Origin of the sequence: Paraglaciecola polaris LMG 21857, assembly GCF_000315055.1 — a bacterium.
Lineage (GTDB): Bacteria > Pseudomonadota > Gammaproteobacteria > Enterobacterales > Alteromonadaceae > Paraglaciecola > Paraglaciecola polaris.
On record NZ_BAER01000127.1, the window covers coordinates 115,344 to 173,014 of the forward strand.

General features: G+C 43.9%; 45 protein-coding genes (1 of these 45 only partly in view). 28 read left to right on the forward strand and 17 right to left on the reverse strand.

The window, feature by feature from the left end; translation table 11 throughout:
- Together GPLA_RS20665 and GPLA_RS20670 are read right to left on the reverse strand one after the other, a co-directional pair.
- Positions 1-95: the 5' portion of a heparinase II/III domain-containing protein gene (locus GPLA_RS20665; RefSeq protein WP_040515561.1), read on the reverse strand. It extends 2,152 nt beyond the left edge of the window; 95 of the gene's 2,247 nt are visible here — the first part of the coding sequence; the start codon lies at positions 93-95; its stop codon lies off the left edge, out of view.
- A 411-nt stretch (positions 96-506) separates the two neighbouring features.
- Entirely contained in the window at positions 507-1,514 is a 1,008-nt protein-coding gene (locus GPLA_RS20670) for a LacI family DNA-binding transcriptional regulator (RefSeq protein WP_007106962.1), read from the reverse strand.
- Between the two features lie 144 nt (positions 1,515-1,658).
- Between GPLA_RS20670 and GPLA_RS20675 the strand changes: the two genes are divergently transcribed.
- From GPLA_RS20675 to GPLA_RS20690, 4 genes are all read left to right on the forward strand, one after another.
- Positions 1,659-3,437 (forward strand): sodium:solute symporter family transporter, encoded by a 1,779-nt coding sequence (locus tag GPLA_RS20675; RefSeq protein ID WP_007106963.1) that lies wholly within the window; start codon positions 1,659-1,661, stop codon positions 3,435-3,437.
- A gap of 70 nt (positions 3,438-3,507) precedes the next feature.
- On the forward strand, positions 3,508-5,574 hold the full coding sequence (locus tag GPLA_RS20680) for a DUF4962 domain-containing protein (protein WP_007106964.1): 2,067 nt from the start codon (positions 3,508-3,510) through the stop codon (positions 5,572-5,574).
- Between the two features lie 114 nt (positions 5,575-5,688).
- Positions 5,689-6,453 carry a 2,5-didehydro-3-deoxy-L-galactonate 5-reductase gene (locus GPLA_RS20685; RefSeq protein ID WP_007106965.1) on the forward strand — a complete coding sequence of 255 codons (765 nt, stop codon included), beginning with the start codon at positions 5,689-5,691 and terminating at the stop codon, positions 6,451-6,453.
- A 229-nt stretch (positions 6,454-6,682) separates the two neighbouring features.
- Entirely contained in the window at positions 6,683-8,017 is a 1,335-nt protein-coding gene (locus tag GPLA_RS20690) for an MATE family efflux transporter (RefSeq protein ID WP_007106966.1), read from the forward strand.
- Positions 8,018-8,431: 414 nt separating this feature from the next.
- Here the strand turns inward: GPLA_RS20690 and GPLA_RS20695 are convergent, their stop codons facing one another.
- Positions 8,432-11,449: a TonB-dependent receptor gene (locus GPLA_RS20695; protein ID WP_007106967.1), complete on the reverse strand. Its 3,018-nt coding sequence runs from the start codon at positions 11,447-11,449 to the stop codon at positions 8,432-8,434.
- A gap of 507 nt (positions 11,450-11,956) precedes the next feature.
- On the opposite strand from GPLA_RS20695, the gene GPLA_RS20700 reads away from it, so the two are divergent.
- The 4 genes from GPLA_RS20700 (at position 11,957) to GPLA_RS20715 (ending at position 17,203) form a co-directional block, all read left to right on the forward strand.
- On the forward strand, positions 11,957-13,414 hold the full coding sequence (locus tag GPLA_RS20700; protein WP_007106970.1) for a mannitol dehydrogenase family protein: 1,458 nt from the start codon (positions 11,957-11,959) through the stop codon (positions 13,412-13,414).
- Positions 13,415-13,429: 15 nt separating this feature from the next.
- On the forward strand, positions 13,430-14,629 hold the full coding sequence (gene uxuA / locus GPLA_RS20705) for a mannonate dehydratase (RefSeq protein ID WP_040515564.1): 1,200 nt from the start codon (positions 13,430-13,432) through the stop codon (positions 14,627-14,629).
- Between the two features lie 117 nt (positions 14,630-14,746).
- Complete coding sequence (locus GPLA_RS20710) at positions 14,747-15,988, forward strand: Nramp family divalent metal transporter (RefSeq protein WP_040515566.1); 1,242 nt, start codon at positions 14,747-14,749, stop codon at positions 15,986-15,988.
- Positions 15,989-16,126: 138 nt separating this feature from the next.
- Positions 16,127-17,203 (forward strand): class I mannose-6-phosphate isomerase, encoded by a 1,077-nt coding sequence (locus GPLA_RS20715; protein ID WP_007106974.1) that lies wholly within the window; start codon positions 16,127-16,129, stop codon positions 17,201-17,203.
- 82 nt (positions 17,204-17,285) lie between these two features.
- On the opposite strand, the gene GPLA_RS20720 is transcribed toward GPLA_RS20715, so the two are convergent.
- The 9 genes from GPLA_RS20720 to GPLA_RS20760 form a co-directional block, all read right to left on the reverse strand.
- Positions 17,286-18,386 (reverse strand): polysaccharide lyase family 7 protein, encoded by a 1,101-nt coding sequence (locus GPLA_RS20720; RefSeq protein WP_007106975.1) that lies wholly within the window; start codon positions 18,384-18,386, stop codon positions 17,286-17,288.
- A 43-nt stretch (positions 18,387-18,429) separates the two neighbouring features.
- The gene (locus GPLA_RS20725; RefSeq protein WP_007106976.1) at positions 18,430-18,918 is read right to left on the reverse strand and encodes a gluconokinase; all 489 of its coding nucleotides are present in this window, start codon (positions 18,916-18,918) and stop codon (positions 18,430-18,432) included.
- A 13-nt stretch (positions 18,919-18,931) separates the two neighbouring features.
- Complete coding sequence (locus GPLA_RS20730) at positions 18,932-20,170, reverse strand: Nramp family divalent metal transporter (protein ID WP_007106977.1); 1,239 nt, start codon at positions 20,168-20,170, stop codon at positions 18,932-18,934.
- A 98-nt stretch (positions 20,171-20,268) separates the two neighbouring features.
- Complete coding sequence (locus tag GPLA_RS20735; protein WP_040515569.1) at positions 20,269-20,703, reverse strand: RbsD/FucU domain-containing protein; 435 nt, start codon at positions 20,701-20,703, stop codon at positions 20,269-20,271.
- Positions 20,704-20,778: 75 nt separating this feature from the next.
- Entirely contained in the window at positions 20,779-21,540 is a 762-nt protein-coding gene (locus GPLA_RS20740; RefSeq protein ID WP_007106979.1) for an SDR family NAD(P)-dependent oxidoreductase, read from the reverse strand.
- A gap of 163 nt (positions 21,541-21,703) precedes the next feature.
- Complete coding sequence (locus GPLA_RS20745) at positions 21,704-23,944, reverse strand: chondroitinase-B domain-containing protein (RefSeq protein ID WP_007106981.1); 2,241 nt, start codon at positions 23,942-23,944, stop codon at positions 21,704-21,706.
- Positions 23,945-24,065: 121 nt separating this feature from the next.
- Positions 24,066-25,154, reverse strand: a complete 1,089-nt coding sequence (locus GPLA_RS20750) for a polysaccharide lyase family 7 protein (protein WP_007106982.1) — start codon at positions 25,152-25,154, stop codon at positions 24,066-24,068.
- 196 nt (positions 25,155-25,350) lie between these two features.
- On the reverse strand, positions 25,351-28,326 hold the full coding sequence (locus tag GPLA_RS20755) for a TonB-dependent receptor (protein ID WP_007106983.1): 2,976 nt from the start codon (positions 28,324-28,326) through the stop codon (positions 25,351-25,353).
- A 703-nt stretch (positions 28,327-29,029) separates the two neighbouring features.
- Positions 29,030-29,266 carry a hypothetical protein gene (locus GPLA_RS20760; RefSeq protein ID WP_007106986.1) on the reverse strand — a complete coding sequence of 79 codons (237 nt, stop codon included), beginning with the start codon at positions 29,264-29,266 and terminating at the stop codon, positions 29,030-29,032.
- A gap of 596 nt (positions 29,267-29,862) precedes the next feature.
- On the opposite strand from GPLA_RS20760, the gene GPLA_RS23550 reads away from it, so the two are divergent.
- The 12 genes from GPLA_RS23550 (at position 29,863) to GPLA_RS20815 (ending at position 40,622) form a co-directional block, all read left to right on the forward strand.
- The gene (locus GPLA_RS23550; RefSeq protein WP_153810603.1) at positions 29,863-30,219 is read left to right on the forward strand and encodes a hypothetical protein; all 357 of its coding nucleotides are present in this window, start codon (positions 29,863-29,865) and stop codon (positions 30,217-30,219) included.
- Positions 30,220-30,338: 119 nt separating this feature from the next.
- Positions 30,339-30,641: a MerR family transcriptional regulator gene (locus tag GPLA_RS20765; RefSeq protein WP_226993168.1), complete on the forward strand. Its 303-nt coding sequence runs from the start codon at positions 30,339-30,341 to the stop codon at positions 30,639-30,641.
- 151 nt (positions 30,642-30,792) lie between these two features.
- Positions 30,793-33,024: a heavy metal translocating P-type ATPase gene (locus GPLA_RS20770; RefSeq protein WP_007106988.1), complete on the forward strand. Its 2,232-nt coding sequence runs from the start codon at positions 30,793-30,795 to the stop codon at positions 33,022-33,024.
- A 12-nt stretch (positions 33,025-33,036) separates the two neighbouring features.
- Complete coding sequence (locus GPLA_RS20775; RefSeq protein WP_007106989.1) at positions 33,037-33,390, forward strand: cupredoxin domain-containing protein; 354 nt, start codon at positions 33,037-33,039, stop codon at positions 33,388-33,390.
- Between the two features lie 67 nt (positions 33,391-33,457).
- Complete coding sequence (locus GPLA_RS20780; RefSeq protein WP_007106990.1) at positions 33,458-33,841, forward strand: hypothetical protein; 384 nt, start codon at positions 33,458-33,460, stop codon at positions 33,839-33,841.
- A gap of 70 nt (positions 33,842-33,911) precedes the next feature.
- On the forward strand, positions 33,912-34,220 hold the full coding sequence (locus GPLA_RS20785; RefSeq protein ID WP_007106991.1) for a hypothetical protein: 309 nt from the start codon (positions 33,912-33,914) through the stop codon (positions 34,218-34,220).
- A complete protein-coding gene (locus tag GPLA_RS20790; RefSeq protein ID WP_007106992.1) occupies positions 34,210-34,470 on the forward strand; it encodes a hypothetical protein in 261 nt (86 codons plus the stop codon). Before GPLA_RS20785 ends, GPLA_RS20790 begins: the two co-directional genes overlap by 11 nt.
- Before the next feature lies 1 nt (position 34,471).
- The gene (locus tag GPLA_RS20795; RefSeq protein ID WP_007106993.1) at positions 34,472-35,116 is read left to right on the forward strand and encodes a methyltransferase family protein; all 645 of its coding nucleotides are present in this window, start codon (positions 34,472-34,474) and stop codon (positions 35,114-35,116) included.
- Between the two features lie 273 nt (positions 35,117-35,389).
- A complete protein-coding gene (hflK, locus tag GPLA_RS20800) occupies positions 35,390-36,364 on the forward strand; it encodes an FtsH protease activity modulator HflK (RefSeq protein WP_007106994.1) in 975 nt (324 codons plus the stop codon).
- On the forward strand, positions 36,364-37,323 hold the full coding sequence (hflC, locus tag GPLA_RS20805; RefSeq protein WP_007106995.1) for a protease modulator HflC: 960 nt from the start codon (positions 36,364-36,366) through the stop codon (positions 37,321-37,323). The genes hflK and hflC overlap by 1 nt, the downstream gene beginning before the upstream one ends.
- Before the next feature lie 101 nt (positions 37,324-37,424).
- Complete coding sequence (locus GPLA_RS20810; protein ID WP_007106996.1) at positions 37,425-39,167, forward strand: hypothetical protein; 1,743 nt, start codon at positions 37,425-37,427, stop codon at positions 39,165-39,167.
- 126 nt (positions 39,168-39,293) lie between these two features.
- Positions 39,294-40,622 (forward strand): APC family permease, encoded by a 1,329-nt coding sequence (locus GPLA_RS20815; protein ID WP_040515572.1) that lies wholly within the window; start codon positions 39,294-39,296, stop codon positions 40,620-40,622.
- A gap of 465 nt (positions 40,623-41,087) precedes the next feature.
- Here the strand turns inward: GPLA_RS20815 and GPLA_RS20820 are convergent, their stop codons facing one another.
- Positions 41,088-41,393 carry a hypothetical protein gene (locus GPLA_RS20820; protein ID WP_153810604.1) on the reverse strand — a complete coding sequence of 102 codons (306 nt, stop codon included), beginning with the start codon at positions 41,391-41,393 and terminating at the stop codon, positions 41,088-41,090.
- A gap of 197 nt (positions 41,394-41,590) precedes the next feature.
- Complete coding sequence (locus GPLA_RS20825) at positions 41,591-43,843, reverse strand: TonB-dependent receptor (protein WP_007107000.1); 2,253 nt, start codon at positions 43,841-43,843, stop codon at positions 41,591-41,593.
- A gap of 375 nt (positions 43,844-44,218) precedes the next feature.
- Here GPLA_RS20825 and ylqF point away from each other — a divergent pair, with 375 nt between their 5' ends.
- Positions 44,219-45,223 carry a ribosome biogenesis GTPase YlqF gene (ylqF, locus tag GPLA_RS20830; RefSeq protein WP_007107001.1) on the forward strand — a complete coding sequence of 335 codons (1,005 nt, stop codon included), beginning with the start codon at positions 44,219-44,221 and terminating at the stop codon, positions 45,221-45,223.
- A gap of 201 nt (positions 45,224-45,424) precedes the next feature.
- On the opposite strand, the gene GPLA_RS20835 is transcribed toward ylqF, so the two are convergent.
- Positions 45,425-46,405: a Gfo/Idh/MocA family protein gene (locus tag GPLA_RS20835; protein ID WP_007107003.1), complete on the reverse strand. Its 981-nt coding sequence runs from the start codon at positions 46,403-46,405 to the stop codon at positions 45,425-45,427.
- A 241-nt stretch (positions 46,406-46,646) separates the two neighbouring features.
- Here GPLA_RS20835 and GPLA_RS20840 point away from each other — a divergent pair, with 241 nt between their 5' ends.
- From GPLA_RS20840 to GPLA_RS20865, 6 genes are all read left to right on the forward strand, one after another.
- Entirely contained in the window at positions 46,647-47,042 is a 396-nt protein-coding gene (locus tag GPLA_RS20840) for a DUF3718 domain-containing protein (protein WP_007107004.1), read from the forward strand.
- A 385-nt stretch (positions 47,043-47,427) separates the two neighbouring features.
- Positions 47,428-47,877, forward strand: a complete 450-nt coding sequence (locus GPLA_RS20845; RefSeq protein WP_007107005.1) for a cupin domain-containing protein — start codon at positions 47,428-47,430, stop codon at positions 47,875-47,877.
- A 167-nt stretch (positions 47,878-48,044) separates the two neighbouring features.
- Positions 48,045-49,931: a diguanylate cyclase gene (locus GPLA_RS20850; protein WP_040515576.1), complete on the forward strand. Its 1,887-nt coding sequence runs from the start codon at positions 48,045-48,047 to the stop codon at positions 49,929-49,931.
- 19 nt (positions 49,932-49,950) lie between these two features.
- The gene (locus GPLA_RS20855; RefSeq protein ID WP_007107007.1) at positions 49,951-52,308 is read left to right on the forward strand and encodes a DNA polymerase II; all 2,358 of its coding nucleotides are present in this window, start codon (positions 49,951-49,953) and stop codon (positions 52,306-52,308) included.
- Positions 52,309-52,360: 52 nt separating this feature from the next.
- Positions 52,361-52,750: a response regulator gene (locus tag GPLA_RS20860; RefSeq protein ID WP_007107008.1), complete on the forward strand. Its 390-nt coding sequence runs from the start codon at positions 52,361-52,363 to the stop codon at positions 52,748-52,750.
- 20 nt (positions 52,751-52,770) lie between these two features.
- A complete protein-coding gene (locus tag GPLA_RS20865; RefSeq protein WP_007107009.1) occupies positions 52,771-53,898 on the forward strand; it encodes a MalY/PatB family protein in 1,128 nt (375 codons plus the stop codon).
- A gap of 108 nt (positions 53,899-54,006) precedes the next feature.
- On the opposite strand, the gene GPLA_RS20870 is transcribed toward GPLA_RS20865, so the two are convergent.
- Positions 54,007-56,187, reverse strand: coding sequence for a TonB-dependent receptor (locus tag GPLA_RS20870; protein ID WP_007107010.1), 2,181 nt, complete (start codon positions 56,185-56,187; stop codon positions 54,007-54,009).
- Positions 56,188-56,561: 374 nt separating this feature from the next.
- Here GPLA_RS20870 and GPLA_RS20875 point away from each other — a divergent pair, with 374 nt between their 5' ends.
- Positions 56,562-57,242, forward strand: coding sequence for a UPF0149 family protein (locus GPLA_RS20875; RefSeq protein WP_040515602.1), 681 nt, complete (start codon positions 56,562-56,564; stop codon positions 57,240-57,242).
- A 20-nt stretch (positions 57,243-57,262) separates the two neighbouring features.
- Here GPLA_RS20875 and GPLA_RS20880 read toward each other — a convergent pair whose 3' ends face one another.
- Positions 57,263-57,661 (reverse strand): DUF2750 domain-containing protein, encoded by a 399-nt coding sequence (locus tag GPLA_RS20880; protein ID WP_007107013.1) that lies wholly within the window; start codon positions 57,659-57,661, stop codon positions 57,263-57,265.
- Positions 57,662-57,671 lie beyond the last annotated feature (10 nt).

The window sequence follows — 57,671 nt, forward strand, 5'->3', positions numbered from 1 at the left end:
ATAATCAGGTTTGGATGTTCCTGAGACTGAGCTGCTAACGGTATGTTCAATGTCGCTGCTACTACTAAAAGAGCAGTGATTTTCATTTTTTTCATCGCCATTTTCTCCGATTTATCACGCTTGTAGGGGACTATTGTTAGATGAGTGTCGTCCCATTCTGTGACGCTGTGTACAAGGTGAAATTACATTACACCTTGTAAAGATTGAAACTGTTTTATTGGCAAGTTGTTAACAAGATGATGGTGAATTTAACCGATTGGTAGGTTAGGTGTCAATTAATTGTTATACCAATTAGTTAACCATTAGCGGTGGAATTACATGCCAATTTCAAGGTTAGAATATCGCATGCTAGTAAAATGTTTTTTAGCCGTTTCACTTAAGACGGTTCGGCACACGCATATATCCCAATGTTGGTGATGGTAAGTTACTCAATCCCATGGTCTTATCTTGCTCTAACGTTTTTATTTATCCTTTCGCTACGGGATTATTTCAAAGACGCTGAATAGCTATATCTCTTTACATGACAACCTTTTAGATAAGGAGCAAGGGATCATTATTTTTTGCGAAGGGGCGTCCTTATTGCTGATATTGTTAAGCAATAATTTGGTGGCTTCTTTACCAATTTCATATGGGTTCTGGGTTATGACTGTGATAGGCACTTTAAAAAAGTCAGCCATAGGGATGTCGTCAAAACCTAATAAGGATACGTCATCGGGTATAGATATATTTTCTTCGTTTAATACAGTTAACAACTCAGTGGTAATTGCCAGGTGTTGGGTAAAAAATGCGGTCGGCGGGTTAACCGTTTGAAGAATGTTCGTCGGGGGTTGTTGAAAGCCAGATTTACGCTGCCAGTATTGGATTAACTGTTGCTCAATAGGAATTTGATAATGGTTCAAGGCATCGGTATACCCTAGATAACGGTCCATTCTGGATTTAACATTTTTGAAATTTTGGGTCATAAAACAAATACGCTGATGGCCTAACTTAATCAAATACTCAGTCGCTTCGAAAGCAGCTTTTCGATAATCTGACACAATTATATTTTTTTCATTACCATCATGTTCAAGTTGAAAATGTACAATAGGCAGACCTCTCTCTATATATTTAGCAATGAGAGCGGTATTTTTACCCGACGATGCGATGATAATGCCGTCAACACGCAATTGGTATAATGCCTCTAACGATCTTGCTTCGATCTCAGGGTCAACGTCGGTATTGTATATTAATACGTTGTAATCACTTGTCTTGCAGTAGTCGTCGATCCCTCTTATTGTGCGGCTCGTATAGTAGCCGGTAATATCTCTAACGATGACCCCAATCGTTTTGGTTTTATCCATTTTAAGGCTGCGGGCAATAGGGTTCGGTACATAGTCTAATTCGCTCACCGCTAGCTTTATACGTTCTTTGGTCTTTTCAGACATGTAATCAAAGCGGCCGTTTAGGTACTGAGAAACGGTACTTTTTGAAACTCCAGCTAGCTCAGCAACGTCAATCAACTTTATTTTTGGCATGTACACACTTCTATAAAATAGCGAAATACCTGAATATTGACATTCTGCATTAGTATGCTAAATTCTTCAACTAAACCGATTTAGTAAATCGATTTTGTTATTTGGTTTATCAACAACCTTGATAACCGAACAAGAGGTAAAAAAGTGCAAATCTCGAATATTGAATACCTAGTGATCGTTGGCTACCTGATATTGATTATTGTCGTTGGCATTGTTTTCAAAAAATTCTCGTCTAATACAGATGACTATTTTAAGGGTGGAAGCAAAGGTACATGGTGGCTTGTTGGAAGCAGTGCTTTCATGAGCGCTTTTAGTGCATGGACCTTTACGGGGGCTGCTGGCATCGCTTACGAATCTGGTTTTTCTGCGATGTTTATCTTTTTTGGCAATGTGCTTGGTTTTTTCGTGAATTTTTTGTTTATGGGGCCTTGGTTGCGTCAAATGAGAGTGACGACATTTCCTGAAGCAATTGCCGGTCGTTTCGGTGAAACAACACGGGATTTTTACGCCTATTATGAGGTGCCAATACGTATTTTATATTCCGCGATGGCACTGTACGGCTTGGGCATTTTTTGCTCTGCCGTGTTCGGATATGATATCAACTACGTGATTATTGTTTGCGGCATTGTGGTGCTTTTTTATTCCGCTACCGGTGGACGTTGGGCCGTGATGGCGACGGATTTTTTACAAGGCCTCATTCTCGTGCCTTTAACCCTGTTAGTCGCTTGGCTCTGCCTAGACGCACTTGGTGGAATCGATAACTTATTTCTGAAAATTGAACAGCAAGGGTTAAGCGAAGAATATAGCATGGTTAATTCCGCTACCTTATTTGGCGGGGCTTATACCTGGGGCTGGGCCAGCGCCATGATGGCAAAACAATTTATCGTCTTTAATTCCATGAATGCAGCCCCGCGTTACTTTTCTGTTAAAGACGGACGTGAAGCTCGCAAAGCCGCACTGCTTTGCTCCGTACTCATGTTGGCGGGTAGCTTCATCTGGTTCTTACCACCTATTACTGCACGACTCTTATATCCTGAGCTGGTGATGGCGTTTGATATCGCTAAGCCAGCGGAAGCGAGTTATGCGGTTGCCAGTATTAGCCTGTTACCTGTTGGGTTGATCGGATTGATTGTGGTGGCCATTTTGGCGGCCACTATGAGTTCGATGGATACAGGTCTCAATACGAACGTGGCTATTCTGATCAAAGACATATACCCCAAAGTTTCTCGTATGTTTCGTTGGAAGCCCAAAGTTGAAAGCGAATTATTGAACTATGGACGTATTTTAACCTGGGTCATGGGCTTCTTGATTGTGTTGTTGGCGCTTTATTTTGCCCAACAAGACGGCTCAGGAATATTCGAAATCATGTTGCAAGTGGGAACGCTGTTATCGATGCCGATTACGATCCCGCTGCTGCTAGGCATGTTTATTCGGCAAACACCCTGGTGGTCTGCGCTGCTTTCTATTGGCTGTGCCCTTATTTTTTCTAGCTTGGCATTTTTCGAGATCCCATTAAGTTACTTAGGTTTTTCTCAAGAGGTCAGCGATGGTTTTGAATGGAATTTTCAACAGCAGTTTTTTGGTGTCTTGGGTACTGGGGTATTTGGTTTTTTAATATCGACGCTTTTTGCGCCAAGCCAAAATTCAGCTCATCGACAAATGGTTGACAAGTTCTTTAGCAATATGAAAACGCCGATCGACTTTGAAAAAGAAATCGGAGAGGGCAATGACGCCAGTCAATTGACGGCCATTGGACGCTTTGGTGTCGCTGTCGCGGGGTTCGTGGCGCTGATGCTTATTATCCCCAATCCGTTTGAAGGCCGGATGGTCATACTGGTGCTCGCGGTAATAATAGGAGCAATCAGCGTGTTTATGCTCAAAGCAGGTAAAAAGTCTGCTGCCGCAAGTCAATCAGCGACATAACAAACGAATTGATTGTGCGAATTTACTAGCGTTTTGCTCGACATATCATCTTTGAACACAGGAATGAACAATGAATTATTTACTTATTAACGACCAGCTTGATGTGCTTAAATCAGAGCTTAAAACCTCGCGTAAGGAACATTTGACTCGACTGATAGAGCAATGTCGTTTGTATGAAAATGAAGTGCTCTCGAAAGTGCATCCTCACACCAGTATTACCTATATGGGTATGGCTGCAGCAAACTTAAGCTTGGCTTATCTGCTTACAGAGCAGGAGCATTATCTTGCAGAAGCAAAGCGCTGGATTTTTACCGCTGTGGACTACGACGTATGGGGTTATGGATTTCTTGTGGATGTGGATCTCAGTGCATCCTGGATGTTATATGGTTTGGGGTTATCGTATGACTGGCTTAAAGATTATTTATCAGAAGACGAGCGCAATAAGTTTCTAAATAAGCTGATCCTTCAAGGTAATAAAATATTCAATTATGGCCAAGAAAACTTAGGGCATTGTTGGTCTACTAACTATTGGCAAAACCATAACTGGATCAACTATTCAGGTTTGTTGACCACTGCTTATGCCATTCGTGCAGAACACCAAGGCGCTCAAGTATGGATTGATGAGATAAAAGATAACTTTGAAAAAGTATTTGAATATCTACCTGAGGATGGCTCCAATTATGAAGGTACCGGTTATTGGCGTTACGCTATCAACTTCTTCCTCAGTGCCGCTGACTATATTCGCCAAGATGGGGGACCTGATTATTTCCAAGCTGGATTTTTAAAGAATTCATTCGATTACCGTATTTATCAGTCAGCACCAAACTGGGAAGAGAATATTAACTTTGCCGATGTGCATGACAGACGAAGTTCTCATTCAATCTCTGCGTATTATAAAATTGCCGCTGAGTACTCAAATGGTCAAGCGCAATGGTTGGGTGAGTTGGTCCGCAGCAAGTTTCTGTTTAGAGAGGCCAGTGAAAGTAAAATCTTCCCAGGTATCTTACCTGAAGCGTTTCTAGAATTGATTTGGTATAAACCTGAAGTAGAGCCTCAGTCTCCTGAAAACCTGCCATTAACTAAGTATTTCCCTGACCTTGGGCTTGTCGTCATGCGTTCAAGTTGGGAAACTGATGCCACCCACCTTTCCTTTAAATCAAGCCCTGCTGGTGGTCACAAACAATGGAAACTCAGCTGGGAGTTAGATAAAAAAAATGATTGGAAAACTCGCAGCCTGACCCACTATCACGTCGATTTTAATCACTTTATATTGATACATAACGGCGCGTCATTAGCAATTGATGACGGTTACAACCGAACCTCTAAAGCTGAAGTACATAATTTGATTACGGTCGATGGTACGGGGTGTGTGGGGGAAAAAATATGGCAAGAAGGTGATTTGAGCGATCCTGAGCGCTTTGATTTAAATTGCAAAGGTATTCACAACGTTTGGCGAGATGTACCTGAGGATGCGATTGCACAAGTAGAGGCTTTCTCTACTGAAAATGGGTATACCTACGTGGTTGGCGAATCGAGTCGAATGTATTATCCCGAGATGGCGTTAACGCGCAATGCTCGGCACATCATCAATAGCGAATGTGGTTACTTTATATTCCTTGATGAGCTGGAAAGTAAGCTCGAACATACATATACCTGGCGCATGCACTCTGAAAAATATGCAAATCAAGTAGCCGAAAATCAGTTTGAAATTGTTAATGGTAAGGGCGCATTGAATGTATTTACTGTGTTTCCAGAGGCCCGTAGCACAAACGTAGATGAAACATTGGTTGAAGAGATAATGACACCACAACGCCCTGACGATATTCGGCGTATCAGTTTGAAAACATTATTGATTGAAAATCCTGAGAAAAGCCACAACGCTTATTTCTTAAATGTATTACAACCTAAAGACGCACTGCAAGATGCCCTGAGTCAGGATATTACTGTTCAATCACTCCAAGGGGACAATTGTATTGGGGTCGAGATTAAGTCAAAAAATCACATAGAAGTGTTTCTCTTTTCCAATGACAACAACATTGTATATGACGACATTCAATCTAAATCGAAATGGATTTCTATTCTAAAAGATAAATTGGGTAACACACTGAAAACCACTCAATACGATGGGGTTATGTAGGACTCGTGCAGATAAATAGCAGGTGACCTGCTGAATCAATAGGTCATTTTTGTTGATGATTACCGGTTGATTAGACTGTCTAGTCGTCGTGAATGTTATTGGGAAAGAATTGAAATGTTAGATAAATTTAGTTTAAAAGGTAAGGTTGCTTTAGTCACAGGTTGTAAGCGTGGTATTGGAAAAGGTATTGCGCTGGGACTTGCTGCTGCTGGCGCGGATATAATCGGTGTTTCCGCTAGCTTGGAATTAACCGGCTCTGAAATTGAAAAAGAAGTGCATGCCCTAGGACGAAATTTTAAAGGCTATCAATGTGACTTTTCTGATAGAAAAGCGCTGTATTCATTTATTGAAAAGGTTAAAGCTGATTTTGCCCAAATTGATATTTTAGTCAATAACGCGGGCACTATATTACGCGCCCCTGCTGCCCAGCATGGAGATGAACTGTGGGATAAGGTCATTGATGTTAATTTAAACTCTCAGTTCATTCTGAGCCGTGAAATTGGCAAGGAAATGGTCGCTCGCGGTGCTGGAAAAATTATATTCACCGCATCCTTACTGACGTTTCAAGGTGGAGTCACTGTGCCTGGTTACGCCGCCAGCAAGGGAGCAATTGGACAGCTGGTCATGGCCTTGTCAAATGAGTGGGCGGGAAAAGGTGTCAATGTCAATGCCATTGCACCTGGATATGTAGATACCGACAATACCGAAGCTTTGCGAAATGATGCAGAGCGATCCGCGGCTATTCTCGGGCGGATACCGCAGGGTCGCTGGGGTGATCCAGATGATTTTAAAGGCCCCGCTGTATTCTTAGCTTCTGAAGCTGCGAGCTATGTTAACGGTACGATATTAGTGGTTGATGGTGGGTGGATGGGAAGATAGCCATCTAGGCATCATACCGGCGCTAGAGTAGCGGATGAACAAAGGCTGTTCCTGAACAGATGAGCAAGCATTGCTTGTATTATAGCGGTTGGCGTTGTGTCTATTTACTGTTGTAAACAGCCAACGGCTATATGCCTAGAAACGCCATATATTTTAAAGTCATATAGCAGCCTCGACCGTTACTTGTCACATTTTTCTGTACTCATTAACGCGTTAAGGAAGCCGTTTTTTGATCAATTTCAATAGATACATTCAGCGGAACTTGGCCCTGGCTTGGCCTTTGGCTGTTAATGCCTTATTAGTTCAGTCGATGTTAATGATTGATACGTTTTTGGTTGCACCACTGGGTGAACTGCCCGTTGCCGCCATGGGGATCGCCACGACCATAGTGGCATTTGTATTGGGTATTGAGATTGCCATTGGCAATGGTATTCAATTGCTCGTTGGCAGGGCGTTTGGCTGTAATAATCAAGCTGAACTTGCGATCGCCTATTGGTCTGGGCTATTAATCAATATTTCAACATCATTCGTTTTTCTGTTTATCCTGGCTTTTTTTGGCAGTGAACTGGTGGCCCTCATTACCGATGATCCCGCATTAGCGAAGTTGGCTGACACATATATATCAATTACCAAATACATCGTTTTAATTACCGCTTACACCCAGGTGTGCAGTGCTTTTTGCAATGGCAGTGGCAAAACGAAAGTCCCCTTAAAAGGCTTTATGATTGAACTACCAGTCAATGCTTTATTAAGCTATTTACTGATAAACGGGTTTTCTACATATGAGGGGCTCGGTGTTGAAGGAGCTGCTTGGGGGAGTTTACTGGCGGTATTTTTGCGAGCTGCGTTTTTATATTTCGCACTAAAGAGAGACGATACAGTCGACTTAAGATACCCTAAAAACAGACGATTCTGGGCGGAAATCCCTCCTCAATATGCCGAAATTTATCCCATTGCGGCTAATTTTTTTGTTCTCTCCATCGGTGCTACTGTCTACCAACTATTATTTGCCCAACTTGAGCTGTTCTCATTCGTTGCCATCACTTTAATCTTTCCTTGGATCCGTGCCGGTACGCAATTTCCTAACGCTTGGGCCCAGGCATCGGGCATTAGTATTAGTCAGGCGCTTGGTCAAAGGCAGGCTGGGGAGTTAAAGTTATTTATTGCTAGCTGTACGCATGTGGGAACCTTGTTGTCGGTAATTATTGCCGGGTTCTTCTTTATACTCAGTCAATGTCTGCAATTTATCTACCCTGATATTGAACAGGATACCCAGACGGCATTAATGATCATCGCACCACTGTATATTGTTCTGCCTATTATTCGTGCTTACAACACAGTTGCGGGAAATATTTTACGGGCGCTTGGCGATAGCAATTTGGTACTCAAAATTCACTTTTTTACCCAGTGGCTTATATCTCTGCCAATCTGCGCGCTTTTGGTCTTACAGTTCGACGTTTCTATTTTTTGGGCATTCGCCATGATACCAATTGAAGAATTACTCAAAACATTACCCTTCCACCACTTTAAGTGGCGCTACATCAACCGGCTAGCTCTAGAGTAATCATTGCTAATGTCTGATTTGATAATGTTTTACTAAGCCATATATACCGAGAAATCATCAAGACCACGTCACAAGCCAGAGGTTTGTAATAAGGCGGTATTAATACCTGCCCATTTATTTGAGAGTAATTAGGGATAGCGATTAGATAAAGGTGTTGCTCATTTAAAACAGTCTTTTTAATAGAAGTATCGCTGATAATTTTTAATCAGTTGTGGGCGATTTTTGTTAGATCCAGGATAAGCTGGGCAGCTCATATAGGTTAATAGAAAAATTCAAGAGTGGGACTGCAAGTCGCAATGTTCATTTATGTTGCTTGTTAAGAAGCAGAAATAATTAACCCCAGCGCTAGGCTGGGGTTAATAAGTTATTGCTTTATTACACACTTTGAAAAACGTGAACTTTCAACCAAAGTCATTAGAAGCGGTAAGTAGCACCTGCAGTAATACGGCGGTCTGTTAGGCCTTGGTAACACAACAGGGCACCTTCATTAATACAAGACTGCTCAACTTCAGACTCAGTGATGTTGACTGCTTCAATACCAATGTTCAACTGATCATTTACATCGTAATTGATGCTGGCATTAAGCTGTCCTCGGTCTTCTTGCACCACTGGGAAGCCCCAAGGAAGGCTTGAAGTACTGCCAAAGTCTGTTGAGCGGTACGCTTCACGCCATGTGTAACGCATACGAGCTGAAACACCATACTTTTCGTAGTAAAGCGTAAAGTTATAAGCATTTTCAGATAGGTCAAGTAAGCCTTGTACAGCGGTTACGTTTATATCATCAACCCCCGTAGACAGTGCAAATACTGTGTTTGCACGACTCGTTGCGCCATTAACCGCTTCGCCACCCGAGAACTCTTGAATGGTATAGTTAGCAATAATACCGAAACCAGATGCCCAGCCTAAATCATCTTCAAAGCTCGCTAAGTCATATTGAAGGGCAAATTCAATCCCTTTCTGAGTGGTTTCCCCTGAATCATTGATTTGCGTAGTGGTCGGTACACAAACACCAACGCCTACTTCAGGACCAAATACGTTTACATCCGCGATAGGGTTGAAAATACCGCCGCCTTCACACGGGTCGGTTATATCACGATAGCCAGTGACTGAATCTTCAAACGGGTTCGATTGTTGTTGTACGAACAGGTCAGTACGTTTTTTATGGAAAAAACCAACACTAAGTACGCTTGCTTCAGAAAAATACCACTCAGCTGATAAATCGAATGAGGTTACTTCTTCAGGCTGTAAACCAGGGTTACCGATTGATACTGCCGGGTTAGGGCTAGTAGAAAAGGTAACAGAAGTAGACAGCTCATTAAAATCAGGACGACGAATGTCTTTACCCCAACCCGCGCGCACAACAACATCATCGTGCACATCAGCGACTAAGTTAATTCGAGGTAATACAAAGTTATAATCGCCCTTTGTTGTGACTTGTGACACTAATTGATTTCCATCACCATCTTCAGTAATTGAGTTACCGGTTGATGTTACGTCAGTTTGAAGGTAACGAAGACCGAAGTTACCGCGAAACATACCATGCTCAAAATTAGCTTGTGCATATAAAGCGTGGGTTTTTTCTTCGATATCAAAGAAACCAGCCGAACTTGATGTAGGAGCATCAATTGAAACTGAGCCACCGTGCTGATCAATTGCATTTTGCAAAATAGCTAATGCACCATCTGGGTCAGAGGCAACGCGTTCTGCATCAAGAACTAAGAAGTCACGCACATACAACTCTCTACCATCGGCATCGTTAAAGTTGTCAGGGCCGGCAACAAGAAGCTCAGAGAAAAGATCGCCTGAGGGGCTATCAGCGATATCTCGCAAACCCACGTTTGAGCTAATTTCATCGAGCAGACTAGTTACTTTGCTGTAACGATAACCCACATCGACTGAGGTGATTATGCTATCTATATAGTAAGTAAAATCCGTACGGAAAGCATCTTCGCCATTTTCAGACTTATTTCGACCGATATTAACATCACGTAATACAACGTTAGCAGGGTCAAGTAGTTGCTCTGCAGTGGGCGCTGTCGCATCACCTGTTGGAATACCAAAGGCTAATGCACCGCCAGTGAGGTCATATATGAAAGGCGTTCCATTCTCATTTGAATCATAAAGCTCAACCCAATCAGGATTATCCGCATTGGCTGCATTTAATTCAGCATTTGCTAATAAGGTCGCTGAATCAAGAGGCGAATTAGGGTTGATAAAGTTAAGTGTAGTGTTAAAGCTTGGGGTGGTAGTATCAGAACTCGATGATGCTAGTTCTACACTGAATTTAAGATTTTCACCTGTCCATTCACCGCCTAATCTGTATATTTCGCTTTTGGTAATACGAGAGTTGGTATCACCTGAAAAGCGTAAGTTACCATCTGATCCGTCAGCGTCAAGTGGAATAACACCCTGCGTTGCCGCTTGTATACTGCCTAGATTCACGCCATCTAAAGACCCGAAGTTAACGGTTTCAAAACCAGTTGGAGCGGCGAAGTCTTTAAGGCCGCTGATACCCGATGCTTGAATTCTTGAGCTTTCTTGTCTGCGCTCTTGGTCGTTAATCACAACGTCAAAGAAAAACTTGGTATTGTCATTGGGGGCGAATTCTAACGTACCGGCAAAGTTTTTGGTTTCGTATTCATAGTTATCGTAATCTTGAACGAAGAATTGAATAGGTAAATAATCGAATGATTGAGCGCTAGCAACACCGCTAGCAGAGGCTACTGAGTTATCACGGTCAGTTCGAGGACGAAATGCAGTTACATCTTGCTCAGAATAGCTGGCACTAAATACAGCACCAAACCTACCTGCGTCTAATTCCCAGTTGTCACCAAAGGTGCCTGATAATCTTGGGGTAAATGTGCTATCAGTTGAAAGGCTACTATTCTCACCTTGTACTCTTATTGAAGCCAACGTTTCGTCTAGTTGAAGCGGGCGGATAGTTCTTAAATTTACAGTACCACCTACAGAGCCTTCAATGGTTTTCGCTGAAGGTGCTTTGGTGACTTCAACGGCAGAGATAATGGCTGCTGAGACATCTTCAAAATTAATCCCGCTTCGACCTGAACCCGAGCCCACAGTAGACACGCCATTGATTTCGGTGCGGTTCGCGTTTGTACCACGGATTTGAACACCGGTACCTACACCTGCTGTTCTGGTAATTTGAACGCCAGTTACGTTCTCAAGCACCTCAGCCAGGTTTTGATCAGGCAGCTTACCAATATCTTCTGACTGAATGACCTCAACCAGATTATTAGCTGAGCGTTTTTCCGCTAATGCATTGGTAAGAGAGCTTCGTATACCAGATACAGATATAACTTCAACATCTTGATCTGCTTCCGGTTGATTTTCTTGAGCAAGAACCGAGGAAGCGAAATTCAGCGAAGTAGCTGATAGTACCGCTAAGGTTATTCTAGATAGTTTGTGCGCCATTTTGTGTCTCCGTGGGCAGCGTTTAAAGGGACTAAATAAAACCCCCTCACACCACTTCGTTAATTTTTAGTTTTTGCACCTTGCAACATCAAGATTACATAAGGCCTGCAAAACGCTAACAAGGTTGTTACAAAAATATTCCAAAAATACAAATTGGTCAACCTTTGCGTCATTATAAATAAGTTGTTTAATGTTATTTTGGTTATACCACTTACCTGTCGTAAAGTTACCAAAACGATTTATATGATTTTTTATTGTTATTTATCAACAGTTTGATGTTGGTTGCTTTGCATTGTTAAAGGTGAAGAGAGCTAAGTTTTAGTCAATATAAGATGATTTATTTTTTACTCATATTTGTTAGGCTGGACATCAATACAGAAATGGTCATAATGATTTCGTTAACAATTGAGCGGATGATGAAACTTATTGGTAATAGGGGTGCTGGCTCAAAGTGAGCCTCAACAGATACCATTAAGGCTAACTGCTTAGGCATAAAAGTGGAACCTAATGAAAATAGAACAACTGAATACCGCCTCTCTACGCAAACTAAAACCAGTCATTGATAAGCCTAAATATGCGTTAACCTCTGTTTCTTGCGGTGTTGTCCATTTTGGTACCGGCAATTTTCATCGCGCCCATCAAGCTGTGTATTGCGATACGTTACTGAATAAAGGCGAGACAAATTGGGGGATCACAGGTATCTCTTTGCGCTCGCCAGTCATGCGTGACAATCTCGCGCCGCAAAATTACTTATATACGTTGGCAATACTCGGTGAAACCACGAGCTACCGTGTTATTGGCGCTATTCAGAACCTGTTGGTTGGCCCCGAAGATCCTCAATCTGTTATCGATGTCGTGGCCCATGGGGGAACTCAGTTGGTCACGACGACGATAACCGAGAAGGGTTATTACTTAACTAGTGGTGGGATTGATCGAGCGCATCCAGACATGTTGGGGGATCTTGCGTCAATTAGCGTGCCTAAAACGATTTATGGTTATCTTGCTGCGGCACTGATTAAACGTAGTGATAATCAAGGCGACCCACTGACTATTCTGTGCTGCGACAACATGCACGGCGGCGGTGAGCATTTACAGCAAGGCGTGCAGATGCTATTGGAGCGTCATAGTCCAGATACGCTAAGGTGGGTTGAAAAGAACGTGGCTTTTAGCTCTTCTATGGTAGATAGAGTGACACCTGCGACCGACCAATACCTAAAAGATCAAGTGGCTGCTCAGCTTGGTGTATACGACGCAGCGCCTGTTGCAGCAGAGCCATTTACGCAGTGGATAATTGAAGACCGGTTTGCTGGAATTCGCCCTCCCTTTGAGCAAGCTGGGGCGCTCTTTGTCAACGATATTGCACCGTTCGAGCGAATTAAACTGCGCTTCCTAAATGCCGGACATTCCATACTGGCTGCGCTAGGTTATCTGGCTGGGGATCAGTTTATTCATGAAGCATTGCAACGGCCATGTCTTGCCCAATTTGCGGAACAGGCACTCAAACTCAACGTGATGCCGGTCACCCCCGTTCCTGAGGGGATCAGTAGCGAAGCCTATATCAATCAGGTACTCCAGCGCTTTAAAAATGGCAACTTACCTTATGGCGTATTACAGGTCGGCACAGATAGTTCGCAGAAAATTCAGCAACGCATACTGCCAACTATTGATGATGGGCTTAGCCATGGCGGGGATACATCCTATCTGGCTTTTGCACTTGGGGCTTGGGTCTGTTTCATACGTAAAGCGTTACAGAATGATGATCTCAATGACCCCTTGGCTGATGAATTCTCTCACTGTATATCAGCAAACAAGGGGGGGAGTGTAGCGGCATTTCTGACGTTGGCAGGCGCAAACAAGTTTCATTTTTTCAAGGATGTTCCTTTTATGGCCGCAGTGCAGATATATCACAGCAACATTAGTGAAATGGGCGTAGAGCAAGCAATAGATACTTTTTTTAATCCTTAAAATAGAGAAACGATTATGCGCGAATCTTGGAGATGGTTTGGACCAAACGATCCTGTAACCATAGATGAAATACGACAAACAGGTGCCACTGATGTAGTCAGCGCGCTACATTCGATACCGACTGGTGAAATCTGGACACAGCAGGCAATACGTCAACACCAGTTGTTGATAGAAGAATGTGAGCCTGGTCTTGCGCCCCTGACGTGGAGCGTTGTAGAAAGTATTCCCGTGCATGAAGACATTAAACTTGCGCGCCCTGGCCATGAAAAATATGTCGAAAACTGGATTGTGTCGATGGAAAATTTGGCCCAGTGTGGCATAAAAACTATCTGCTACAATTTTATGCCTGTCATCGATTGGACTCGCACCGATCTTAACTTCAAGCTGCCCAGTGGCGCCTATGCACTGCGTTTTGACCAGAAAAAATTTGCCGCTTTTGATCTCTTCATTCTTAAGCGCGAGCATGCGGAAGTCGAGTATAGCGCTGGGGAAATCGCCCAAGCGAAACTCGTTTTTGAGGCCATGTCGGAGGCTGAGCGTACAGTACTGACCAATAACATTATTGCTGGGCTGCCGGGTAAAATGACCGACAGCTACGGTCTGGACGATTTCCGCAGCATGTTAGCGAATTATAAGGATATGAACAGTGATGCCTTGCGTCAAAATCTGTTTGCGTTCTTATCAAAAGTGCTGCCGCGAGCGGAAGCCATGGATGTCAAACTGGCCATTCATCCTGACGATCCACCTCGGGATATGTTGGGTCTGCCACGGATCATCTGTACTGCTGATGATCTGAATACCTTGTTTCAAGCTCTGCCGAGTCCATCAAACGGGATCACCTTGTGTGTTGGAACCTATAGCAGTCGCCCAGACAACGACTTACCTGCCATGGCAAAGCAGTTCGGACCGCGTATTCATTTTTCACATCTTCGCGGCGTGAGCAGAGATCCCGATGAACAGCGCTCTTTTATAGAAGCCAGCCACCTTGATAGTGATATCGATATGGTTCAGGTGATAAAAGAATTATTGAACGAAGAATCAAGACGTACAGAAAAAGAAGCCGAGGGACAAAAAATCTTTATTCGTCCGGACCACGGGCATCAAATGATGGGCGATATCGGTAAAAGTGTTAACCCTGGCTACTCGGGTATCGGGCGAATGAAAGGCCTGGCTGAAGTGCGTGGTGTCATTCGTGCATTGTCCGCTCAAAAATAGTGGCGTCATCTCTTAGCGGGTACATGTACTACGTGCCCGCGGGTCTGAGGAATGAAGCCCTTCTAACAAAATGTCATTCTTCACTTTCTGTTAATTTCACATGCGGTACTCACTAAAATGATAAATATAAAAACGCTTATAAAGTCACTGCTGCCGGGAATATTTTTATTCGGGTTTAATGTAGGTACCGGTAGCGTGACCGCCATGGCAAAAGCGGGTGCGGACTATGGTATGTCTTTGCTTTGGACCATTTTCATCTCCTGTGCCATCACCTATTTTTTGATCCACCTTTTTGGCAAGTTCACCTTGGTGACGGGTTTGACTGCATTGCAATCCTTTAAACGGCATATCCACCCGGCAGTGAGCATACTTTTTATCATAGCCTTGACTGCGCAAATATGTGGAAGTGTTATCGGCGTGATGGGGATTTTGGCAGACATCTGTTACGAATGGTCGCAAAACTTTATTGACGGAGGAATATCGCCGCTGTATTTCGCCATGTTTTTTATCACCTTTGTGTACGTTATTTTTCTGATTGGTAAGACTGACGTGTTTGAGAAAGTTTTGGCTGTTTTAGTTGCGGTTATGGCTATCTGTTTTTTAATTAATTTCTTTATTCTGATGCCGCCGGCTACAGAAATTTTAAAAGGTATGATCCCCAAAATACCTGAAGCCAGTGCAGATAAAAACGCCTTTCTGGTGATAGCGTCTATGGTGGGGACTTCGGTTTTTTCTGGGTTGTTCATACTCAGGACCATACTGGTTAAAGAAGCCGGTTGGACCATGGCCGACTTGAAAACCCAAAACAGAGATGCACTCTTTTCAGCATTTCTCATGTTTATTATGAGCACTTCGATAATGGCTGCCGCAGCAGGCTCTTTGTATGCTCAAGGGATAACATTAGTCAATGTGACGCAAATGATTTATCTATTGGAACCCTTAGCTGGCGCCGCGGCCGTGACTATCTTCACCATCGGCTTAATAGCTGCTGGAGTGTCGTCGCAGTTCCCTAATGTCGCACTACTCCCTTGGTTGTTAGATGACTTTCATGAGCGCAAGACTAACCTCAAGCGAACGAGCTATCGAATTATTGCTCTGGTCATATCGCTATTAGGCTTAATCGTGCCAATTTTTAACGCTAAACCTATCGCTGTCATGGTGGGCTCTCAAGCGTTTGGTGCGTTAGTACTGCCTGCAACGGTTGCTTGTATTGCCTATATCGGCAATAAAAGTGGCTTAATGGGTGAGCATAAATTCTCAACCACAACCAACGTTATATTATCGATGATTTTTGTCTTTGCATTGTTTATGAGCTACATGAGCTACGCAGGTATTCTCTCTACGCTTCAGGCTTTGTGAGCGGGTAGCCGCGGGTGTGCTGGTTTATGCGCGGACTCCCGCTCGCAGCAAGGTGCTATATATGCTTAGTCAGTATTTTAGTCTCATTGGCTGATGGTTTAACAGAACATCGCCGCTAGCAGTAATGGAAATAAAACTATGAATCAAATTATTAAGTTCGGCGCTAATCGTGTTTGGCGAACCTATCAAGGTGGCAAGTTGCTCGATACGATTGAAGGCAAAGACAGTCCACAAGATTCAAGCCTCCCAGAAGATTGGATTGGCTCTACCGTTGAAGCGCGTAATGTGGGTCGCGAGCATGTGTCGGAGGGATTAGCCATGGTAACGGACGATGAAGGGCAATCCATTCCCTTTCGTGATTTATTGCACAAGGATCCGCAGTATTTTTTAGGCAGTATCGGTGACACCAAACGTTCTATGGACGACATTCCATTGGTCAAATATTTGGATAGTTCCACCCGTTTACATTTTCAAGCTCATCCTACCCGGGCTTTTGCCCAAGAGCGACTTGGCTTACCTAGGGGCAAGACCGAAGCCTACGTTATCCTAGAAACCCGTGATGATGTGAGTGACCCATACATATACGCAGGCTTTCAACGTCCGCCTAGTCGCGAACAGCTAAAAGAGTGGATTGAAAAGCAAGACATCAAATCAATCGAAAGTTGTTTCGATCGCATTCCAGTAAAAACAGGCGATGTGTTTCTCATTCCTGGGGGGCGCCCTCACGCGCTAGGTGAGGGCATACTGATGTTGGAGATTATGGAACCTTCGGACCTGGCCGTCAGATTCGAATTTGAGCGTTGTGGGTACGTTATTCCTGAGCAAGCTAGGTTCATGGGGCGGGGAATTGAAACGGCTTTAGACGTATTTGACTTTAGCCCTATTGTGCCAGAAAAAGTCGATGCTGAGTTTCGTTGTCAGCCCACAGTGCTTAACAGCGATGAGCAAGGCAACACATTAGAGGAGCTGGTAGGTGCGAAAAATACCTCCTGTTTTACCATCAGGCGTGCGACGGTTAATGGCGTGTTTGAGCGAAATGAAGAGGCTTTCTTCTATGGCGTAGTAACTCACGGTTCGGGCACGCTGCGCATTGGTGATGAAGTAACTGAGCTTAAGCAGTGGGAGCGTTTTTTCTGCCCAGCGGGGGTGACAGAATTTGCATATGAATCAGCGTCTGGTATGTCTATTTTAGAATGTTACCCGGGTCATACCTAGTTCACCCATTCATTTTTACTGTGTGATAAAGCCATTAAATAGCAGTATTATATTACTACTTAATGGCTTTTTGTTCGTTGAGTTATTTTTGCGGTGCGATAGCGGGCCCTGTCACTAAACGTGAAAAGGTCACTTGCGCATAGTCGCCATTTTTCTTGTCTGTTTCCCAATCGCCAGTGCCTAAACAGGCTGGATACCACATACCCGGATCGTCTTTGATACTGCATTGATCATAAGCGCCCGCTTTAAAGAAGTTAGCATCACCGCTATAACCGCTTGGGTGATCAAGCTTATCAACTTGGCCATTTGCATCGACGTTATTAGCTAAATTGATAGCAAAATGCTTAGTACCGTGACGAGGACTAGTAAAGGTTAAATACATGATATTATGGTATACGTTCACTTCGTAACTAAAGCTTTCATCAAGAGCAATGCCTTGTTCAGCAGGGTCTGTTGCCTCATCCCATGGCGTTCCCCAAACCGAGTAACTAATGTCTTGCCTGTCTGGGTTTTCTTTGGCGAGATTGCGCTCATAGTTCCAAAAAACTGAACCGTACTTATGCTCCGGCCATTTTTTATAGTAAATTTTTAACGGTTCATTGCCATAACCATAGCCTTCACCTTCAGCGACGATTTTTTTGTCTTTAGTGGCATGAATTTGTCCAACCACCACTGAAAAAGCCGGCGGCTTGTTTGGGTATTTAGCACGTTTGGCAACATGATTCACTGCAAGGGTTGCTTGTAAGTTGCCACCTATCTGGCCGTATTGCTGGGCACGTTTGTTGTTTTGCAACGCGAAGTTATCGGCAAAGCGGTCCTTCTTGGCGTCCATGTCAGCAACCACTTGGTGCAGTTCGCTGCGTGTATTCGATGAGTTAGGCGTCGTGAACGCTTTATTCGGCGTGGCGAACACCATATTACCTTGGTCATTTAGATAAAAATAATCAGGGTGCTGAAACGTTTGTATTTTCTTGGTACTGATGCCATCAACCTTACCATCATTATTGTTATCGGTTGGTATGGTTATCTTCCAGTGGGTTAAATCGAATTTATCCGCTGGCACTAACGCCGTTTTGTCGTTTTCGTTGCTAGTAGAGTTACAACCAGCAAGCGCTAAGATACTTATGGCCATTGCGGTGAATGATTTAGCGCCTGGGGGGAACGTTAATTTTGTTATCTTCATAATTGATACTCCGTCATTTTTCGATGTAGCCCTATTAAAGGACTCAAAAAGTGTGTAAGCGCGCCACGATTGATTGCACAATATCTTCTGGTGGCGGCTGTATATCCACCACAACAGCATCATTAGGTAGTTCTAATGTACTGAGTTGCGAGTCCAATAATCGGGGCTCGAAAAAGTGCCCTTTACGTGCGCCTAAACGCTCAGTCAGCAAGGCTTTTGAGCCATGCAGGATAATCCACTCAATATTGCTTGTGCATTTTGAGGCTAGGGTGTCACGGTATGCCGCTTTTAAAGCAGAGCAGGCAAGTACCGCGCCTCCTTCGTTTTCCCATGAGGCTAATTTATCTGATAGAGTCTCGAGCCAAGGCTGACGATCCTCATCATTTAGCGGCGTGCCATTTTGCATTTTTTGCACATTAGACTGGGGATGAAAATCATCTGCGTCATAAAAAGGCAGGCTTAGCTTTTCAGCTAACATATTGCCTATGGTTGATTTCCCCGTTCCTGATACTCCACATACAATCAGAATCATTTTCTATCCTTTATTATTCTATAAGCCCAAGAATACCGTTAAACGAAATCAAAATAGAAAACATAAACGCTAAGCCTAATACGATATTGAGCAAGTAGCCCGCAGCATGTTCCCCCATCATTTTTTTCTTATTGATCATTAAAATGATCCCCAAGATAACCAATGGCAAAACAAATACGTTAAAGACCTGGGTTAATAACTGTCCTTTAACGGGGTTGAAACCAAATACCGGAATAGTGAGGGCAAATAACGCTGCTATACCCGTGATGATACGAAACTGGGTAGATTGGGTGTCCAATTTACCCGAGCGGTAATCTTCTATTAGCAGTGGGGCAATTAACATACACGGGAACACCGAAGATAAACCAGCGGCAAGCGTACCGAAAAAGAAGACAGTCAGTGCACCTTTGCCGGCTATGGGTTCAAGGGCATTGACCATATCTAGTACGTCTGTAACTTGTTTTCCTTCATGAAACAAAGCGCCTGCGGCTACAGCCATAACTGAACCACTAATAACAAACACCAGTACAGCGGCAACAATCGCATCTTTCTTTTGTTGCGCTCTGTCAGCAATGCCCCAGCCCTTGCCTTGAATAAACAAAGGTCTAGACAGAAAAGTGGCCGAGGCCATGGTTGTGCCAACAAAAGCCGCTACCATCATTTTACCACCCACTACATCGGGTATAACGGGTATCAGTCCGCGCATGACTTCAACGGGCATTGGGTGCACCACAAACAGTGACAATATGAAGGATAGCCCCATACAGGATACAAAGATCACCAGAATTTTTTCAAATAATGAGTACTTCCCGATTAGCAATATTGCATACATGATGCTTATCACGAGCACGGCTATTGTCACTACCACAGCATATTTATGTGGGATCACCGCAGGGAAGTACATGGCGATCATTTCAAATAAAATATTGGAGGAAATCCCCAGTATGCCAGTCAGTGAATTCCATTGACCGAAGGACACACCTATGATGATAAGGATAGCAATCACCTTACCGAATTTAAGGTGTTTTTTAAAACTATAAAGGGCCGTTTCTCCCGTTACTAACGCAAAATTACCATAGGCGTAAATAAGGACCCCTGAAAACAAGCAGCTTAACAGCAAAACCCACAACAACTGCATGCCAAAGGTGCTACCTGCGACAATCATTGCCGTAACACTGCCAGTGCCTATGGTATAACCAATGGCTAAAAACGCTGGACCAAAACTCAGAATAGCTCTAATGAATGCTGACATTATTATTCCCCAAAATGAACTGAAATATTATTAGTTGCAGGCTTTATAGCCTGCTATACGGGTTTCAATCGTGCTTGATAGTCATTTATGCTTAACGCTTAAAAGCCACTTTCTTCTGCCATTTTTACCACCCCCACAGTGAGGATAATATTGGCAAAACGACGCTGTTCACCCGTTTGTATAATCAAAGTCGTAGCGGGCTCTCGGATTTTGTCGTAAAAAGCCCAGCGCTCCATCGCATCCCACGTTACATCCCCAAGTAAGGTTTTGTAGGCGTCGTGGATTTCCGCGTTCGCCTCAACGGGTTTCTCCATCACAATTGCGCCTTGAACCGGACAAACTTCAAGTATGCCTTCGAGCACGGTTAAGGCATCTAACAAACCTGGACGAAAGTTAAGATGTACCGTCGTTGAGTTCGGTCCTGTCATAGCCCCTACCGGCAAGTTGCCGTCAGCAATGACAACTTGGGCAAAATGCCCAGAGCGAGCGAGAGCTTCCATAATGGTCGGGTGTATTACCGCTGTTTTAAGCATCAAATTATCTTTTTTAAATGGCCGAATAGAAAGTAGCGCCAATGAGCGCAAGATTGTTTATGCTTCAACAATCAACTACATATTGTATACGCCGCCGTTGATATCGAGTGTGGCGCCTGTGATAAAACCGTCGTATTCAGATGCCAGATAAACCACTGCTCGTGCTACATCATCTGCGTTGCCTGCGCGCGCAATAGGAATACCTGCAATCGTTTGCTCCGCTGAGGCTTTGGTTGTGTGAGTATTATGAAACGAGGTACCTAGAATAAGCCCAGGTGCGACAGCGTTGACTCGAGTACCTTGTGGTCCTAGTTCAGCAGATAGAGCGCGTGTTAGCGTGAGAATGGCGCCTTTGCTAGTGGAATAGACTAATGACCCTGGGTGCCCACCTTTACGGCCAGCCAGAGATGCCAGATTAACAATACTGCTGCTTTCATGTTTGCCTAGATAAGGTGCTGCGGCGCGTGTCACAAACATCGTAGAGGTAAGGTTAATGTCCATAACCTTGTGCCAGAACTCGGCATCCATTTCGTTTAGTAATCGCCTTGCGACAAGGGATCCTGCGTTGTTGATAAGTATGTGCAAACTTCCAAGCGCGTCTACGGTTTGTTCGACCATCGCATTCGCTTCAGTCTCGTTAGTTAAGTCAGCACTTATCGCCACCGCTTTTTGGCCTTTGCTGATTGCGTATTCGACCAATTGGTTCGCTGTGTCAGCACTAGAGAAGTAATGGATAGCAACGTTTGCGCCACTATCAATTAAGTGTTTGCTGATGGCTTCGCCAATGCCTTGTGCACCTGCGGTAATAAGTACGTTTTTGCCAGTTAACTTTGTCATTGCTGCGTTTCCTAATTCGATAAAGTCGTTGATCATGTTGGGGCGGTTAATCGCGATAACGTCGCGATGCCCTGTTGTTTGAAAATGCGCCTATGGCGCCTTGAATCTTTTGCTTTGGGCGATTCATCAGCATGAATCGCCGGTACGCATGGCACACGGTAAACTAATCGTACGTCACATTTTTGGCTTCAAATTCAGTATTGTTTGCGCGGATTTTGCCAGTGTCTTTCATCTCAACATCTTCGATAACCGTAATAGGCTCTCCGTTGGTTAAGAACAGCTCCAACGGCGCACTCTTATCCCAAGTGGTATGTGAAATGTTGAGCTTTTGCACCCCATGAAAATACATTGACGCGCCTGATCTATGGGTCGATCCTTTACCGACATTACTTAGGGTGTTGTTGGTTACCGTGACCATAGGACCAAAGGTACTTTCATCAGTACCGCCTCGATAAACCGTAGCCACCTCTTCTTTAATATCGGTGAAGGTGTTACCCGAAATGACAAGGTTTTCAACGCTGTACACACCTAAATCGTCGACTTCACGATTTAATTGCAAAATGGCACCGGTAATATTGCTAAATTCTGAGTTAAGAATTTCAATGGAATCAGCGAACGTGCCCGCGTTGGCCTTGAAGAAGTAAAAGTAACCATTCACATCAAGGTCGGTTACTTTCACGTTGCGTACCGACAAGTTGTAGTTAATATTCATCGAATAACCACTGGTACTGATGATCGTATTGCCTTTGTAATCAGGGGATTCAGCTCCATCAAACCATAGGTTCTCAACTTCTAGGCCACCGCCATTTTCAATGTTGATAAAGTTCGGTTTTTGCGAACGAATAATAGGCTTTTTACCTTCTTGCGCCATGATGGTGATGGGGTGGTGCACCTCAGCGAATTTGGTCAGCAGGTACTCGCCGCCATTTTCAAGCATTAAAACATCACCGGGCTGGCTAGCCGCTAGAGCATTAATGAGCGTATCGGTTCCTGCTTTTACCTTAGTGTGTTTACCACTTTGAAATGCCACCTTGCCTTCATCTTTGACGTAAAAGTCAGCACCGACTTCTTTTTTGGTCACTGGCAGTTTTACTTCGCCAAAGCCAATTTGATCTAGCAGGGCTTTATCGGGAGACTGCAAGCCATATTGATTGGTTGTAACGGAGTAAGGCGTGCTGGCAAAACCAGACGTAATCGGTGTACTGGCTTCTTCGTTTAGGTAGTTACCTGTAAAGTTGATGCCAGACATATCGTCATACAAAGTAAATGGTTCGAGGTTGGACTTACCTAGAATGATGTTTCCGCTGAATTCTGACGTCGTAGGGGGAGCAGAGCGTTCTTCGTCTGCACCAGCACCAAGTTCAATGTGATCGCTGTCGATAACGATGTTGTTGTTCATGGCTGAGTCGATAACAGGGTCGTAGCGATTAGGCGGTGAGTTGGGCACGCCGTTCATAATGACTAATGCGCCGCGCAAACGCTGACCAGTTAGCCCGTACATATAGTTATTACTGACTGATTGGCTTTCGTTAATGATACGAATACCGCCGGTATTAGGCTTGCGATTACCTAGGAAATAGTTACCTTCCACTTTGGTGAAATGACCATGACGCATAGTGAGTGTACCTTGAGTTTCAAAAAAGACATTTTTGAGCAAGGAGTTACCGCTGGATTTATTAGAAATGATTTCATGCTCACCATTCGTGCGGTCAAAATAATTGTATTGTGCTGTGGTATTTGAATACTCACGGGAAAAATGACTAGTGCCTATACGTAATGTCTCGCCGCCATTGGCACCGAGTATTTGTCTTGGGCCAAAGTAGTTGTACTCAATCACATGATGATTTTTGCGACTCGCTTCGGTATTCATTCTAACCGCTAACGTCACACCGCGATTACGTTTATTGACCAAAGAGTTGTGGTCAAAGCGGTTGTTCTTGCCGTACATAGCCACCCATAGATCAGACATTTGACGCAAGTCAGTACTAAAGTTATCGATCACCGTATTGGTTACTCGAGAGTGATTTGCTACGTCTTCGTTGGATGTTCTGAATGAAATGACTTCGCCCGTTGGCGTAGCGCCATCTTTAAAAACTAAGCCTGATACAACAATGTACTCACCAGAAAATGCGAGGTTAGATTTGCCCGTAATGATCACTTTACCTGGAGTTTGAGCCTTTAATTCGATGGGGTTATCGGCAAGCCCTTTCGCTTTTAAAATCAGTTCCACATCTTTCCACGTCCCGTTTGCCAGAACAATCTTTTCTCCTGGTTTGACGGATGCTGCGGCTTTATTAAATTGCTCAATATTTTTAACTAGAGCAGCGTGACTCACGTGTGATAAAGAAACTAACGTGAGTAATAATATAAAAGGAAAAAAAGGTACTTTAGCAACCTTCGCCATGTTTTTATGCTCCTGATGGTAAATGGTACGTTCTTATTCAAGATTAATCTGCTGGCAACACTGCCTTTCTTCGCCGGGGTGTCCACGGTGTCACTGGGCAATGTTGTCGTTTATAACTTGTCTACATAGGTGATGCTGGGCCAACCACTAACGATGAAAAGGTTACTTTTGTATAGTCTCCATTGGCTACATCTGTTGCCCAATCGCCGGTTCCGGGGCAAGCCGGATAACGAAAGCTAGGAGCATTCAACTTGGTGCTGCATTGGTTATACGCTCCTGCTTTGAAATACAGGGTTTCATCCTTGTATGCGAAGGGATAATCCGCTTTGTCTATTTCACCATTGGCATCCGTATTGTCAGCCAAATTTATTTGTTGATGGACAGTGCCATGCTTGGCACTGGTAAAAACAAGATGCATGACGTTGTTATATATATTGATCGTATAGCTAAACTCTTCACCCAGTGCGATACCGTCGTCACCGGGATCAGTTGCATCATCCCAATTGCTGCCCCAAACAGGGTACGCAATGTCAATTCTGTCTGGGTCGTCCTTGGCAAGGTTTCGTTCATAGGTCCAAAAAACCGAGCCTTTTTCATGATTTGGCCATTTTTTATAAGAGATTTTTAACGGCTCGTTACCCCAGCCAAGTCCGGGAACTTGCATAGCATCATCAAGTTGGAATGAATGTACTTGGCCCACCACCACTGAGTAAGCAGGGGGCTTGTGGGGATATCCTGCATTTTGAGCCACGTGGTCAACGTGTAAGGTGGCAGTTAGTTTTCCGCCCACGGAAGCATATTGCTCAGCTGATTTATTCGCTGCTAGCGCAAAATTATTACTTGGCGCACCTTCGGGAATCGATACGTTATTGCCACGGATCATATAACGTAGTTCACTTCGGGTATTAGTCGACGTTCGCTCTGTTGCTGCACGGTTAGGCGTAGCAAAAACCAAATGGTTATTTTCATCTAGATAGAAAAAGTCAGAATGGGAAAAGTGCTTTATAGCTGGCACATCATATATGTCAGAGACTTGGTCATTGTCTTCATCTAGGGGAACGGTGAGATACCAATGACTTAGATCAAACTTACTTGCAGGTAGTTGTTTTACGGTACTTAACGGTTTTTGAGGGGCTTCTGTTGAGGTTGTGGTGTTGCCACAGCCAGCGAGCAGAACGCAAGCAAGTGAAACTGAAAATTTAGTGTGCATATTGGTTATATTCCATCCCGTATTGTTTTGTCTGTTACCGTGGTAATTTATCCAACGTTATTCAGGTATTTAGTTGCTTAATAACGGTTGGCAATTTGCTAATTGAACACGCGTTTAGTAAAAGGAAGAGCCTATTAGATCAATAGGCTCTTGATAGAAGGCTTGATACTCAATATCAAGCCTAGGCGCTCAAAGATTAGAACTTGGCTCTTACACCAACGGTCATGCGGCGATCCGCTTCGCTATATTGCCAAATACTGCCAAGCTCGGTGACTTGACGAATTGGCTCCCCCGTTAAGTTCACGGCATTGGCAACCAATGTCAGGTTTTCGTTAACGTCGTAGCTGGCAGAGAAGTCAAATTGACCTCGCGCATCACGGTAGTTGTTACCTAAAGTCGGGTCATAGAATTCGGCACTTGGGTCGGTACGGTTATAAATACCGGTTGCTAAAGCACCGACAGGACGGACACGTTTCTCATCTTGCGTATCAAGATACTTGTCACGCCAGTTGTATGCTAAGCGCACCTGCCAACCTTCATATTCCCAGTAAACTTGCGCGTTGACTGTGTTGTTAGAGATATCCAAAAGCGGATTACCATCGGGTTGCTCACTGTCGGCATAGGTATAGTTTGTACTAACACCTAGGCCAGACCATGCACCGGGTAACGAGCTGAATTGTTGTTGGTAGGCTAATTCGATACCGACTATTTTACCGCTGCCGCCATTTATATCTGTGTTAATGACAATACCCGTTAGGCCTGCGTCTCTTTGTCCTTCAACGTAGGCAAGGTCTTGATCGCTTGTGGCGTAATTCACATTGGCTTGGTCCACACCGGCAGTATCGAGCAAACAAACGTTGACGTATTCCGTCACGTTTTGCCCTTCAACCGTATCGGGATTCGCTTGGCAAGAACTGCTACTGACGGTGAATGATTCAACGTCTTTGTAGAAAATAGCCGCGGACATCAAGCCGCCTTGACCAAAGTAATGCTCAGCTGACAAATCGTATTGTGTTACACGATAGGGGTCTAACTGGTACGAGCCTTGTGAGCCTGTTACTAAGGAGTTATCAACGTTCAATGCTGGGCTTAGTTCACCGAATTCTGCGCGGCGCATTACTTTAGCTGCGGCAAAACGTAAGATAGTTGAATCCGTCAGGTTGTACGTAGCATTAATGCTGGGTAAGAAGTCAGCGTAATCGTGCTTAGCTTCTTCATTAAATGTACTAGAGGTTAAATCTGTGGTCACATACCGTGCACCAACAATTGCCGTTAAGCGATCAAAGTCCAAATTAAACTGGGTATATATGGCTTGGGTTTCTTCTTCGATTTTCGCGTAAGAACCCGTGTTGCGAGCCATATTTTCATCAAGGGTACCTGTTAGTTCCAGGTTACTACCGGCAAGCATTTGTTTTACTCGGTCGTAGGTTCCATTGATGTCATAAGCTAACGCCGCACCGTCATAAACGAAGTAGTTGGTTAACGCGTTATTGCCTGAAATACCGCTTTGATCGAATGAGTTTGAATGGTTAACTTGCTTGAATCCACCAAAGGCATCATTGAAATCACCTATCCAAGTAGGGGTAACGACTCCATCATAAGACACACTGGTTTGTAGGTTTTTAAGCTCATCCCCGTTGTTTCTAAGATCGAATCTGTCTAGCTCATATTCACTATCGGTCGTACGCACACCTGCTTTAATGGAGCGAAGAAATTCTAACCCAGCAAAAGGTTCAACATATTCCACATCAAAACGAATGGCGGTTTCTTCGTTATCCTCAGAGTATCTTTGGTGTGTAAACTGACGGATCGCCAAGTTATTTGGGTCAAGGAGGGCATCTTCATCAGAGAACGCAAGACCGGGTACTTTGTCACCATCTTGGGTCATAGTAATGGTGAATAAATGCTCAGTAATAGTGCCGTCGGCATCGTATTGTTCACGAGAAATAGGGCGCAAATTAAATTCAGAGTTTCTGCGTTTAGCTTCGGACTTTGCATAGGAGATTTCACCAGACACTTTCAATTGGTCTGTTAACTGAAACTCACCGCCCAATGCATTTGAGATCGATTCATTGGTTGTAAAATCAGACCATGTTTTAGGCTGTACAAAAACACTTCCTGAACCAAAATTATGCAGCTGGCCTTGACCATCGCCGTAAGCATTATCGAGCACTAAATCGCCGTAATCTTTACTGTCATTCAATACAGAGTATGCTTCTTGGCCACCATCAAGTTCAGTGGTGTTAATATCCAAATAAATAAAGCCATCGCTGTCTTTAGGTGCCCACTGCAATGACAAACCTAATGCGGTACGCTCACGCTGTTCCGTTTTCTGTTCAACCGTGTTCTGACTTCTGACAAGGTAGTTGCCGCTCGCGGTGTTTGCTTGGTCGCTGGTACCGTCACCATCTAAGTCAAGTTCTGTGGGCGTAACAAGGTTAATGAATTCATCGCGACGTAACTCGCGATCCTGATAAGAGACCACCACAGAGGCGCCGAAGGTACCAGCATCACCTAAGTCCCAGTTTGTGCCTGCTGCTGCATTGAACATAGGTGCCCAATTTTCAGTTTTGTCAGCATATTCCCCATCTAAGGTAACGGCGATAAGTGGCTCTTCTAGCTCCAGTGGTCGAACTGTTGTCATGTTGATCGTGCCGCCTAATGCGCCTTCAATCATTTCAGGGGTAGGAGACTTAATGACTTCAACTGTTTTTAAGAAACTTGAAGGGAAGTCATCTAAGCTGATACCACCACGACCGCTGCCTGAAGTTGAGCGACCGTTTAATTCAACACGGTTTTGCGAAATACCACGAATGGTAACGGACTCACCTACACCAAAATCAGTACTAATAGACACGCCGGTAATACGTTGCAGGGCTTCGGCTATATTGTTATCAGGTAATTTACCTATATCTTCGGCAACAATAGCGTCTACGATACGAGCATCGAAGCGTTTTTGACGCGCTGACTCCGCTAAACTACCCGCAATACCTTGAACTTGAATGACTTCTACATCTTGAGTTTCCGAAGTGACATCCGATTGAGCTGACACAACAGGGGCAGCTAACATTGCTGTCAAAGCTGCGCCGAAAATAGCTAAGTTGTTAGCCTTAGTTCTCGTATTATTAAAAAGGGCACTTATTTTGTTCAGTTTCATTGGTGAGCCTTGCATATTGTATGTCTCCACTAAATTGGTATGACCAATATTGTTGCAGTGTTGTAAGGTAATGAGTTGTTCGGTGCTAAATTTTGCGAGTGCATTTATATCTCATTTACTTTTGGTTTACAAATTCATATTACCAATTAGTTTATATTTTGTTGATTTTGTAGCTAAGTTGTTGCGTATATTGATGATTTTGTTTTTATTAAAGTAATTCATTGATTTTTAGCTATAATATTTTTATTGCCTGATAGTCGATTTAGTATGTCGGGATTATGCATTTTTCTAATTAACTGTTTGTATTTATTGTGTTTTTATTTTTATTTGCGCTTGATGTATTGACTGTTTAAGGATAGCGAGTAATGCGCTCTCAATTTAAAATATAAATGTGTAGTCTTTTGCTGAAGCAGAATAAAAGCCCAAATACCCGTTCTAATAAAAACATATTGGTAATAGAAATAAATAACATTGGTCCGGCATATTGTTTTTGAAAAAGGTATTTTGTTAATGGCTAACATGCTGTAAATATAATCATCTATCGCTAAATGAATGTCTTTGTAGGCAGTGAGAGCGAGATGTACGTGGGAAGGATTGAAATGAGCAGTATGTTGATGGTTTGAGGTATTGATACGTTTTGCCGGGAGGGAGAAAGAGAGGCTTGACGATCTGCTCGACAAGCCTCTCTTGGAGATAATGTGTGTTGTGTGTACGGAGCTTAAAATGCCAATTGATAGCCAAGGGTTAACATGTTGTCCATGTCCATTTGTATCCCGTTGGCATGGTAATTTAACGGCACTTGATATTCTAAGCCCACCCTGTGTTTGTTCATTATCACAGTATTAATACCCACAGCCGCTTGTAAATTGTGTCCGCCGTAATGACTTGGGCTAGCTGTGGTCACCGGAGCGATTATTTCGCTGTCTTGGTCTTTTTTGATATTGACTATATTCATGGTGATTGATCACCAAACTAAAATAGTCCCTAACGACACCATTGAAAAGTCTACTAAATGATTATCCACAAGCTGAGAAAATTAGCGCTGGGACTTTTATGGATCTAAACGTCTATCGGCTTTCCGTGGCAAGAAAAAATTGCTGATTGATGCTACAAGTGGATGTCTACTATCACCACTCAATAAACAAGCTCAAAAGCTGCTGCAAGGCATTGCTATAAAGGAGATGGCTAGGTTAGCGAGACTGAACTATCGATTGACAATCCACCTTTTGGGTTAAATTCCAGAGCACTGTCCGCATGGCGGGTAAATTTGACGATTTCGGCTCACCGTCGATTTATGTCTCGCTCAAAGTGGTAACTGGTAGAGAAGCTGCATGAATTTTGGTGTTTAATTGATTGGGAAAAACGTAAATTCCACATAAGCCTACGAGCAAAACAGTCAATTACGTCCTTTCGAGATCTAAATAACTGTTTACATTACAAAAATGTAATCAACCTGTAATCTAATTACCGTGAAATCTTGATCTAGGTCAATTACTTTTTTTGTGTAAAAGCTAATATGTCATTACACAAAACGAAGAGGGTTAGTTTCAAGTGGGAAAGTTATTTGTCGCACTACTTTGCATGATTGCTTTGCTGGTCAATTCAGTGAAGGCAGATGAACATGCAATAAAATATAGTTTTCAAGAAGACTATGCGACATCATCCTCTGTTATCACTCCCTTCTTTGAGGATTCGGAAGAGCCGGTGATCACTCATTCGGAACATGAGCAAACAACAGTATGTAGTTGCGGTGATTGTTGTTACGCCGATCTAGTCCCAAGTCACTTGTTCATTGGATTATCTAACTTAATTCAATTTCCAATTGAGCAAAGAAAAGGATTTGAAAACTCTTTTTTAGTCTTTAGCGTCAAAAAGTATATTTCCTCATCATTATTCCACCCTCCTTAGCTGCAATTTTAGTAAATAAAAGGCACCTACCTGTGTCCTACTCATATGTTTGCGCTGGTCCAATACGAAGTATTTAATTGTAGGATTTGTGCAGCTACATGATCAATGAGGACCCGTTAATGCACGTCAGACAATTAGCAAAACGATCTGCGTTTTATATTGAGCGCACGGGATTTAGGTTTTTCAGTAGATGTATTAAACAGATTTTTCAAAAAGCGGACGAAGGGGAGTCTCCTTGCCCAACGGTTAGGCGATTGATAGACAACCGCTTACATGAAACTGAACAACGTTTTCAAGACACATTAAGACTCAGAGCAAGAATGCACGCCGTAGCCGAAAATTGGGGTGATAAACCAGATAAAAAACCAAGTGGAAATGTTATTTGCCACTTGATAGATGAATTCACCAAGACGCCAGAGTGAATGTTTTTAAATATGAGGATTTATGAATACTGATAGCCAAAGAAAAGGTGCGGGCAACCCCCATAAGTGTTGCCAAACTCAATCAGAACCGCCCAACGTTAAAACGGCAAGTCGCTCTGAGACCGTGGAAGCAACTTCGACAGGTAACAAAATGATCGAACATGAGTTAATAATTGACGGTGCTAGTTGTGCTAGTTGTGTGAGTAAAATTGAAAAAGCATTGCTGTCAGTGTCTGGTGTTCATTCAGCACAGATGAACTTTGCCCAGCGAACTGTGCAAGTCAAAACGAATGTGGATGTAACTAAATTAATTCAAGCGGTAGAAAAGGCTGGCTATAACGCCAAGGTATCAACTAGCGAGTCCGAAGAGGAAGCGTTAGATGAAAAAGAGCAAGCCGATTGGCAGTATTATAAAAAGCTAATGCGAGATATGACCCTTGCTTTGGTGCTTGGTGTGCCTTTAATGATTTACAGTTTGCTTGTTGGTGAAATGACCGTGAATACTGACACAGAAAGGTTAGTCTGGCTGATAGTTGGCTTGCTTACACTAGGTGTGATGGTGTTTGCGGGTAAGCATTTCTACATCGGAGCTTGGAATTCATTTAAAAATCATTCCGCTAATATGGACACTCTGATTGCATTAGGCACCGGTACTGCATGGTTATATTCCATGGTGGTGGTGTTTGCTCCAGAAATTGTTCCTTTAATGGCTCGGCATGTCTACTTTGAAGCCACTGCCATGATTATTGGTTTGATTAATTTAGGTTTGGCGCTTGAAGTAAAAGCACGAGGAAAAACCTCAGAGGCTATCAAACGCTTGATTGGTCTTCAGGCAAAAACGGCCAGAGTTATCAGGGATGATAAGGACATCGATATTCCTATTGAAGACGTACTTTTGAACGACTTAATTCGAGTTCGTCCCGGTGAAAGAATATCTGTTGATGGCGATGTGGTTGAAGGGCATACCTCAATCGACGAATCTATGCTTACCGGTGAACCTATGCCTGTGGAAAAATCAGAGGGTGGGCAGGTGGTCGCAGGCACTATCAACAAATCAGGTTCGATAGTTTTTAAGGCCACCAGAGTAGGCAAAGACACTGCACTGGCGCAGATCATCAATATGGTGAAGCGTGCGCAAAATTCAAAACCCCCAATAGGGCGGCTGGCCGACGTTATATCTGCATACTTTGTACCTGTTGTAATGATTATCGCGGTGTTGAGTGCACTGGTGTGGTTGAATTTTGGTCCTTCACCCGCCATCGCTTATGCCATGGTATCCGCGACGACTGTGTTAATTATTGCTTGCCCATGCGCATTAGGACTGGCTACGCCGATGTCGGTGATGGTCGGAGTTGGTAAAGCAGCCGAGGCGGGCGTTCTAATCCGCAACGGTGAGGCATTACAGACAGCATCTAAGATCACTACCATGGTACTCGACAAGACAGGCACGATTACACAGGGGGCACCTAAGGTCACAGATATTATCGTTGCCGGTTCGCAAACTGAAGATGAAATTTTACAATTAGTCGCCAGTCTGGAGGCAGGATCGGAACATCCTCTGGCCATGGCAATTGTTGAATCAGCGGCAGATAAGGGTATTTCCCCTAAAAAAGTCACTGACTTTGCCTCACTCTCAGGCATGGGTGTACAAGCAAAGTTGCAGAACAAAAGACTGTTGTTTGGTAATGAAAAACTTATGAAGGAGCAGGGCATTGCTATAGACAAGTTCTTAGACAAAGCCCAACAACTCGCAGCAGAGGCTAAAACGCCTATGTATTTTGCCGTTGATGCAGGGTTAGCGGCTGTCATTGCCGTGGCAGACCCGATTAAATCAGACTCGATTGAAGCCATTAAACGCCTTCAGAATAATGGGATCCGTGTTGTTATGTTAACTGGTGACAATCGCATGACCGCCAAAGCGGTGGCTAACATGGTGGGGATCACCGACTTTGTGGCGGAAGTGATGCCTGAAGATAAAGCCAAAAAAGTCGCTGAATACCAAGCCAATGGCGAAATAGTTGGCATGACCGGCGACGGCATAAATGATGCCCCCGCACTGGCTCATGCCAATGTAGGCTTTGCCATTGGAACCGGCACCGATGTGGCCATTGAGAGTGCAGATATCACGCTTATGCGCGGCTCTTTGCATGGTTTAGCCGATGCAATCGCAGTCAGTAAAGCCACCCTTACCAATATAAAGCAAAACCTATTTGGCGCGTTTATTTACAACATTGCAGGCGTTCCTTTTGCAGCAGGCGTTCTATATCCCTTTTTTGGTCTGTTACTGAGTCCAGTTATTGCAGGTGCCGCAATGGCGTTTTCTTCGCTTACTGTGGTAACCAATGCCAATCGGTTGCGTTTTTTTAAAGCCAAAGAACATTAGGAGTTTGAAATTATGATGTGGATTAACCTAGCAGGATTAGGATTGATACTGCTTATTGTTTGGTGGTTTTGGATGTATAAATCACCCAATGTGGCGATGCAAGATGGTGTGATAGAAATCGTCATTAAAGATGGAGTATATCAACCGTCAACGATCAAAATAGCGGCTAATAAAGACACTGCGATTACCTTTACAAGAGTAGATGCGTCATCTTGTTCTGAGACATTACTCATCCCTGATTTGGATATTAATGCCACCTTACCGTTAAACAAAAAAGTGAGTGTCAGCATACCCGCTTCATTACCTGGACGTTATGCATTTCACTGCCAAATGAAAATGTACCTAGGTGAGTTAATCGTCGAATAATGCAGGCTTAAAGTCTACTCAACTGGCGATGTTAAGCCTGATGCAAAGATAAAATAGGAGAAAAAACATGAGTGATTTAGATCACAGGGTAGGGGTAACCGAGGCGAATTTGGTACTTCGTCATCTAAAACTTAGCAACACCGATGAAGCAAAGGTTAGCGCCATTATTAGTGATATTGACGCGACCTTTGGTGTTGATGCCGTGTCATTTGAACAAGCCAAAAAAATATTGCACATAGGTTATGACGCCACGCATTGTGAGCTGGACGGCATAGAAAACATAATAAAAATAAATGGTGCTGATATTTCACACGATTGGTGGACAAACTTCAAAGAAGGTTATTACCAGTTTGTTGATGAGAACATCAGAGATAACGCTAAACATAAGCCTTGGAGCTGTCATGCCAGCCCTCAAGTGAATCACTCGAAGCACAAAAAAACGAGGATATGAAATTAGGGGCAGTCAGATCCAATTGAAATATACACTAAATTCACAGCGCTATTAATTAAAGGAAAAACTCATGGGCGGATTATTGACGCTATTGCTTTATGCAGGACTATTTTACCTTTTTATGCGCTTTGGTTGTGGCGCACATCTAACCCATGGCCATCATCACGGCCATGAAAAACCTAAAGATAAAGAAATTTTTATTGATCCGGTTTGCTCAAAACAAGTCGCGGATGACGAGGGGTATGGAGAGTTAGTTGACAAAAAATTGTTTCGTTTTTGCTCTAAAACGTGTTTAGAAGAGTTTGATGAAAATAAAGCTCAATTGAGTAAAAAACCAAACACATTATTGGTAAAAGAGGGACAACAGCATGAAGCATAAAATATCACTTTTCGCCTTTGGGCATGCAACGAGCTTATTTTTACTCATGAGCTTCAGTGTCTGTGTAGGCTTTGGCCTGCTGTTTCCTCAACAAGCTATGTATGAAGTCTGGTTAAAACTACTACCTGGATTTGAATGGATAAGCTGGAAAAGTTTTTTCTTGGGCGCATTAGAAAGTTACGCATACGGCTGGTTTATCGCACTGATTTGGGTGCCTCTCTATAACGTCTTTGGAAGCAAGGCAAAATAATATGAACGAACCAATAGCACATTCAGGGGTATGGGTACTAGCGCTGATGATGATCGTGCTTGTCTCATGGTATATGTATAAATATTTGGCCCCTTCGTCTTGGCATGAATGGGCAGGGGCTGGGGTGGTACAAGCTTTTATTATTGCGCTATATGCAGAAATGTATGGATTTCCATTAACGATTTACTTACTTGCACGTTTTGGTGGTCTCGACCGAACCGGACTCAATGCCAACCTGTGGTCTTCTTTGATGGAGATGGGCGAAACAGGGATGATGATCTCAATGATTTTGGGCTACATTTTGCTTTTCATTGGTATCGGTATCTTTTTTCAAGGCTGGCGTCAGGTACACAGAGCCAGACACGAAAATAAATTGGTGACTGATGGACTTTATGCCTTGGCACGGCATCCACAATACACGGGGTTATTTATTGCGTTGTTTGGTGAAGGCGTGGTGCATTGGCCAACACTTTTCTCTGTCGGATTACTACCGGTTATCATCTTTATCTATTACCGACTGTCCAAACGCGAGGAATTAGCGGTAATAAAAGAATTTGGTGAGGAATATATCGAATATCAAAAACGAGTACCAATGTTTATCCCTCGCGTATCGCAATGGAAGTCTTTTATCGCTCAATCAAAATAAATACCAAAGTGGAGGTTGAAGCGCCATTTTACCAGCATTAGTCACTATTGGTGGACACATTTTATAGAGGGGTACTTCTGCTTCTTTGTAAGCTAAATATTCAACCTATCTAAAGTCGTTGTTGGTTTTACGCTGACAATGGCTGCAAATTTGATTTGACGGGCGTGTCCTTGCAGGCAACTAACGCACATCAATTTAGTTGTGCCAGCGCATCGACATAGTAATGGCAATGTCGCTGAAATTGGCACCGAAACAATTTATTAGGAAATTTCCATGGCACAAGAACTACAAAAATTACCGGATATAAAAGTTTCACCTAAAACTATCACTTTGGGCGTTATCACCGCGATCCTACTTTATATTGGATTCAGCAGTTACTACACAGTGTCTGCCGAATCAGTTGGCGTGTTGCAGCGCTTTGGTCACTATCATCGGATAGTTGAGCCGGGACTTCATTGGAAAATTCCGTTTGGTGTCGACACATTAATACAAGTGCCGATCAAGCGTCAGTTGAAAGAAGAATTTGGTTTTGGAACACCGGGAGCTACCTTTGAGAATCAAGTGGCATCCAAGCAGCAATGGAATTTAGAAACTACCATTGTCACAGGCGATTTGAATACTGCGCAAGTGGAGTGGGTGATTCAGTTTCGAATTGAGAACGCCTTCGACTTTTTGTTTAAAGTGCGGGATCCAGGTGAAGCACTACGGGATATTTCGGAGTCGGTAATGCGTGAAGTTGTCGGGGATCGCACAGTGGACGAAGTACTGACCGTTGGACGCCAAGAAATAGAAACGAATGCGCAAATTCAAATGCAGGAGGTCGTTAATTTATATGAAATGGGATTACGCATTGACCAAGTTCAACTTAAAAATGTTAATCCACCCGACCCGGTTCAATCATCTTTCGATGAAGTGAATGAGGCTCAACAAGAACGAGAAAGAATGATTAACGTTGCCCATGGGGAGTACAACAAAGCCGTGCCACGGGCAAGAGGTAAAGCGGATCAAAATATCCAAGCCGCACAAGGTTATGCCATTCAAAGAGTGAATCAAGCACAAGGTGATGCTTCCAAATTTAATGCTTTGCTTACCGAATATGTCAAGGCCCCCGAAGTTACTGAACGTCGCTTGTACCTAGAAACGATGGCGGAAGTGCTGCCAGAGGTTGAACAAAAAATCGTTCTGGATGTGAAAGCTGGGAACGTACTGCCATTGCTAAACCTAAATCGTCAACAAGGAAACCAATAATGAAAAAGCTACTGATCACTTTAGGCGTGTCAATACTTCTAGGGATCATTGTATTGGTGCAATCCCTCTATAGGATCGATGAAACAGAACAAGTCATCATCACACAGTTTGGTAAGCCTATTGGCGAAGTCATTTCAGATTCAGGGTTAAAGCTAAAAGTGCCGTTTATTCAAACCGTCAATCGAATTGAAAAACGTATCTTACTTTGGGATGGAGCGGCCAACGATATGCCGACTAAAGATAAACTCTATATTACTGTCGATACATTCGGGCGATGGAGAATAAAAGATCCGTTACAATATTTTTTACGACTTCGAGATGAACGCAGCGCACTTTCTAGGTTGGAAGACATTCTTGGCAGTGAGACACGCAACGCCGTTGCCAAACACGAACTCATTGAAATCATCCGCACTACAAAGGATCGAAAACCAGCGGTAGATCCTTTATTAGAAAATGCAAACATCAGCACGCTTCTTCCGATTACCCGTGGCCGTCGTCAAGTCGAACAGGATATTTATGCTGCAGCATCTAATAAACTCTTGGAATTTGGCATTGAGCTTTTGGATATTCGATTTAAACGGATCAATTATAACGAAAGTGTTCGCCAGAAAATCTATCAACGCATGATCAGTGAGCGACAACAAATTGCTGAACGTTTTCGTTCTGAGGGGGCGGGTGAAGCCAATAAAATAATTGGTAATATGGAGAAAGATCTTCGCGAAATAGAGTCGGTGGCATATAAAACTATACAAACAATTCAAGGTAATGCAGACGCTAAGGCAACTGAAATTTATGCTAATTCATATAACAAGTCCAAAGAATCACGATCACTTTACAACTTCGTAAAAACCCTACAAACTTACCAAACTATTATTGATAAAAATACCACCCTTGTGCTGACGACCGACAGCGCGCTATACAAACTCCTAAGTGATGGAAAAACAGTTGTCGAAAAATGAATCTCTACCTCATTATATTTTGTGAACCTTTGTTAGAGAAAGTGAAGTGGATAAAACAGAAGCATTTTAATGGATCATTATATGAATGAGGGGAATTTTTTATGACGGATAAAATACCAGGTCTTTCTATTGCGGCTACCATATCCTCTGGACCTGATTCGATTGAGATACTCAACAGTGAATGTTTTTGCATTAGCCTTGATACCAAAGCGCTAAAACAAGCGTTGGAGTCTGAAATTGGTCAACCTGGCCTATTTGATTTAATTCAGCAGCGTTGCCCTTATTTGTTCGCTACACGCCCAGTATTTGTCTCTCAGGCCAACATAGCACGTATGGAGCAAGTAGTTCATGCCATAGAGTCAGTTGTGGCATTGCCGGCCTATCGGGAAGAAATCTTAGGGGATTCTGCGCACATTGCGAGCCATAATCCAGGTGGTGCTAAGGGCGTATTTTTCGGTTACGACTTTCATGTCACTGAAGGCGGCTTTGGGCTGATCGAAATCAACACCAATGCGGGGGGAGCCATGCTTAATGCAGTATTGGCAAGGGCACACAGGGCATGCTGTCCGGCAATAGATGAAATGGTGACGGCGCAAAATAAGACTCGCGCCCTTGAAGACGATATTGTAGCGATGTTCCACCAAGAATGGTCTCTTTCAGGTCATAAACGAGCGTTACGTAGCATAGCAATCGTGGATGAGAACCCCACACAACAATATCTCTATCCTGAGTTTTTGCTCTTTCAGCAACTGTTCCAACGACACGGATTAGAGGTCGTGATTGCAGACCCGAGTGAGTTCACCTTGCATGAAGGTGTACTTAAACACGGCAAGATGAATATCGACTTGGTATACAACCGACTGACAGATTTTTCCCTTAGTGAGCCTGCCAGCGCTACATTGCGAGAGGCTTATCTGCAAAACGCTATAGTGCTCACACCCAATCCGCAGGCACATGCTCTATTTGCGGACAAACGTAACCTTGTGTTGCTTAGTGATCCAACGCGGCTACAGGTATTGGGGGTGCCAAAGGCCACACAAGATATTTTGCTTGCTTCGATCCCCCGCACTGAGGTTGTGCTACCCGAGAACGCGGAGCGTCTTTGGCAAACGCGCCGAGGACTTTTTTTCAAGCCTTTCGCTGGATTTGGCGGTCGAGCTGCCTACCGTGGCGACAAGTTAACTAAGCGTGTCTGGAAGGAAATCCTCGCAGGCGGTTATATCGCACAAGCTTTGGTGATACCCGGTAGTCGGGTTATTTCGGATCACGAACGGGCACAAGTTCTCAAATTCGATTTGCGCAACTACACCTATGACGACAAAGTACAATGGGTCGCTGCACGCTTGTATCAGGGCCAGACTACAAATTTCCGTACCCTCGATGGCGGTTTTGCACCTGTCTACGAAGGGCCAGTTGACCCTAGTGAAATAACTTGCTCAACCATACCTGAATCGGACAATGAATCCTCCCATATTGGTGGCCACCACAACACCGGTTGCCTCGAATCGGTTGTGCAACATGAAACCCGATTATTTTTGATTGAAGAAGACACAGTAAAGCCACTTGAACATGAACATTACCTTGCGCTCGTTCGCGGCAAGTCCACTGCGCAAGAGTATGCCGGTCGTCGTTTCACGTTAGTCGACTGGTATGTACGACTTGTACGTGGCCAACCGGAAGCCGTTGTTAATGAAACCTATAGTTGGTTGGTATTCGATGCACAAGGAAGGTTGGACTTTAACGCAGCTCATGAAATTGATGCTGAAACAGCACCAACAGAAGCGCATTGGGCGCAATTAAAGGAATTGGTATTCGGTGCAGTAGCGGTAAGTAACACCAAATAAATTAGCAACAGGAAGCTCATTATGCTCATTCAGGGGTTTACCTTAATTAAATAATTTGAGCCGATAGCGTTTGTAAAACTAATTTAGTAAACATTTTCATTCATTTACCAATGGGGTATCCGACAAATGGATCACAATCATAAACACAACGAAAAGAACAAAGAGTCAATCTCTCTTACTAGTGCAGTTGCAATGGGAACTGGCGTTATGATTGGTGCTGGTATTTTTGCGCTAACAGGTCAAGTAGCCGAATTAGCCGGACCTTTCTTTCCATTTGCTTTTATTGTCGGCGCTATTATTGCCGGATTCAGTGCTTACAGTTATATAAAAATGTCTAATGCATGGCCATCATCGGGTGGCGTTGCGATGATTTTGCAAAAGTCGTATGGCACTGGCGCGATTGCCGCTGGAGCGGCTTTATTGATGGCACTATCCATGGTCATTGCGGAAAGCCTTGTTGCTAGAACCTTTGCTTCTTACGTTTTGCGACCTTTCGATATCACTGGTGGTCTATTGGTGCCCATCATATCTGTTGGCGTCATACTTTTTGCATTTGCCGTCAATATGGCTGGAAATCGTTCGGTTGGCTTTCTGTCATCAATTATGGCGGTCATTAAAATTGGTGGTATTTCCCTGTTTGCCATAGCCGCATTGTGGTCGAGTGGATTTCAATTTTCTGCCAACGTTGATTCGACATCTACCTTTAGTTTAACGGGATTTATAGCTTCAGTGGCACTCACTATTTTAGCCTTTAAAGGTTTTACGACCATCACTAATAGCGGGTCGGAAATCACTAACCCGCATCGAAATATCGGTTTGGCTATCATGATTTCTATTGCATTGTGTGCTGTCGTTTATGTGCTTGTCACATTTGCTGTTGGCTCTAGTCTTTCCATTGATGAAATCATCTCAGCAAAAGATTACTCGTTGGCAGAAGCGGCAGAGCCAGCTCTTGGTCGCACTGGATTCTATTTAACCATCGTTCTTGCTGCTGTGGCGACATTGTCTGGCGTATTAGCAAGTGTTTTTGCGGTATCGCGGATGTTGGCTATGATGACTGATATGAAAATGATCCCCCACAGTCATTTTGGGATGTCGGGCTCTATTCGTAAACACACACTTGTATATGCTGTCGTGATTGCGTCGCTACTGGCCGTATTCTTTGATATCGGAAGGATTGCTTCACTTGGCGCTTTTTTATACATAGTAATGGACATGATTATTCAATGGGGTGTTTATCGCTATATGCGAAAGGAAATAAGTGCTTCGTCACCGATAATATTGATAGCGTTGACTTTCGATGCGATCGTTCTTACGGCTCTCACAATATACAAAATAAACACAGATCCGCTCATCGTTGTTTATTCAGCGGTTGCTATTGTTAGCATATTTTCATACGAACGATTTTACTTGTCTAAGTGGTACGGTAAAGACGCAACTGAAACATCTGAGTAGTCAGAGCCGTAATCAAGCAAATAGCGAAGATAAATATTGTAGGTTCAAGTTATCACGGCAACACTTTTTTCAATCATGTGTGATGGTGTTTTAACTTTTTGCGCTGGTCTTTTGCCAAGGCTTACTCGTCACCTTCTGGAGCTCTTTCTAGCGGTACAGCATATTGGTGACTATTCCCAATGATTTAACGTCATCTGACACCAAATAACCCTGTTCTAAAATAATGCTACAGCTTCGTCTTTGAATTCTTTTGGTATTGTTTATGGCGAGCTTTTTGTGACATTTCCACACCTTAATATTTGACGAATTATTGTCTCTTATTAAAGTGTCCGGTTTCATTTAACCATAACAATGCCACTGGCTGATATTGAATTTGAACCTTGTACCATGTCAGACATATTCATGCGCATGAATCGATATGAAAACATAAACTCGCTTACTCGGTGCATGTACAGCAATAGGCGCTTATGCCTTGGCCGTCAATAGCGAGAAGGGACTTGAGCTGGTTATGACTCTGTCATTACCGCTATCGGTTAAGTACCCAAACACACATTTTATGCCGTGAGGGGTAGCGGGGGCGCCTTCGGGGGATTCGATAAACTCAAGGCTACCGTCATGATTAAATGCTTTGAGTGAAATCCACTTGTATGCATGACCGGTACAGATAAGCACCGCATCGTCACTGGCGAATGCTTGTGCTCGATTTACCGCACTGTTGGCGACAAACACAGCAAAGGTGGCGTTGAACAATAAGGCAAATAACAGCAGCATAAGCATGGGCTGCTTAGACTTATTTCGGCAATTGCTTTCCTTGTAAATACACATCCAATTGTCGTTGTTTATTTTACTAACATATTGTTAGTCTACGGTTTTTTATGGGTTATCTCTAGCTATCGTGAACTTTTCAAGGTGTAAAAAAGGGGCCGAATGGCCCCTGCTTGTTACTTAATCACCAAAGGTGCAAGTCGTTATATTTCAAACTCTTTCTTGAAACGTAGACCAAATTCGCGTCTGTCGTTACTGCGCACAATTCCCACAAAGCCATTTTGTTGTAAGCGGCCTTGGTCATAGACTTCATCGGTCACGTTTTCGCCGTAAAGGCTTAATGACCAATCGCCATTCACCGAGGTGTAGTTCACATCGAAGCCAAGGATGCTGCGTGAATCTATGGTTTCATTTGGATTGAATACAGACTGCCCCTGCATTTCATCTCGGAATGAATAATCTGCTTTAAAGGCTAGCGTGGCACCACTGTCCAAATCGACATAATACGACGGGGCAAACATTAAGGTCCATTTAGGGGTCAATGCTGGTGAGTCACCTACACCAACGCCGTTGACGTTTTCGTCGACTTGGGTAATTTCAGAGTCTAGGTAACCGACCGCAGCGCGCAACGAGAAGTTGTCACTTACGTCTACGGTTGCTTCAAGCTCAACACCTCTGGCTTCCGATGAACCGGCGTTTTCCGTAATGGTGACAAAGCCGCCACCTGCAGTAGGATCAGAAAATGGCAGAGCCAAATCATCATATTCAGTGAAGAACACCGCGGCTAACAAAGAAACGTTTTCAGCAATTTTACCTTTCAGACCCGTTTCGTAGTTGATAGACGTGGTTTCATCAAACTGCACAAATTGATCCGCTCCACCAAATGGGCGAGGTGGAAACCCGCCTGTTTGGTAACCTTTTTGTACTTGAGCATATACGTTTAAACCGTTATCTAGTTGATAAGCCGCGTTCACATCCCAGGTGACTTCGCTGAATTCTGCACTTCTAAAGGCACGTTCAGCAAACGAGGGGAATAAGGCGTCCGCGTCTTTTTTATCTTTTGAGTAACGCAAACCACCGCCGACGGTTAACTTTTCAGAAATATCATAGGAGGCATTGGCGTAAATTGCGAAGGCGTCGGTTTCTTGATGTAAATCAAAAAAGCCATAACCGCCGAATGATGCAGAGCCATCAGTATTGAGGCTATCAGGAGTATTAAAAGGGGTAAATACATAAGGACCAGACTCAGTTGAGCCTTCCTCATTAAAGAAGTAAATACCTGACACAAAATCGTAATTATCGAAGGTACCGTTAACTTGCAACTCAACTGAGTATTGGTCAGCTTCACCTGTTTCAGGGAATTCGGACAAGTTCAATGGTGATGCGTCGTCGTCTAAGCCGCCTTCGTAGTCAGAACCGCGGAAGCTAGTGATCAATTTTGTTGAATAATTCTGGTTAATATCCCAATTCGCAGTAACTGATGCGCCCCAGCCAGAAACGGCGGTGGATTCAAGGCCTGCTACTGTGGTGCCAAGATCGTCAGGATTAGATGGCAACAAATCCGGCGTTAATAATGGGAAGTCCCCATTAAAAACATCAGTCGGATCTGGACTTGGGTCGGTAAATTCAACTGTATAAGGCGATTGTCCGCCTTCGTTGTCGTAACCATCTACGGCAAACAACAGGGAAAAGTTATTCGTGACTTTCCAATTGGCGGCTAAACGCCCACTGAATTCTTGTTCTTCACCAATTTCTTTTTCTGGGTTAACTAGGTTAACCGCTTTACCTACACCGTCGCGTTTTTTAAACGAGCCGCTCGCCGCGATGCTCACGTCATCGTTAATGTCACCATTAAGGTATAAGTCTGTGGCCACTCGGCCTAGTGTACCAACCTTAACAGCCACACTGGCGACTGATTCATCACCAGGTTTTTTGGTGATAATGTTTACCGCGCCGCCTAACGTGTTACGGCCATATAAGGTACCTTGTGGTCCGCGTAACACTTCTACACTGGCAATGTTAGGTAAGCTCAAATTTGAGCCCATTTGACGGCCCAAATAAACGCCATCTACATATACGCCAACCCCAGGGTCGGTAGTAATAATATGGTCTTGCAAGCCAATGCCGCGGATGAAAATAGAGGCATGCGCTGAGTTACCGGCACCATAACGGCTGATGTTTAAATTAGGGACATATTTGCCAACATCGTCTAGGTTGCTGATATTGGCATCTTCCATAAAACTGGCGCTTAAAGACGTGATGGCGGTGGGTGATTCAAATAAGCTTTCGGTACGTTTTCGTGCAGTAACCGTGATGTTTTCAAAGTCATCGCTATTGGCTTGTTTTTTTTCTGTGCTTTGTGCGTGCAAATTACCCGATAAGGCAATAGATATAGCAGCGCCAAGTAAGGTTAATTTATTCAGCGTATAAGTGTGTGTATTCGATGTAGGGCCCAAGTGTGCTCTCCAAGTCGTTTGACGCGCAGCATTATTAGAAGCTAATTTTATTAGCCTGCATGGATAGCTACGTCATTATAATTATAGGTCTTTGTTAACCCCGTTTTGTGTCTATATACGACAAAAAAACGCAGATAAAAAGATTGTCGAGAAGGGTCTCTTAGGCGGGCATTATAGACTAAATTAAGCTGGACACTTACGATTTATTACATTTTTTATCGTAAAAAGAGTGCGCATTTATTTTGTTGTGCTGGGCTAATTAAGTCTGGGTAGAGGCACCATTTAGCGTAGGGAGATAACCCAGCAGTTTGTATTACCCTTGCACGCGTGGGTAACGTACAATAGCGGCATTTGAAAAAGTCAGAGCAGGATTTTATGTCGATTCATTGGTATCCAGGGCACATGCACAAGGCCCAGAAAGAAATTAGAGAGCTATTGCCACAAGTAGACTTGTTGATAGAAGTGCTTGATGCGCGCATCCCCTATTCCAGTGAAAATCCGGCGATAGCGGCTATTCGTGGTGAAAAGCCGTGTATTAAGGTATTGAGTAAATCCGATTTGGCTGACCCAGAGGTTACCGCGATTTGGCAGGCACATCTTGAACAAGAGCGGGGGGTTAAAACGTTCACCACCACCACAGAACAGCCACAGAAGATGAAGCAAATCATTGATCTGTGCCGCAAAATGTTGCCAGAAAAAGAGGCCAGCATTAAAACCATCAACACTATGATATGCGGGATCCCAAACGTAGGTAAGTCGACCCTGATAAATATTTTAGCGGAACGAATTGTTGCAAAAACGGGTAACGAACCTGCCGTGACCAAAGCCCAACAACGGATAAATTTAGGCAGTGGGATCATACTGTTTGATACCCCAGGGATCCTGTGGCCAAAAGTAGAAAATCCACAAAGTAGTTATCGCCTAGCCACTACGGGCGCGATAAAAGATACTGCTATGGAATATGATGATGTGGGCTTTTTTGCTGCTGATTATCTGATCAAAGCCTATCCTGAGCTGCTCAAAGAACGTTTTAAGCTTGAGTATATTCCTGATACGGAAATTGAATTTTTAGAAATGGCTGCCGCCCAACGCGGTGCTTTGCGGGCTGGCGGACGAGTCAATTTACATAAGATTTGCGAAGTGCTAGTGAATGAATTTCGTTCCGGTAAATTGGGACGCATCAGCCTTGAAACACCAGAGATGGTATTAAAAGAAGAAGCTGAAATGGCCGCGGCGGAGCTTAAAAAAGCTGAAGAAAAAGCCCAACGTAAAGAGCGTTTTAAAACAGGCTCATTGACTCGGGACAAAAAAGCTCAAAAAGAGCATCGAATTGAGCGTGTACAACGTCGTAGTAAAGAAAAACAAGCCAGCAAAAAATAGTCTTAACAAAGGGAAGAGTCTGTTTGACCCAAGAATTATGAATAAACTACTGATTATAATCATGCTGTTTACTGGTACCGGCTGCGGTTCGCTGACGGTACAGAAGGGCCGAGCTAAAGCCACGGTAGAAAAGCCCGCCACGAAACCTTGTGGGATTGAAAACATCGACAAATGCAATGGCACCAGTTAAATGCCTGCTGGTTATTTATCTGCTTGAGCAATAGCAGCCAATATGTCTTGCATTTGTTGTTGCAATATTAAGCTGGTGGATAAAGGCATCAATTTCGTTTCAAGCTCTCCTGCAAGAATACTTTGACTGGCGGCTTCGATTTGAAACTCAAACCCAGAGCCTTTTCGTTGTTCTCTGAACTGCTCGATTTTACGGTCTGCTTGATATAACGCACAGCTGTCTGCTCGCCAAAAGTTTGCGATATCGATGTACCCTTTTTCTCCGATTATATATGCAGAGTTCTGCATTTTAGCTCTGAATGAGCAGGCTAATGTGGCGGTGGCGTGTGGATATTGGGCTAAAATAGTGAGGTCGTCTTCCACTCCCGTTTTTGCCCTTTGGTGACAGGTTTGGCTATGTATCGGTTGCTGACCAATAAAATGCTGAGCAATCGCTAAGGTATAAATCCCCATATCGAGTAAACACCCGCCAGCAAGCTGTGGATTGTACATGCGATCGCCTTCGATGTATGTTACAGGGTGGCCAAAATCTGCTTTAACATGGACTATTTCGCCGATTCTGCCGCTATCTAACCATTTTTTTGCTTGAATGATAGTGGGTAAAAAGTATGTCCACATGCCCTCCATTAAAAAACATCCGGTTTGGGCCGAAATATTCATCAACTGCTGGCACTGCTCGGGAGTGACCGTGATTGGCTTTTCACACAATACATGTTTACCGGCACAAAGCGCCGCTTTAGCCTGCTCGAAATGAAACGTGTGTGGCGTGGCAATGTATATTGCATCCACCTCAGAGTGTGCATAAAGAGCTTGATAGCCTTCAATCACATGAGCAAGATTGTAACTGCTCGCAAATGCCCTTGCTGAATGGATACTTCGTGCTGCTACCGCTTTAAGCTCAGCATGTTTGCTGTGGATAATATCTTGGCAAAATGTATGGGCGATACGACCTGCGCCCAGTACTCCCCAGCGGATTTTTTCTTGAGCGCTCATTGTAACGTCCTAATGTGTTCATTGGTTGCTGTTCAAGGCTAACCTGTGACGCATTGTTATGCATTTACGTTTATCTGAAATGAACCCACTGATTTGAGTAAAAAGTGATATTTGGTAAGGGGCGTTTGGTATGTTATGGGATACCTTAGTATCGCCTTATAGATTTTTCTCTCTCAGAGAATGGGGTTTAATTGCTCCAACGAAACGAGATAATCACTTATTAAGAACCGAGGAATTGACCATGTTGAAAATAGTTAAAACTTCTATCGCTATCGCCGCCACTTCATTAATGATGTCAGGTGTTGCCCAAGCAGACGTAGCAGAAGCATTGCAAAATATTTGCACCATAGTAAAAGCGGATGACAAAGGCGAACTACGTAAAAAGATGAAGCGAGTTCAATCCGACTACCGTTTGAAGTTACAAGATTATTACGCAGGAATTTCTTGCGGCGGTAACAGCTTAATTCGTACCGCTATGCTTAACGACGCGGTTGAAGCCGGTACATTATTGGTTAAGAAAATGCCAAAAAGTGATTTGTCCACACCTGAGCAAGACGGTAAAACGGTTATCGCTTGGGCATCGGAAAACGGTTTAAATGCGTCACCTATCATGAGTGTACTTAACGACCGTATCTAAATGATTCATTCGTCAATCACCTTTACTTGGTAACGACGAAAAACAGTTTCAACATGGTAAGCAGGTAGCGCTACTTGCTCCTTAAGAAATAGCCCCATATGGGGCTATTTTTTTATCTGTAAAACAAAGCTTTTTATTTTGACGTCACATTATTCATTGGCATGCTGAGTACGAACAAAACGTGCAGCAGTAGTTGGTCATGGCTTTTCCAATGCCGGTCTATTACGGTAAATCACAAACGCCTATCGATTTAAATTAACCGGCATGTTCACTATTTAAACGCCGTGCAGGATAAAGTAATGTGTTGGGTGCATGATCAGTATTGAGCATAAATCGCGTGCTCAAATGGACATCAACCCTTTCTAGAACGGATAAGATAAAAGCTATGAAAACAAAAACACTCTCAATATTACTCGCAATGGGCTCTGGGCTCAGTGGAATGTCCTACAACGCTCAGGCACAAGTTGAAGAAAAGGGTCTTATACAAACTCAGGTTGTCACTCGTCAGCAAGCGGATGTGAGCCATTACGATGGTGCCGTTTTTTATAGTTATTTTATCGGCGACACTGTGGGTAGCACAGGTGCCATAGCTGGTATGGCCGTGATAGAACCCGGCTTTGAGATCCATCCGCCCCATGAACATATAGATGAAGAGTATTTAACCGTGGTTTCAGGTCAGGGTGAATGGAGCGTTAACGGTAAAACGTTTCCGGCAAATACCGGGGATATGATTTACGTTGCGCCCAATGACTCTCACGGTATCTTTAATACAGGAGAGGTCCCGTTAGTTTTTGTGGTTAGTCGCTGGAAGAGCCAGCAACCGAGCGCCAATTAACGAACCTTGAGCATACCTTGCAAAAAATACCGAATATTTGCTTTTAAGCGGCAAATATTCTGGTTTGTTCAAACCATGCAGCCATTTATTGCACGCTAGTCAACATGGTTATAGGTATGTTATTTTGAGCTATTCAATGTTAAATATCAGGTAGTAAGGGACAACTATTGGTCAAGATCATATGGTTTTGCATTTCGTTGATTATTGGCACCATTCCTTGTGTAATTGCTGCGCAAGCTGTTGTTTCTGGCTTTTCTGAGCAATATCAAACCCTCACTTCGACCCTCACTTCTCAGCCCCAACAAGTATTATCAGAGTTACTCAGTAAACCGCCGTCAGTCAATACGAGCGATCCAAGCAAAGCTGAGTATTACGCGATATTAAGCGATACCTATTACGCGTTGACTTATCCACAAAAAGCCATCGACAGTGCCAGAAAAGGTTTGTCGTTTATCACTCAACAAAACGAGCCTTGGTTATATCAAAATATTAAATTGATAGAAGCCACGGCCCTTGAGATGGCGGGTAAATCTATTGAGGCATTACAAGCAGTCAATGATGCGATTGTATGGGCACAAGATAATGAAGATGAAGACACCTTTTTACTGGGTCTATATGTGCGTGGCTCGTTGTTTATTTCATTAAGTGAATACAGCGCTGCAGCGGAGAGCTTTCTTGAAGCGTATGACCGGACTACTCACAATACGGGTAAGATTTCTAAAGCCAATATTGCTGGCATGTTAGGAGTCATGTACGAAAAACGTGGGGATTATGAGTTAGCCATTCCTTATTACGCCGAAGCAGTTGCCCACGCCAGAAAGCACAACGAACCGCTGAACCTAAGCATCGTTTTATTTGGTTTAGGCTCTGCTAATTTTTATGCTGGCAATGTAGTGGTAGGCGAAGCGCAAATTAGTGAGTCCGCGGATATTGCCCGTGCACTAGGTGACGAGCAAGGAGTGGGATACGCACTCAAGCAATTGGCACAGATCAGTATCGAGCAACAGGATTATGCACTTGCTGAGCAGCGTTTGCGCGCTGCCGCTGACATATTCGCCCGTTCTGAAAATATTTCAATGGACTTTCAAGTATCCAGAAGCTTATTTATTGTGGCGCTAGCTACAGGTGATTACCAAAAAGCGCAAAAATATCGCGATAGCGCAATCTCATTTCTGATGCCGGAAACTATGCCCGCTGATGCCATACAATTGGCCATATTAGAGGGGCGATTGGCTGCCGCGCAAGGTGATTTTTCCGCTGCTTACGGACTCGCGACTCGCGCCCTTAAGTTGAGTGAATCCTATAATGAGAGTCGAAGTTCAGAGCAAATACATAGAGTCAGGGCGATTTATAAGGTGCGTGCGTCAGAGCAAGCTAATCGGTTACTTGAACACCAAAACCGGTTACAGCGTTTCGCCCTTGAAGCGCAGGAGCAGCGTAATCTATATTTGTGGTCGTTCAGTGGTATCACTGTCTTGGTGTGTTGCTTGTTAGGGGGGATGGTGTATAGAGTTAAGGCACAAAGCCGCGCATTATCAACGCTTGCCATCACAGATAGTCTGACCGGCCTGTTTAATCGAAGACATATTATTGAACAGCTCGAACGACAAGTGAATGCAGCCCAGCGCTACAAATACGACTTGTGTGTGGCGATTATCGATCTCGATTTTTTTAAAAAAATTAATGACAGTTACGGCCATGGAGTGGGTGATCGTGTGTTGGTCGAGTTTAGTCGGATCTGCAGTGACAATTTGCGTAAATCTGACTTACTCGGGCGCATCGGTGGAGAAGAGTTCTTGGTGTTATTACCCCACACCACGTTACAAGATGGGTATAATACCCTTGATGGCTTGCGTCGAAAATTGGCAAAAGTCAGTGACGTGCTGGGTATTACAGAGTTATCAATTAGTGTCTCAATCGGCTTAACCAGTTATGGGCAAGGCATTGACGGCATGCAACTCATGGCGAATGCTGATACCGCACTGTATCAGGCAAAAACACAAGGTCGTGATCAAGTCGTCGTACACTCAACGAGCACGTCCACAAATTCTTAATTAGGTTTACCAGCATATTATGGGAAATACACAGCGAGGGTTTATTCTTACCTCGGATCAGCGTGATATCGCGGGTAAAAGTTGTTTAGAGTTTTGGTTATCTAGCGCCGATGGCCCGATTAAAGTCACTACCACTGCTCAGCAACCGTTATTTTTTGTCAGTCAACAAGATGCCGATCAGGTGCAAAATATTCTAAGGCAAAGCCAAATACCCTGCACCTTAAAAAATTTGCCGTTAAAGCGCTTCGACCAACAAGCCGTGTGCGCAGTATATTTCCCACGTACTCATCAAGCCTATGCTGCCAAGGAGCGCTTGAGAGTGCAGGGGATAACGTGTTACGAAGCTGACATTCGGCTGGCCGATCGTTATCTTATGGAGCGCTTTATTTGCGCCAGCGCTGATATCATAGGTACACCACAGCAAGGTGTTAACTACCCTAGTTACGCTCAATGCCTGCTTAAACCCGCCCAGTACACCCCGCATTTTTCAGTGTTATCGATTGATATTGAATGCAGTGAACACGGCGAGCTATATTCCATAGGTTTAGCTGGGCCTGATTATCAAAAAGTTTTAATGATAGGCGATGCACAAGATGGCCCTGATTGGATCCAGTGGGTCAGTAATGAGCAAGCGTTGCTGCAATGCTTTATCGCTGAGGTGAAGCAAACCGATCCGGATATATTGATTGGCTGGAATGTGGTCAATTTTGATTTTCGTCTGCTGATTGAGCGAGCCCAGCGTTACAACTTGAAGCTCACATTAGGACGTGGCGGTGAGGCGGTTTACTGGCGAGACGCGCCAAATGAAGTGAATCAAGGTTATATCAGCATGCCTGGCCGAGTCGTGATAGACGGGATAGATGCGCTTAAAACAGCGACTTACCAGTTCAGTAGTTTTAGCTTGGAATTTGTCGCTCAAGCCTTGCTGGGCAAAGGTAAATTAAGCGAGGACGTAAACGACCGCTTAGCGCAAATTAAGCATGATTTCTTACATGCCAAAGTCAAGCTTGCCGAATATAACCTGCAAGATTGTCAGTTAGTTTTAGATATTTTCGACAAAACGAAAGTCTTGGACTTTCTCACCTTGCGCAGTCAGTTAACGGGATTAGAGCTTAACAGGGTAGGGGGTTCAGTTGCCGCATTCGTTAACCTCTATTTACCTAAATTACATCGGGCAGGTTATATTTCGCCGAATCGACCCATAGATGGCGGACTGGCCAGCCCAGGTGGTTATGTGATGACCTCTGCACCCGGCTTGTATCGCAATGTATTAGTACTGGACTTTAAGAGTTTGTACCCGTCGATTATCCGCACGTTTAAAATAGATCCCCTGGGGTTAGTAGAAGGTTTGTTGCAACCAGAAAAAGGCATACAAGGCTTTAAAAGTGCGATTTTCAGCCGGGATAAGCATTTTTTGCCAGACATCATTACGTCTTTGTGGCAACAGCGGGATACCGCGAAACGGAATAACGACAGTGCGCGTTCCCAGGCCATCAAAATACTAATGAATTCATTTTATGGGGTGCTGGGCTCGGGTGGTTGCCCTTTTTATGATACTCGCCTTGCTAGCTCAATCACGTTGCGTGGGCATGAAATTATGCAAACCACTGCCCGTTGGGTAGAAGAGATGGGATACGAAGTGATCTACGGCGATACGGATTCGATTTTTGTGTGGTTAGGTGACAATATGCCAGCAGAGCAAGGGCACAAAGTGGGAGTAGAATTGCAGCACGCTATCAATCAACGCTGGACGCACAATATCACTGAGCAACATCAACTAGACAATTACCTTGAAATTGAATTTGAAACCCAATTCAATCGTTTTCTAATGCCGACTATTCGGGGCTCAGAACTGGGCAGTAAAAAACGTTATGCTGGGCTAAAACGCATACCGGGTAGTGAAGATGAACTTGTTTTTAAAGGGTTAGAGTCGGTGCGCTCGGATTGGACTCCCATGGCAAAAAAATTTCAATTGACGCTTTATCAACGAGTATTTGCAGATAAAGATGTAAAAGCATACATTCGACAGGTGGTGGCGCAAACGCGTAACGGCGAGCTTGACGGGCAATTGGTTTATCGTAAACGCATCAGGCGACCTTTGGTGCAATACGTAAAAAATATACCCCCTCATGTGAAGGCTGCACGGTTAGCGGATGAGCGAAATACACAACTCAATAAGCCGCTTCGTTATCAACATAAAGGGCAAATAGCATATGTTATTACCCTAAATGGCGCACAGCCTATTGAATATCAAAGCAGCGCGTTAGATTATGAGCACTATATTGATAAGCAAATAAAGCCCATTGCTGAAAGTATTTTGCCTTTTATCGGGTTGTCTTTTATTGACATAACCAGTGCTCAGCTCGGTTTATTTTAGTAAGCTAACCCGCAGTTTATTGGTCAACCGTGTTGATTTCTAAGGAGAAGATATGCACGCCGTAAATGTAATGATCGTAGATGATGATGATATTACGCTAACATTGCTTGAGCATATTGTTGATGAGCTGGTTACTGGTGAAATCTTGGTTTTTTCCAGCAGTATAAAAGCCAATGCCTTCTTGTTAAGTGAAGACGCGCAGCGAATCGGCCTAGTTATTTGTGATTGGCAAATGCCGAGTGTCAGCGGGATTAAAATTTTGGAGACCTTGCGCACTAAGTCCAAAAATTGTCCCTTCTTAATGATTACGGCCAATCCGACCAAGGACTTGGTGATCAGTGCAAAGCGCTTAGGCGTGACAGATTTTATTGCTAAGCCTTTTAGTTCAGATGACCTTACTCAGAAGTTGTCTGTCCTACTAGAGAAAATTAGCCCAACGTAAATAAAGAGATTTTTCTAATTATGCAGTTTGACAAAATTATTGATAGAACCCCCTCCCATGCCTATAAATGGGAACGTTACAAAGGCCGAGATATTCTGCCTATGTGGATTGCCGATACCGAGTTTCGCTGTGCTGAGCCGATCATCGACGCCCTCAAATCCCGTGCAGAACATGGTTTACTTGGTTATACACTGCCTACCCATGCTGAAGGTGCTAATCAAGCTGTGATTCAATGGTTAGACAAGCAGTATGGCTGGAAAATTGAGCCACAATGGATAGTGTGGACACCGGGCGTGGTACCAGCGTTTAATGTTGCGTGCAAAGCATATTGTCAGCCAGGTGACAAAGTGATTGTGCAAACCCCTAATTATCCCCCAATGCTTGCGGCACCTAAACTGAATGGCTTACAGCGTGCTGATGTCCCTACCGTTGAAGTCGATGGGCGCTGGATGCTTGATTTTGACGTGCTTGAAGGTCACGCCAAAGATCCAAAATGTAGCTTATTTATTCTGTGTAACCCTATGAATCCGGTAGGTAGCATGTTGGACGAAGCACAATTGACTCGTGTGGCAGAGATATGTGCGAACAATAACGTCATGTTGTGCTCAGACGAGATCCATTGTGATTTAATTTTAGACACCCAAGCCAAACATATCCCTGCGGGTAAACTAGCTGCAGGCAAAGACAATTCAGTGACCTTAATGGCAGCCAGTAAAACGTTCAATGTTGCGGGTCTAGGCACATCATTTGCGATTATTCCCGATGCCAAAGTACGTCAACGGTTTAACCAGGCAGCACAAGGGTTAGTGCCCTGGGCGAATGTGATGGGTTTGGTGGCAACACAGGCGGCATTTACCCAATGCGACGATTGGTTAACTGCGCAGTTAGATTACTTGCGTGGTAATCGCGATTATCTTGTAGAGCAAATCAATCAAATCGAGGGATTACGCGTTATTGCGCCCCAGGCGACTTTTTTAGCCTGGATAGATGCCAGCGGTTTAGGTGTGGATAATCCACAAGCTTATTTTGAAGAAAAAGGCATCGGCCCTTCGCCAGGAATTGATTTTGGCGATAAACAATTTGTACGCATTAATTTCGGTTGTCCCCGTGCGCAGTTAGAGCAGGCTATTGCCTGTCTTAAAAGCTAACAACAGATAGCCCGTCTTAATAAACTAAATATATGCAGGCGCTAACCCCTCGTTTAAACAACAGGGGTTAGCGCTTTTTTATTACACATCATGCTATCGGTTCATTAATTAGAAGTTGACTCTCGCACCCAGCACAATAGAACGTCCAGGCAGCGGGGCAACATCTTTTAAGAATGAAGAATGCACTCGAGCCACTCGGTCGGTCAGGTTATTGCCTTTGATAAACAAAGTAACATCCGAATCAGCCACTGTGGTGTAGTAGTTCATCGCAGCCGAGACTAAAGTGTAGCCATCTGTTTGCGTCTCATAAGCGGCAAATTTATCTTGTTTTGCATAGTGGGTAGCGCCTAATTCAGCGTGCCAATCATCCGTCTCCCAATGTAACTGCATACCCAGTCGCATGGCTGGAATACGCGGCGCGTTGCGATTGCCTTCTTCGCTCGCGGGCTCATCAAATAACGCTCGGGTGTAGTCGGTAAAACTTTCAATACGTAGATTATCATTTAGGTGCCAATCTAACTGAGCTTCAAAACCATATAACACGGCATCCTGTTGGCGAAAGATAAACACGGGGGATGACTCATCATGGGCGTGTTCAGCATCGAGTGCATCCCCATCCCCATCCCCATCCCCATCACTGTGCACGTGTAATTGCTCACTATTAAGGCCGCTATCTTGTTCGTACAAATAGTTGTTTATATCATTATAAAATAAGCTGATATTGGCACTGACTGCATCACCTTGGTAGTGATAGGTAAGGTCAACATTGTTGGAGACTTCGTTTTCTACCGTTTTTGATGATTGCACCAATTCATAGCCATCTTCGTCCAACTGAATATCAAACCCGGCGCCGACTTCAAAGGTGCTGGTACTGATATGTAATCCGTTAGAGAAAATTTCGGCGGCGGAAGGCGCACGCTCGGAGCGAGCATAATTGAAAGCAAGTGAGTTTTTATCATCTAAGGTATAAACCACGCCGGCCGAAACGCTATTTGCATTATAAGATTCATTGGCAAAGAGAATGTCACTTTGTGTATCTGCGTCGTCTGTGGCAAAGAAACTATTATCCGGTTGATGTTTTATGTGTTCAAGACGCGCGCCGAGTTGCCACAGCAATGGACCCACTTTTTTTTCTTCTAAAATGAAAACTGCTGATGAGGTACTTTTGGTGCTCGGTGTGAACGCCTCTTCTCCCAAGGCCGAGAAGTCAGTCGCACTATAGTGCACCCCTACCACGCCTTCCCAACCGTTTAGCGCTCGATGTTTTGCCCATAAACGGGACTCTTTAGCTTCATTACTGAAGGTTGTGCCGACGGCACCATCTTCTATTTCGCTATGTTCGTAGTCTGTGTAAGCACTAAGCCAATGTACTTGGGTAAATAGGCCGTCTATGTTTTGCCAATCGACCCGAGACTGGTAACGATTTTGCTTTAGACGCGCAAAGACACTTTCTTCTTCGTGGTCTTGCTCGCTGATTTCGTCTTCTTCATGCTCATGTCCCGGGATCCCGTATTCGCTATCTAGCCGCGCATAAGAAAAAGCCACATTTACGTCATCGCCTATCCAACCTAATCCGACTGTACCGCCGCTGGCATCAATGGCTGAGTTTTCCAATGTGCCTACACTATCGGAACCTGGCTCACTCGCTTCATCAGGGATCTCGTAATCATCACTTTTACGGGTGAATCCATCGGCGTGCCAAGCAAAGTTGCCTACGCCACCATTGATATCCCCTGAAACGGTTTTTTCGTTAGAAACACTATCATGGGAAGCGGCGACTTCACCGGTTATCTCATCTTGACGTTCACGGGGTAAACGGTTATCGACCACGTTAACCACCCCGCCAATTGCGCCGCTGCCGTATAATAACGTGGCAGGCCCACGCATCACTTCTATTTGCGTTGCCGTCGAGGCCTCTACTGTGGTGACGTGATCAGGGCCAACACGCGATGCATCTGACGTATCCAAGCCATTTTGCAACACTTTAACCCGAGGGCCGTCTAACCCACGGATGATAGGGCTGCTGGCAACGGGACCAAAGTAAGTACTGTTGACGCCGGGCACACCTTTAAGGGTTTCACCGAGTGTTGCTGCTTGTGAGTTATCTAATGCTTCACCACCCAAGATGGTAACTGGCGTGGCGGATTCAAGCACTGAACGACCAATAGGATTGGCGGTGATAATTAAGGTCTCAATACTCTGTTCATCTTTTTGAATTGGTTTGTCTGCGGCATACACACCCGCACTGAGAAGTGCGCTGCAAAGCGCTGATAATTTTAACACTGCCATGTTGGGACCTTACTGCATTCTTTGGTTGTTGGTGATGTTATAATATAACATTGATTGGATGTACTGAGTCAACGCTTAATTTAAATTTTTTGCAGGAATGGGTTTGACCTAGGTATTTCGCGGTTGGAATAGCATTGCTGCCTAAGGCAATAACATCAGCGAACGAATGTTCATTCAAAGGGGAATTTCGGTTCTTCAAATCCGCTGTGCTTTTTCACGAGCAATGTCTACGGTCTGTGCAGTTGTTGACCAAAGAATCACCTGGGGCTTAAGTGTGCAAAACACCTAAGTTAGCCAAGCTTACGTTTTGCTGCATTGCACGCACCCTGTATATTACGGATAATGCGCACAAACCTAAAACTGAAAATATCTGCATGACGACAAATGAATTTTCGCGAGAGCAAGAACTTAACGCACTTTGCCAAAGTGATGAACTCAGCCGTGTGCTGTTCAGTGTGGATTATTTAAAAGGGCTGGTCTTTGCGGTTGCCTCCTCTCCAGAAATCCCTATGCCTGAAGTATGGCTACCATGGATTTTTCGCCAACATGGGCAAATACCTGATACGGATACCGCCGACAAACTAACGGATTTGTTAATGGCAATGTTGCAACATCAATTACGCTTGATGCGTGACAATCTGGTGACGCTAGATAAAACCTATGTGGTACCGCAACAAGCACACACATTAGCCAGTAATACGTTACCTTTATCTCAGTGGTGCAGTGGTGTGTTAGCAGGTCATAGTGAGCTTGAAAGTGTGTGGAATAATGCTTGGTTTAAAATGCAAAAACAGCATCCGCAAAATATGGACCTAGCGCGCAAAAATTTGAGTCATTGCCTGACTATGTTAAGTACTTTTGCAGATCTGCCATTGGCGTATGAGCAAGCGATAGAGCGTCAAAATGCACAACAATTTGTGGCGTTGCTGCCCACAGTCTTTTTATCATTAGAGCAAGCCCTGAAAACCTATGTAGGATTATCAGGGCAATTAGTTGAGTATTTACCCAATCAATTTGAAACCTTTAGTCAGCCCGCCGGTAGCTCTAAGCTTTGAGTGCTACACAAAGCGAATACTCACTGTTGAATGGTTTTTTTCGCTTTCTGTTTCAATTCATAATCAAGCTCTTGGGGAGAAATGATTAACCCCTCTTCGTTTTGATTAGGGAACACAGCAATAAATACATCGTCTTCTTCTAAGCCTGATGTCCAACTAGCGTGCCACTTATCTAAACTGATCGCTTTTGCTTCACAGTCTTGCCATTCACCTGTTGCCCATGATTGAGCAAATTCTTGGTTAGGCCAAACAGGGGCGCAGTCTTCGTCTTCAGTATTGAGCATCACGCAGCCATCCTGATCAGTGAGGATCCAAATTTGTTGCTGGGCAACGACTTCATTTACTAAATAACGCAGTCGCTCTTCCGGTGTATAACGCTCAATTTTGTCGATGCTTTCTTGGTCTAGCGCATGATTCATAGGGTTTACC

What these genes read in the sequence shown, in the direction of transcription:
- GPLA_RS20815 (WP_040515572.1), top strand. Translation starts at nt 39,294, where the DNA reads ATGGATCACAATCATAAACACAACGAAAAGAACAAAGAGTCAATCTCT.
- GPLA_RS20880 (WP_007107013.1), bottom strand. Translation starts at nt 57,661, where the DNA reads ATGAATCATGCGCTAGACCAAGAAAGCATCGACAAAATTGAGCGTTAT.
- GPLA_RS20765 (WP_226993168.1), top strand. Translation starts at nt 30,339, where the DNA reads ATGCACGTCAGACAATTAGCAAAACGATCTGCGTTTTATATTGAGCGC.
- GPLA_RS20780 (WP_007106990.1), top strand. Translation starts at nt 33,458, where the DNA reads ATGAGTGATTTAGATCACAGGGTAGGGGTAACCGAGGCGAATTTGGTA.
- GPLA_RS20745 (WP_007106981.1), bottom strand. Translation starts at nt 23,944, where the DNA reads ATGGCGAAGGTTGCTAAAGTACCTTTTTTTCCTTTTATATTATTACTC.
- GPLA_RS20820 (WP_153810604.1), bottom strand. Translation starts at nt 41,393, where the DNA reads ATGCTGCTGTTATTTGCCTTATTGTTCAACGCCACCTTTGCTGTGTTT.
- GPLA_RS20810 (WP_007106996.1), top strand. Translation starts at nt 37,425, where the DNA reads ATGACGGATAAAATACCAGGTCTTTCTATTGCGGCTACCATATCCTCT.
- GPLA_RS20750 (WP_007106982.1), bottom strand. Translation starts at nt 25,154, where the DNA reads ATGCACACTAAATTTTCAGTTTCACTTGCTTGCGTTCTGCTCGCTGGC.
- GPLA_RS20775 (WP_007106989.1), top strand. Translation starts at nt 33,037, where the DNA reads ATGATGTGGATTAACCTAGCAGGATTAGGATTGATACTGCTTATTGTT.
- GPLA_RS20720 (WP_007106975.1), bottom strand. Translation starts at nt 18,386, where the DNA reads ATGAAGATAACAAAATTAACGTTCCCCCCAGGCGCTAAATCATTCACC.
- GPLA_RS20685 (WP_007106965.1), top strand. Translation starts at nt 5,689, where the DNA reads ATGTTAGATAAATTTAGTTTAAAAGGTAAGGTTGCTTTAGTCACAGGT.
- GPLA_RS20865 (WP_007107009.1), top strand. Translation starts at nt 52,771, where the DNA reads ATGCAGTTTGACAAAATTATTGATAGAACCCCCTCCCATGCCTATAAA.
- GPLA_RS20760 (WP_007106986.1), bottom strand. Translation starts at nt 29,266, where the DNA reads ATGAATATAGTCAATATCAAAAAAGACCAAGACAGCGAAATAATCGCT.
- GPLA_RS20735 (WP_040515569.1), bottom strand. Translation starts at nt 20,703, where the DNA reads ATGCTTAAAACAGCGGTAATACACCCGACCATTATGGAAGCTCTCGCT.
- GPLA_RS20730 (WP_007106977.1), bottom strand. Translation starts at nt 20,170, where the DNA reads ATGTCAGCATTCATTAGAGCTATTCTGAGTTTTGGTCCAGCGTTTTTA.
- ylqF (WP_007107001.1), top strand. Translation starts at nt 44,219, where the DNA reads ATGTCGATTCATTGGTATCCAGGGCACATGCACAAGGCCCAGAAAGAA.
- GPLA_RS20670 (WP_007106962.1), bottom strand. Translation starts at nt 1,514, where the DNA reads ATGCCAAAAATAAAGTTGATTGACGTTGCTGAGCTAGCTGGAGTTTCA.
- GPLA_RS20860 (WP_007107008.1), top strand. Translation starts at nt 52,361, where the DNA reads ATGCACGCCGTAAATGTAATGATCGTAGATGATGATGATATTACGCTA.
- GPLA_RS20680 (WP_007106964.1), top strand. Translation starts at nt 3,508, where the DNA reads ATGAATTATTTACTTATTAACGACCAGCTTGATGTGCTTAAATCAGAG.
- GPLA_RS20725 (WP_007106976.1), bottom strand. Translation starts at nt 18,918, where the DNA reads ATGATTCTGATTGTATGTGGAGTATCAGGAACGGGGAAATCAACCATA.
- GPLA_RS20740 (WP_007106979.1), bottom strand. Translation starts at nt 21,540, where the DNA reads ATGACAAAGTTAACTGGCAAAAACGTACTTATTACCGCAGGTGCACAA.
- hflC (WP_007106995.1), top strand. Translation starts at nt 36,364, where the DNA reads ATGAAAAAGCTACTGATCACTTTAGGCGTGTCAATACTTCTAGGGATC.
- GPLA_RS20695 (WP_007106967.1), bottom strand. Translation starts at nt 11,449, where the DNA reads ATGGCGCACAAACTATCTAGAATAACCTTAGCGGTACTATCAGCTACT.
- GPLA_RS20795 (WP_007106993.1), top strand. Translation starts at nt 34,472, where the DNA reads ATGAACGAACCAATAGCACATTCAGGGGTATGGGTACTAGCGCTGATG.
- GPLA_RS20845 (WP_007107005.1), top strand. Translation starts at nt 47,428, where the DNA reads ATGAAAACAAAAACACTCTCAATATTACTCGCAATGGGCTCTGGGCTC.
- GPLA_RS20755 (WP_007106983.1), bottom strand. Translation starts at nt 28,326, where the DNA reads ATGCAAGGCTCACCAATGAAACTGAACAAAATAAGTGCCCTTTTTAAT.
- GPLA_RS20700 (WP_007106970.1), top strand. Translation starts at nt 11,957, where the DNA reads ATGAAAATAGAACAACTGAATACCGCCTCTCTACGCAAACTAAAACCA.
- GPLA_RS20785 (WP_007106991.1), top strand. Translation starts at nt 33,912, where the DNA reads ATGGGCGGATTATTGACGCTATTGCTTTATGCAGGACTATTTTACCTT.
- GPLA_RS20710 (WP_040515566.1), top strand. Translation starts at nt 14,747, where the DNA reads ATGATAAATATAAAAACGCTTATAAAGTCACTGCTGCCGGGAATATTT.
- GPLA_RS20790 (WP_007106992.1), top strand. Translation starts at nt 34,210, where the DNA reads ATGAAGCATAAAATATCACTTTTCGCCTTTGGGCATGCAACGAGCTTA.
- hflK (WP_007106994.1), top strand. Translation starts at nt 35,390, where the DNA reads ATGGCACAAGAACTACAAAAATTACCGGATATAAAAGTTTCACCTAAA.
- uxuA (WP_040515564.1), top strand. Translation starts at nt 13,430, where the DNA reads ATGCGCGAATCTTGGAGATGGTTTGGACCAAACGATCCTGTAACCATA.
- GPLA_RS20875 (WP_040515602.1), top strand. Translation starts at nt 56,562, where the DNA reads ATGACGACAAATGAATTTTCGCGAGAGCAAGAACTTAACGCACTTTGC.
- GPLA_RS20715 (WP_007106974.1), top strand. Translation starts at nt 16,127, where the DNA reads ATGAATCAAATTATTAAGTTCGGCGCTAATCGTGTTTGGCGAACCTAT.
- GPLA_RS20840 (WP_007107004.1), top strand. Translation starts at nt 46,647, where the DNA reads ATGTTGAAAATAGTTAAAACTTCTATCGCTATCGCCGCCACTTCATTA.
- GPLA_RS20835 (WP_007107003.1), bottom strand. Translation starts at nt 46,405, where the DNA reads ATGAGCGCTCAAGAAAAAATCCGCTGGGGAGTACTGGGCGCAGGTCGT.
- GPLA_RS20870 (WP_007107010.1), bottom strand. Translation starts at nt 56,187, where the DNA reads ATGGCAGTGTTAAAATTATCAGCGCTTTGCAGCGCACTTCTCAGTGCG.
- GPLA_RS20855 (WP_007107007.1), top strand. Translation starts at nt 49,951, where the DNA reads ATGGGAAATACACAGCGAGGGTTTATTCTTACCTCGGATCAGCGTGAT.
- GPLA_RS20770 (WP_007106988.1), top strand. Translation starts at nt 30,793, where the DNA reads ATGATCGAACATGAGTTAATAATTGACGGTGCTAGTTGTGCTAGTTGT.